At 70.6% G+C, this 51,610-nt stretch carries 45 protein-coding genes and 1 pseudogene; 23 read left to right on the forward strand and 23 right to left on the reverse strand.

What is annotated here, in order from left to right; genetic code table 11:
- The first annotated feature begins 129 nt into the window (after positions 1-129).
- Positions 130-1,032 carry a MinD/ParA family protein gene (locus HUX53_RS33115; RefSeq protein ID WP_309237547.1) on the forward strand — a complete coding sequence of 301 codons (903 nt, stop codon included), beginning with the start codon at positions 130-132 and terminating at the stop codon, positions 1,030-1,032.
- A gap of 168 nt (positions 1,033-1,200) precedes the next feature.
- Positions 1,201-1,371 (forward strand): hypothetical protein, encoded by a 171-nt coding sequence (locus tag HUX53_RS33120; RefSeq protein WP_176407150.1) that lies wholly within the window; start codon positions 1,201-1,203, stop codon positions 1,369-1,371.
- A gap of 6 nt (positions 1,372-1,377) precedes the next feature.
- Here the strand turns inward: HUX53_RS33120 and HUX53_RS33125 are convergent, their stop codons facing one another.
- Positions 1,378-1,914, reverse strand: coding sequence for a hypothetical protein (locus HUX53_RS33125; protein ID WP_176407152.1), 537 nt, complete (start codon positions 1,912-1,914; stop codon positions 1,378-1,380).
- 319 nt (positions 1,915-2,233) lie between these two features.
- Between HUX53_RS33125 and HUX53_RS33130 the strand changes: the two genes are divergently transcribed.
- Positions 2,234-2,524 (forward strand): hypothetical protein, encoded by a 291-nt coding sequence (locus HUX53_RS33130; protein WP_176407154.1) that lies wholly within the window; start codon positions 2,234-2,236, stop codon positions 2,522-2,524.
- Between the two features lie 357 nt (positions 2,525-2,881).
- Here the strand turns inward: HUX53_RS33130 and HUX53_RS33135 are convergent, their stop codons facing one another.
- The 6 genes from HUX53_RS33135 to HUX53_RS33160 all read right to left on the reverse strand — a co-directional run bounded on the left by HUX53_RS33135 (position 2,882) and on the right by HUX53_RS33160 (position 8,475).
- On the reverse strand, positions 2,882-4,048 hold the full coding sequence (locus tag HUX53_RS33135) for a hypothetical protein (protein WP_176407156.1): 1,167 nt from the start codon (positions 4,046-4,048) through the stop codon (positions 2,882-2,884).
- Positions 4,045-4,851: a hypothetical protein gene (locus HUX53_RS33140; RefSeq protein WP_176407157.1), complete on the reverse strand. Its 807-nt coding sequence runs from the start codon at positions 4,849-4,851 to the stop codon at positions 4,045-4,047. The genes HUX53_RS33135 and HUX53_RS33140 overlap by 4 nt, the downstream gene beginning before the upstream one ends.
- A 40-nt stretch (positions 4,852-4,891) precedes the next feature.
- Positions 4,892-5,230, reverse strand: coding sequence for a hypothetical protein (locus tag HUX53_RS33145; protein ID WP_176407160.1), 339 nt, complete (start codon positions 5,228-5,230; stop codon positions 4,892-4,894).
- A gap of 13 nt (positions 5,231-5,243) precedes the next feature.
- On the reverse strand, positions 5,244-6,539 hold the full coding sequence (locus tag HUX53_RS33150; protein WP_176407162.1) for a hypothetical protein: 1,296 nt from the start codon (positions 6,537-6,539) through the stop codon (positions 5,244-5,246).
- A gap of 28 nt (positions 6,540-6,567) precedes the next feature.
- A complete protein-coding gene (locus HUX53_RS33155; protein WP_176407164.1) occupies positions 6,568-7,554 on the reverse strand; it encodes a hypothetical protein in 987 nt (328 codons plus the stop codon).
- Positions 7,555-7,620: 66 nt separating this feature from the next.
- Complete coding sequence (locus HUX53_RS33160; protein ID WP_176407166.1) at positions 7,621-8,475, reverse strand: hypothetical protein; 855 nt, start codon at positions 8,473-8,475, stop codon at positions 7,621-7,623.
- A 164-nt stretch (positions 8,476-8,639) separates the two neighbouring features.
- Between HUX53_RS33160 and HUX53_RS33165 the strand changes: the two genes are divergently transcribed.
- Positions 8,640-8,936, forward strand: a complete 297-nt coding sequence (locus tag HUX53_RS33165) for a hypothetical protein (RefSeq protein WP_176407168.1) — start codon at positions 8,640-8,642, stop codon at positions 8,934-8,936.
- Positions 8,937-8,969: 33 nt separating this feature from the next.
- Here HUX53_RS33165 and HUX53_RS33170 read toward each other — a convergent pair whose 3' ends face one another.
- Complete coding sequence (locus HUX53_RS33170; RefSeq protein WP_176407170.1) at positions 8,970-9,761, reverse strand: hypothetical protein; 792 nt, start codon at positions 9,759-9,761, stop codon at positions 8,970-8,972.
- Positions 9,762-9,978: 217 nt separating this feature from the next.
- Here HUX53_RS33170 and HUX53_RS33175 point away from each other — a divergent pair, with 217 nt between their 5' ends.
- On the forward strand, positions 9,979-10,206 hold the full coding sequence (locus tag HUX53_RS33175; RefSeq protein ID WP_176407172.1) for a hypothetical protein: 228 nt from the start codon (positions 9,979-9,981) through the stop codon (positions 10,204-10,206).
- Complete coding sequence (locus HUX53_RS33180; RefSeq protein ID WP_176407174.1) at positions 10,203-10,649, forward strand: hypothetical protein; 447 nt, start codon at positions 10,203-10,205, stop codon at positions 10,647-10,649. Before HUX53_RS33175 ends, HUX53_RS33180 begins: the two co-directional genes overlap by 4 nt.
- 26 nt (positions 10,650-10,675) lie before the next feature.
- On the opposite strand, the gene HUX53_RS33185 is transcribed toward HUX53_RS33180, so the two are convergent.
- Both HUX53_RS33185 and HUX53_RS33190 read right to left on the reverse strand, forming a co-directional pair.
- Positions 10,676-12,103: a DUF1266 domain-containing protein gene (locus tag HUX53_RS33185; protein WP_176407176.1), complete on the reverse strand. Its 1,428-nt coding sequence runs from the start codon at positions 12,101-12,103 to the stop codon at positions 10,676-10,678.
- Positions 12,104-12,185: 82 nt separating this feature from the next.
- On the reverse strand, positions 12,186-13,127 hold the full coding sequence (locus tag HUX53_RS33190) for a DUF6177 family protein (protein ID WP_255205885.1): 942 nt from the start codon (positions 13,125-13,127) through the stop codon (positions 12,186-12,188).
- A 194-nt stretch (positions 13,128-13,321) separates the two neighbouring features.
- Here HUX53_RS33190 and HUX53_RS33195 point away from each other — a divergent pair, with 194 nt between their 5' ends.
- Positions 13,322-14,692, forward strand: a complete 1,371-nt coding sequence (locus HUX53_RS33195) for an LCP family protein (RefSeq protein ID WP_309237548.1) — start codon at positions 13,322-13,324, stop codon at positions 14,690-14,692.
- A 159-nt stretch (positions 14,693-14,851) separates the two neighbouring features.
- Positions 14,852-15,847 carry a glycosyltransferase gene (locus HUX53_RS33200; protein ID WP_176407180.1) on the forward strand — a complete coding sequence of 332 codons (996 nt, stop codon included), beginning with the start codon at positions 14,852-14,854 and terminating at the stop codon, positions 15,845-15,847.
- Here the strand turns inward: HUX53_RS33200 and HUX53_RS33205 are convergent.
- Together HUX53_RS33205 and HUX53_RS33210 are read right to left on the reverse strand one after the other, a co-directional pair.
- A complete protein-coding gene (locus HUX53_RS33205; protein WP_176407182.1) occupies positions 15,844-18,879 on the reverse strand; it encodes a sialidase family protein in 3,036 nt (1,011 codons plus the stop codon). The two genes, HUX53_RS33200 and HUX53_RS33205, sit on opposite strands and share 4 nt — an antisense overlap.
- A gap of 91 nt (positions 18,880-18,970) precedes the next feature.
- Positions 18,971-20,464: a sulfatase gene (locus tag HUX53_RS33210; protein ID WP_217920209.1), complete on the reverse strand. Its 1,494-nt coding sequence runs from the start codon at positions 20,462-20,464 to the stop codon at positions 18,971-18,973.
- Between the two features lie 116 nt (positions 20,465-20,580).
- Between HUX53_RS33210 and HUX53_RS33215 the strand changes: the two genes are divergently transcribed.
- Positions 20,581-22,038, forward strand: coding sequence for a family 43 glycosylhydrolase (locus HUX53_RS33215; RefSeq protein ID WP_176407184.1), 1,458 nt, complete (start codon positions 20,581-20,583; stop codon positions 22,036-22,038).
- Between the two features lie 33 nt (positions 22,039-22,071).
- Here HUX53_RS33215 and HUX53_RS33220 read toward each other — a convergent pair whose 3' ends face one another.
- From HUX53_RS33220 to HUX53_RS33230, 3 genes are read right to left on the reverse strand one after another with little or no spacing between them, the layout of a single operon-like run.
- On the reverse strand, positions 22,072-23,034 hold the full coding sequence (locus tag HUX53_RS33220; protein ID WP_176407186.1) for a glycosyltransferase: 963 nt from the start codon (positions 23,032-23,034) through the stop codon (positions 22,072-22,074).
- Complete coding sequence (locus HUX53_RS33225) at positions 23,031-24,221, reverse strand: hypothetical protein (protein ID WP_176407188.1); 1,191 nt, start codon at positions 24,219-24,221, stop codon at positions 23,031-23,033. The genes HUX53_RS33220 and HUX53_RS33225 overlap by 4 nt, the downstream gene beginning before the upstream one ends.
- A 7-nt stretch (positions 24,222-24,228) precedes the next feature.
- Positions 24,229-25,494: a hypothetical protein gene (locus HUX53_RS33230; RefSeq protein ID WP_176407189.1), complete on the reverse strand. Its 1,266-nt coding sequence runs from the start codon at positions 25,492-25,494 to the stop codon at positions 24,229-24,231.
- Positions 25,495-25,675: 181 nt separating this feature from the next.
- Between HUX53_RS33230 and glf the strand changes: the two genes are divergently transcribed.
- The 7 genes from glf (at position 25,676) to HUX53_RS33265 (ending at position 35,194) form a co-directional block, all read left to right on the forward strand.
- Positions 25,676-26,893 carry a UDP-galactopyranose mutase gene (glf, locus tag HUX53_RS33235; RefSeq protein WP_176407191.1) on the forward strand — a complete coding sequence of 406 codons (1,218 nt, stop codon included), beginning with the start codon at positions 25,676-25,678 and terminating at the stop codon, positions 26,891-26,893.
- 38 nt (positions 26,894-26,931) lie between these two features.
- A complete protein-coding gene (locus tag HUX53_RS33240; RefSeq protein WP_309237549.1) occupies positions 26,932-28,863 on the forward strand; it encodes a glycosyltransferase in 1,932 nt (643 codons plus the stop codon).
- Positions 28,860-29,741 (forward strand): ABC transporter permease, encoded by an 882-nt coding sequence (locus HUX53_RS33245; RefSeq protein WP_176407195.1) that lies wholly within the window; start codon positions 28,860-28,862, stop codon positions 29,739-29,741. The genes HUX53_RS33240 and HUX53_RS33245 overlap by 4 nt, the downstream gene beginning before the upstream one ends.
- A gap of 4 nt (positions 29,742-29,745) precedes the next feature.
- Positions 29,746-30,522: an ABC transporter ATP-binding protein gene (locus HUX53_RS33250; RefSeq protein WP_309237550.1), complete on the forward strand. Its 777-nt coding sequence runs from the start codon at positions 29,746-29,748 to the stop codon at positions 30,520-30,522.
- Positions 30,523-30,799: 277 nt separating this feature from the next.
- Positions 30,800-32,827 (forward strand): hypothetical protein, encoded by a 2,028-nt coding sequence (locus HUX53_RS33255; protein WP_176407221.1) that lies wholly within the window; start codon positions 30,800-30,802, stop codon positions 32,825-32,827.
- 463 nt (positions 32,828-33,290) lie between these two features.
- The gene (locus HUX53_RS33260; RefSeq protein WP_176407197.1) at positions 33,291-33,500 is read left to right on the forward strand and encodes a hypothetical protein; all 210 of its coding nucleotides are present in this window, start codon (positions 33,291-33,293) and stop codon (positions 33,498-33,500) included.
- A 1,175-nt stretch (positions 33,501-34,675) separates the two neighbouring features.
- Positions 34,676-35,194 (forward strand): hypothetical protein, encoded by a 519-nt coding sequence (locus HUX53_RS33265; RefSeq protein WP_176407199.1) that lies wholly within the window; start codon positions 34,676-34,678, stop codon positions 35,192-35,194.
- A 29-nt stretch (positions 35,195-35,223) separates the two neighbouring features.
- Here HUX53_RS33265 and HUX53_RS41885 read toward each other — a convergent pair whose 3' ends face one another.
- Positions 35,224-35,352, reverse strand: a complete 129-nt coding sequence (locus HUX53_RS41885) for a hypothetical protein (protein WP_255205886.1) — start codon at positions 35,350-35,352, stop codon at positions 35,224-35,226.
- An 865-nt stretch (positions 35,353-36,217) separates the two neighbouring features.
- Here HUX53_RS41885 and HUX53_RS33270 point away from each other — a divergent pair.
- The gene (locus HUX53_RS33270) at positions 36,218-38,791 is read left to right on the forward strand and encodes an ATP-binding protein (protein ID WP_255205887.1); all 2,574 of its coding nucleotides are present in this window, start codon (positions 36,218-36,220) and stop codon (positions 38,789-38,791) included.
- Positions 38,792-38,967: 176 nt separating this feature from the next.
- Positions 38,968-39,246 carry a hypothetical protein gene (locus tag HUX53_RS33275; RefSeq protein ID WP_176407204.1) on the forward strand — a complete coding sequence of 93 codons (279 nt, stop codon included), beginning with the start codon at positions 38,968-38,970 and terminating at the stop codon, positions 39,244-39,246.
- Here HUX53_RS33275 and HUX53_RS41890 read toward each other — a convergent pair.
- Positions 39,243-39,371, reverse strand: a complete 129-nt coding sequence (locus HUX53_RS41890) for a hypothetical protein (protein WP_255205888.1) — start codon at positions 39,369-39,371, stop codon at positions 39,243-39,245. The genes HUX53_RS33275 and HUX53_RS41890 overlap by 4 nt on opposite strands.
- A gap of 28 nt (positions 39,372-39,399) precedes the next feature.
- Entirely contained in the window at positions 39,400-40,632 is a 1,233-nt protein-coding gene (locus HUX53_RS33280) for an RNA-guided endonuclease TnpB family protein (RefSeq protein ID WP_176407205.1), read from the reverse strand.
- A 233-nt stretch (positions 40,633-40,865) separates the two neighbouring features.
- Here HUX53_RS33280 and HUX53_RS33285 point away from each other — a divergent pair, with 233 nt between their 5' ends.
- Positions 40,866-41,144 carry a DUF5955 family protein gene (locus tag HUX53_RS33285; RefSeq protein WP_176407206.1) on the forward strand — a complete coding sequence of 93 codons (279 nt, stop codon included), beginning with the start codon at positions 40,866-40,868 and terminating at the stop codon, positions 41,142-41,144.
- A 24-nt stretch (positions 41,145-41,168) separates the two neighbouring features.
- Here HUX53_RS33285 and HUX53_RS33290 read toward each other — a convergent pair whose 3' ends face one another.
- Both HUX53_RS33290 and HUX53_RS33295 read right to left on the reverse strand, forming a co-directional pair.
- A complete protein-coding gene (locus tag HUX53_RS33290) occupies positions 41,169-42,050 on the reverse strand; it encodes a hypothetical protein (RefSeq protein ID WP_176407207.1) in 882 nt (293 codons plus the stop codon).
- Between the two features lie 102 nt (positions 42,051-42,152).
- Entirely contained in the window at positions 42,153-43,691 is a 1,539-nt protein-coding gene (locus tag HUX53_RS33295; protein ID WP_176407209.1) for a hypothetical protein, read from the reverse strand.
- A 368-nt stretch (positions 43,692-44,059) separates the two neighbouring features.
- Between HUX53_RS33295 and HUX53_RS33300 the strand changes: the two genes are divergently transcribed.
- The 3 genes from HUX53_RS33300 to HUX53_RS33310 are packed head-to-tail and all read left to right on the forward strand — an operon-like array spanning position 44,060 to position 47,480.
- Positions 44,060-45,310, forward strand: coding sequence for a Mur ligase family protein (locus tag HUX53_RS33300; RefSeq protein ID WP_176407211.1), 1,251 nt, complete (start codon positions 44,060-44,062; stop codon positions 45,308-45,310).
- Positions 45,300-46,010 carry a type 1 glutamine amidotransferase gene (locus HUX53_RS33305; RefSeq protein WP_176407212.1) on the forward strand — a complete coding sequence of 237 codons (711 nt, stop codon included), beginning with the start codon at positions 45,300-45,302 and terminating at the stop codon, positions 46,008-46,010. The genes HUX53_RS33300 and HUX53_RS33305 overlap by 11 nt, the downstream gene beginning before the upstream one ends.
- A gap of 45 nt (positions 46,011-46,055) precedes the next feature.
- Entirely contained in the window at positions 46,056-47,480 is a 1,425-nt protein-coding gene (locus HUX53_RS33310; RefSeq protein ID WP_176407213.1) for a metallophosphoesterase family protein, read from the forward strand.
- Here the strand turns inward: HUX53_RS33310 and HUX53_RS33315 are convergent.
- Positions 47,477-47,878, reverse strand: a complete 402-nt coding sequence (locus HUX53_RS33315; RefSeq protein WP_176407214.1) for a DUF4232 domain-containing protein — start codon at positions 47,876-47,878, stop codon at positions 47,477-47,479. The genes HUX53_RS33310 and HUX53_RS33315 overlap by 4 nt on opposite strands.
- Before the next feature lie 499 nt (positions 47,879-48,377).
- Between HUX53_RS33315 and HUX53_RS33320 the strand changes: the two genes are divergently transcribed.
- Positions 48,378-49,691, forward strand: coding sequence for a cytochrome P450 (locus HUX53_RS33320; protein WP_176407215.1), 1,314 nt, complete (start codon positions 48,378-48,380; stop codon positions 49,689-49,691).
- Here HUX53_RS33320 and HUX53_RS33325 read toward each other — a convergent pair.
- Entirely contained in the window at positions 49,688-51,037 is a 1,350-nt protein-coding gene (locus HUX53_RS33325) for a hypothetical protein (RefSeq protein WP_176407216.1), read from the reverse strand. The two genes, HUX53_RS33320 and HUX53_RS33325, sit on opposite strands and share 4 nt — an antisense overlap.
- A 293-nt stretch (positions 51,038-51,330) precedes the next feature.
- Positions 51,331-51,610 (reverse strand): annotated as a pseudogene (locus tag HUX53_RS33330) (1,4-beta-xylanase); the annotation flags it as partial.

A 51,610-nucleotide genomic window follows, 5' to 3' on the forward strand; every position in this document is an offset into this window, starting at 1 on the left:
TGGTTTTTGTTTTTTGCTTGGTGGTGGTCACACGAGATTAACATTATCTCTGTCGTCGGCAGCGTCGGATGGGTATAAGAGACGGCTGCTGCGGCGCCGGCGGCGCCGCAGCAGCATGGTGCGGGTGCGGTGCCGGCAGCGGACGAGTTCGTCCGCAAGAACCAGCACGGTGACGCGCTGGTCCGCCGGATGGGGCGCGGCGTGCGCAAGGCCGTCGGCGCCTCCGGGCAGATCCGCAGCCAGGCGGAGATCTCCGAGTACCTGCGCCGCCCCGTCAGCGGCTTCCGGCAGATCACGGTGGTCAGCGTCCGCGGCGGCGCCGGGAAGACCACCGTGGCCGCGCTGATCGCCACTGAACTCGCGCGGCACCGTCCCGATCGGGTGCTCGCGATGGACGCCGACGCCGAGCTCGGGTCGCTGCCGCTGCGCCTCGGCGTCCGGTCCGAGTTGTCGCTGTTCGAGCTCGCCGCGCAGCAGCCGCGGACGTTCGAGGAGGCCGCGCGGTACATGCAGCAGACCCGCGAGGGGCTGTGGGTGCTCGCCGCCACCCGGGGCGGCCGGATCACCGGCGAGTTCGACTTCGACACGTTCCAGTCGGCGTTCAGCGCGGTGAGCCGCTACATCTCCACCGCGGTGACCGACTGCAGCGCCGGCATCCTCACCGACCTGCACCGGGGCATCCTCGGGCAGTCGCACAGCGTGGTGCTGGTCACGCCCGGCACGGTCGACGGCGCGCTGAGCGCGCGCGGCGCCCTGGAATGGTTCTCCCAGGGCGGCCAGCAGCGGCTGCTACCCCGCACGGTCATCGCGATGGTGTCACACGCTCCGCAGATCGGCGCGGACCTCAACCGTGCGACGCAGATGCTCACCGCGTGGGGGACGCCCGTCGTGCACGTCCCCTATGACCGGCATATCGCCACCGGTGGCGCGGTCGACGTGTCGCTGCTCGGTGAGGGCACCCAGGCGGCCGTCGGCCGGATCGCCTGCGAGGCGTTCGCCCGCTCGCTCGGCGACCCGGGCCCGAGCCACTGAGCCGCGCCGGAGGCGGCGCGGCCCGGTGCGCTGGACGCGGCGGTCAGCTCGCTTCCAGATGAGGGTGTGGGCGACCTCCGCGTCCAGTTCGCCGGCGGAAACTCCCGGCGACCAGTAGGACTGGGCGTAGACGACGCGCGAGCCCTCCGCCCACGACCGCGGGCCGGTTTGCTGACCCTGTTCGCCTACGACGGGACGGAAAGGGTACTGGTGGGAGTCGGGACTTTGGCGGGCCTGGTGTTCCAGATGCAGCCGCGTGTGCAGCTCTGGTCGGTCACGCGCACCCTTAACGAGTTCGCTCGGGAGGTCGCCGCGCAGTCGAACCACTTCGGCCGTTGAGCCGACCTAAAGGGTGCCGCCGAAGGGGGTGTAGGCCAGTTCCCAGAGTCTTCTGGCCACTGGGTGCTGCAACGTCGGGTCGATGGCTTGCGCGAGTGCCGCCAGTTGGGCGGGTGGGAGCAGGGCTCCGCCTCGGGCCGGGGCGCGCAGCCAGAGCCTGGCCGGCTTACGTCCGGGCACCTGCACGACCAGGCGGGGCAGGACGCCGCCGCGATAGCTGCTCCACACCGGTTGCGCGCTGTCCGCGCTGACGTAGGCGGCGGTGAGGTCGTACCTTTGTCTGCCCAGGAGGCTCCGCTGGACAAGGACCCTGCCGTCGAGCCAGAAGGCGCTGCGGTAGTGCTGGACCAGCATCAGGCCGATGAGCGCGTCAAGAAGCACGATCGGCAGCAGGGCCAGGACGCTCAGCATCATGTCCTCCGACATGAGGAGCATCAGGCCGAGCGCCCCCACCACCAGGCTCACCAGCGCGGTCACCGGGACCAGGCACCCCAGCCAGAGGACCCACATGGGTCCCGGAAGGCCAACGTTCAGCCGGATCACTCGTCCTCCTTCATCGGCCGCGCGTCTTGCCTTCCGGTCAATGGCGCGCCTGATCGTCGGCAAAGCTACTACAGCATGCCGGATGGCCCGTTGGACAGTGCTCCCTCGCAATACAGCAGGCGTTGTTGGAGGACCTGAGGGTGACGGTGGCCTGCTGAGTGCAGAATTTGACGCACCGGCCCCACGGCAGCCCTCTCGCTGATCAACTCGCTGGGCAAGACTACACCGTCGCAGATCAATCGCTACGATCGGTTGCGGCAGGTCGGTCTGGTGGCATTTCGGTTGGCATGGAAGACCTGTTCTAGCGGGGTAGGAACCCATGAAGTACTTTGAACTGGCGGCCGGCGTGGGTCTTCTCGTGCTCTGCATGGTCTCGGTCGGTACCTGCGTGGCCCGGGTTCAACGCGGTGTGGAATTGGAAGGCATGCAGTTCGTCGCCGTCTCCAATTTCTTCATGGGGCTGTTCCTGATCACGTTCGCACTGGACAAGTCGGACCCGGTCGTCGGTACGGTGATGCTGGTGTCGATGTGCATCGGTCTCGGCGCGAGCGTCGTGGTCCTGATCAATACCATCCGTCGGGCGAGAAAAGACCCCTTCGACTTCGACTGACCGGAGTTTTGTTGTGCCTGTGATTGTCGGCGCTGTGGCGTATGCGCTATTGGGGCTTGCCTGCGTTGCCTCGGGGGTGCGGTCTCGGAAAGGCGTGGGGAATTACACGGTGTCCCGCAACGTCAAGGTGCCTTATGAGAAACTGCCGCGGCGGGAGCGGGTTCGTACGGGGAATGCGCTTCTTGTGCTTGGGGTGGTTTTGCTTCTGTGCGCTCCGTTCAGAGTCCTGCCGGAGGCTGCCGTAGCGGTACTCTTCCTTGTGGCGCTCTGTGCGTTTGTTGCCTACGCGGTGATTCAGGTGGGGTTGCGTAGGGCAGCGCAGGAGGTTGCGCGGGGCAAGGTGAGTTGAGCCCCCTCTTACGCGGGGGGCGGGACGAGGATTCGGTGCCAGCGGAGGGTGCGTTTGGCGCGCTCGCGGGTGGCGGGGTCTTCCGCGGGGAGTTGGGCGTTGTTGGCCCGGATGTGGTGCAGGAGGTCAGGTTCCGGGGCGATGTTGTGGTTTTCCAGGTGGTGGGGGACTCCGCCTAGCCAGATCCAGGTGCCGTCCGTCTGGTACGTGTCGGGGACGGTTGAGGGGCGCGCGGGGTCGAAGGCGTCCGGGAGGAAGCGGCCGCTGTCGTGGACGGCCGGGGCCTCGCGCAGGTAACGCAGGACGGCGGCGCGTTCGGCCGGCTCTAGGGCCGGGCGCTTCATGACCTCCGGGTCGCCCGGGACCGGGTTGTTCGCCAGGCGCAGCGACTGCTCGTAGAGCGAGGCGCGGTCGCGGAGGTGCTGGAGGTTCGGTGCGTCCTGCACGGTCGCGTCCGCTGGGACGGCGCCCGCGACGGGGTCGGCGGGCATGGTACGGCAGCGGGCGAGGACGTCCGATGCGGGGACGTGCTGCGCGTAGAGGTCGCGGAGTCGCTGCACCCAGGCGCCCATGGCGTCGCCGGCCGGGGCGCCCGCGTCGGCGCGGGGTAGGAACAGGGCGGCGATGCCGCCCGTCCACAGGTAGCCGAGGACGATGTCCTCCTGGACGACCGGCAGGTACTGGACGGGGCCGTCGGTGGTCACGTCGTAGCCGGGCGGCAGTTCGAAGTGCAGCGGCCCCCAGCCCTGCGACCGGTCGAGGTCGCCGGGGCGGAACGAGTCCCAGGGGGAGCGTTCGGCGTCGGGGTTGGCGAGATGCAGCAGGTCCTGCTTGCGGTCCGCGATCTCTTCGCGGGCGCCGGCGGGGACGCCGCCGCCGCGCGGGTCCTCGGGGCGGCCGATCCACTGGCGGATCGCCTCGCGTGCGGGCAGACCCGAGGTGTAGGCGTCGCGCAGGCGTTGCGACCAGACGACTGGGGCCTCGTATGCCTGGCGCAGGAACTCGTTGCGCCGGACGAAACCGGCGGACCGGTCGTCCGTCCCTGCCCACAGGTAGCCGATGTGCAGGCCGTCCAGCATCACCGGTAGGTGGACGACGGGGTGGCGCGTCGAGGTCGCGTAGCTTTCCGGCGGCTCGTAGGCGGGTGCGGGAGGGCCGCTGAAACCGCTGCTCATGACGACTCCGAGCCGGTGATGGCCGCGACCGCGGCGGAGCGGACGGTGTCGGCGACGTCCGGCACCCGGAACCCGCCCTGCCGGATGTGGGCGGCGAGGTCGGGTTCCGGCGGGACGCCGTGGGCGCGCAGGTAGTAGCCGACCGCGCCGGGCCAGATCCACGTGCCGTCGGTGTGGTAGGTCAGCGGGACGTTCCGCGCGTGGTCCGGGTCGAGGGCGTCGCCGTCGTAGCTGCGCGCCGCCAGGACGATCGGGGCCTGCTCCAGGTAGCGCACCATCGCGTCGCGTTCGGCGCCGGGGACGTCGGGCCGCCGCACCTCGGGCCGTCCGTCCGGGGACGTCCCGTCGAAGGGCCTGGCGATGCGCATGCCTGGTACCGCGTCCAGCCAGCCGGGGGTGTGCTCGGGGTCGCGCGGGAATCGGCGGCGTTCGGCCTCGGGCGCGTCCGGTGGCGGCCGGGTCAGCCAGCGCGGCTCGCCGTCGCGGTCGTACCGGACGTCGTAGGTGAACGGGAACGTCAGCGTGAACGTCGCGGAGAACCAGGTGCCAAGGCCGGGGGCGTACATGCCGGCGCGCAGGTGCTCGAACAGTTCGCCGAGCGCGGCGGGCGGGTCGAACGGGCTGGGCAGGCCGGGTCCGGTGACCAGGCGGAGCTGGCCCAGCGTCTCGGTGTGCGACCCGAGTGAGCGGTGCACGACCGTGCATTCCCCCCACCCCGGGGGCAGGGCGTGCGTCAGCAGCAGGGTGATCTGCTGGAGCAGGTCGTTCTGCTCGACGGGGTTCAGCGGCCCGTTCTCGCTCACGACGTACCTCTTTCCGTCCGTCCGGGGGGCTGGCCAGGCGTCATCCGCCGTGCGCGCCCGCGGTCTGGTCGAGCCGCTCGCGCAGCCAGCCGGGGATGTGCTCGTCGGTGCGGGGGAACACGGCCAGGTCCCCGGCCCACGCCTCGGGCGGGACGGGCGGGTCCCACAGCGGGTCGAAGTCCCCGTTGAAGCTGATCCAGTAGGCGCTCGGCGGGTCCATCATGAACCGCATCCCGAACCAGGTTCCCTCGCCCGTCCGGTACATCATCGACCGCAGCTCGCCCGCGATGAGCGCGCACTCGCGGGGCGGGTCGACGGCGGGGGCGCCTCCGTCCGGCATGATCACGGCGAGGCGGAGGTCGGTGACGCCGGCCAGCATGAGGACGCGCAGGTCAGACGGTCCGGGCGTCCAGGTAGGTGAGGATCGTTGCGGGGAGGGGCCGCAGCACCCGGTAGACGCGAAGCGGGGTGTCTTCGGGATAGCCGTGCAGTTGGCGTCTTTCGAAGGGCGTATCGATGGTGAAAAGGGTTCCGGTGTTGTCGCCGTCGTAGGTGTCCAGTTCCATGCCGGGCCGCAATACCGTCTCCTCGTCCGGCGACGGTTCCGGCGGCTTCGCCTCGGGGAGTGAACTCCCGACATGCCATTCGAAGATCTGGTGGGTGCTGACGAAGTCGCCCCTGGCGGGCGCCGGACCGGGATGGACGATGAAATACCCGCCCGGCCTGTTGTCGAGGGGCAGCAGTTCGAAGTAGCGGCGTCCCCGGGCGGCGGAGCCGTGCGGCCGCTCGGCGGCGATCGAACGCCGGATCTGAAGGGTGCCGTTGCCGGAGGTGGTGTCGAGCCGCCAGGCGTCGACGCCGTCCCGGGGGTTCTCGGTCCTGCTCAGCACGCCGGCGCCTTGCAGCACCGAGGAGTTCACCTCCGCGCCCGCCTCGGCGAGCACGGCGCCGGCCGCGAACGCCGTGGCGGCCGCGGCGTCGGTGAACGCCCGCTGCTCGACGCACTCGCCGTCCGCCATCCGGACGGCGAGCCACGCGGGCGCCACGTGGACGACCGACCAGCATCCGTCCGCGAGCCGGCCGACCAGGAACCGGTCGGCCGCCCCGGCGATCTGGTAGTCGCGCAGCGTGGCGCGCGCCTTCTCGAACAGCCCGCCGAGCCCATCGGGCAGCGCCGCCTCCAGGTCTGATTCCCGCTGCGGCGTGAACGCGTCGGGGTCGAATCGGTCCGCCGCCTCCTGGACGGCCGCCAGGTCCGCCATCCATCCGGGGACGCGGTGCGGTTCCTGCGGGAACATCCGCAGTTCCTCGGCCGCGGCGGCAGGGGTGATCCGGGCCATGAACGTGATCTCGTCCACGCTGTGGAACCTGACGTCCCAGGCGGGTGTGCCGCCGTCCGCGACGGAGGTCACGCCGGGTCGCAAGTGCACGTTCAGGTTCATCTCCAGCCAGGTGCCGTCGCCCTCGATGTGCATTAGCGATCGAAGTTCGCGGAGCAGCGGAAGGACGCCGGAATCCGGGATCAGCGACTCGGTTGTTTCAAATCCGTAGGGGATGACGGCCTGCTCGTAGGAGGCGCCCACTGCGAAATAGGCGAACTTCATCGACGTCAGGCCACCGGGCGTGAGATGGAGCAGCAGCGATGCGATCTCGTTCAGGCGCGAGTCCTGCTCGGCCGTGCTCAACATTCTTCTCACCTCCTTGCCGGATAGGGCTTCAGCCGTTCTGGCGGCGTCCCTGGCCGCGTTGTTCCCGGTATATCCGGAGGGTCTCCGACTCGGTGATCCGGGCGATGTCCCCGGCGTCCAGCAGGTCCGCGATCGGACGCGGGAGGAGATAGCCCTGACCTTGCTCCGACGGCCCTCCGGACTGCTGCCGCCGGCGGCTCGTCGGAAGGGTGGTGTTTCCGACCGGGAACCCAGGATGCACCGGGAGCGGACGCCGGACGACGAAGAATTTGCGCACCCTGTCCCTGCCCGACCTGAAAAGCCCGCGGCGTTCGAATGGCGTGTCCAGCGTGAACAGGTAGGGCTCGTCGGCCGAAGCGTAACTGTCCAGAAGCGTGTTCTCCGGAAGTTCCTGCCCCGTGCTCGCGCCGAAATCGCCGGGAAGGCGACTCCGGACATGCGCGGTGAACAGATCGTGCTCGCGGAGGAAGAGGTCGCCGTCCGGGCCGGGCGTCCGCACGATCACCTGGTAGCCGCCGGGGTGCGCGAGCACATGATCCAGGGGGACGCAGGACTCCCCGTACCGAAGGCGTCCTTCGTCGCGGGCCGCCGCCACCAGGCGATCGCCCTCGTCCAGCAGCTTCCAGACGAGGCGTCTGGCCGACTCGTCCCAGACGTGATCGAAAATGCCCTGCTCTTGCAGGAGGCCTTTGTGGATCGTCACATGCTCGTCGATGATCAGCCCGCCGGCCGCGTACGCGACGGCGTCCTGCGCCGACTCGAAGGACGCGACGTGCGAATGCGTCGCCTCATCCGCCTCGTCCGCGGAACGGACGGCCAGCCATTCGCCGTCCCCGCGAAGCACCGACCAGCAGCCGGGTTCGAGCCGTCCCACCAGGAAACGCGCGCCCCCTTCCCCTGCGAAGTCGCGCAATATCCGGCGCGCCCAGACGAACGTCCAGGCGCTTTCCGGGTAGAGCCGCCCAACGAGTTCGTACTCGTCCTGCGGAACCTCTGGGAGCGTTTCAGGGGCCATTACGAATCCTCGGGCGTCCCCTGGCGTCAGTAGTACTGCGGATATTCCTCAACCACTCTCGCTCCCTTACCGGCGCGCGAGTTCGCGCAGCGCGTCGAGGCCCGGCAGATCCCGCGCGGGCGCGTCCCGGCCGATGACGCCTGACAGCCTGTCCTCGGGCGCGAGCGCGCACCGTCGCAGGGCCTCCAGGGACGGGACGCCCTCCCGGTGGGCGTCGCTCAGCCGCAGCTTCCACAACCCGGCCGCGACCTCGCCCGCCGTCCCGGCCGGCTCCCGGTTCAGGTAACCGGCGGCGGCGCCGTCCAGCGAAGCCCACACGTATCCGACCACCGTGCCCTGAAGGGTGACGGGCAGGTAGCGGACGGGCGCGGAGGTCTGCTCCGGGTAGGTCGGCGGCAGGACGCTGAACAGCGGCCCGAACCCCTGCGACCGGTCGGCCGGCGTCCCGTCCTCGAACCTGCCGTCCTGCACGGACGGCCCCGCAGGGACCGGATAGCCGGGCGCGACCACCTGGTGCAGGGCCTGCAGGCTGGGCGCCTGCTGCTCGGCCTCGTCCGCCGGGATGCCGCCGCCCACCCGGTCCTCCTCGGCGCCCTTCAAGCGCCGGACGGCCTCGGCGGCAGGCACGTCCGCGGCGTACGCCTCGGCGAGCCGATCCTCCCAGTAGTCGGCGGCGAACATCTCGGCCTCCGACACGTCGGGGACGAGCAGGAACCCGGCCGCCTGCTGCCGGACGGAACCCCACAGGCAGCCGATCACCCTGCCGCGCAGCCGCACCCAGTAGTAGATGACCGGTTCCCGCGTCCAGTGCGCGTACGACGGGGCCGGCGGCGGCAGCGGCTCGACGTCCGGGAACGGCGGCGGCGACCCGGGCACGGGAGGGGGAGCGCCCGGATCCCACGGGGGAGGCAGGTCACTCATCTCGCGCGCACCTTTCACAACGACGTCCCATCATTTCATCCGGGTTTCAAGGCCGTTTTAGCAACCGGTCTACGACTATCCGTGATGGTGGGCCGCCTCGTGGAAGTGTTGCGTTGTAGAACTCTGCGGGGGACCGGAGGCACGACCTTGAAGGGTGGCGGACGATGCGCAGGAGACCGAACATCTGTGACGCCTGCGTGCGGCTGCAGAAGAGGTCCAACCCTGGCGCCGAGACGTCCCTCGACCGCTGGATCCCCTGCTGCGAGGCGTTCCCCGAGCGGATACCGGACGAGATTTACCGCGGCGGATTCGACCATCGGAACCCGTACGAGGGCGATCGCGGCATCCGGTTCGAACTGCGTCCCGGCGGGGAGCGCGCCCTGGCCGCGTACGAGTCGGCGGCCGCCCGCAAGGCGGCGCGCAAGCAGGACGCCGGGCAGAATCCGGGCCAGGGCGGCTGACCTCACGGCCCGCCGCCCGCCGCCCATTCGTCCTCACTCGCTCCACAGCAGGGTGTTGGTGACTTCGACGCCGAGCTCCCCGGCGGTGGCGAACACGCTGCCGGTGCGGCCGCCGGTCGGGCCGCCGCTCGACCAGTACGACTGGGCGTAGATGACGGTGGAGCCCTGCGTCCACGTCCGCGTCCAGTACGCCGGGTCGGCCTTCGGCTGCGGCAGCCCGCTGCCGGTCGACGGGGTCAGCAGCTTCGGCCAGCCCTCCCGGCTCGTGTAGCCCTTGACGACGGTCGCGTCCGACGAACTGGCGAACTTCAGGATCGAGACCGACGTGATGATCTGCTTGGACGGGCTCGCGTAGACGGCCGAGTACATGTCCCCGACGCACGGGTGCCGGCGCAGCGCGGGCAGCAGCACGGAGTTCGCGCGGGCGTCGCACGACTCGGTGCGCGTCCCCGCCTGCGTGAACGTGTTGCCCTTCGCGGTCCGGATCGTCCGGGTGAGGACGCCGGACGGGTCGACCGGCGTGCCGCTGGACCGTGTCGGCGTCGGCTCCACCGTGGACTCGTAGGTCGGCTCCTCGGTCGGAACCTGCGTCGACGACGGCAGGGACGTCGTCCGGCCCGGGTCGTCGTCATCGCCGCCGAGGACGAGGAAGGCGCCGGTGCCGATCACGGCCAGGACCAGCACCACGCCGACGATGAGCAGCGGCACGAGCGCGCCGCCACCGCCGCGCGGCGGCGGCGGGAATCCGGGTCCGCCCGGCATCGGCGGAGGGCCGGCGGGCGGCGGGAATCCGGGCTGGTGGCCGGGCCAGGGTGGGGGGTTCATGTCACTCCGTGTGTCTCACAGGCGGGGTGACTACTAAGACCCGCGAAACTACCGGACGGTTCGGTGGATTTCATGACGAAATCCCCCTGTGCAGGTCCCCATGCCGGTGAAACCCTTGTGCGGTAGGGCTCCTAGGCTGTGCGGGACGGGGCGCGCACCCCGTCCCGGTGCGCGCGGGGACGCGTGTCTCGTAGGCTGGCCGCTGAGAGGGGGGCAGGTGTCCGACTCCAGTTGGCAGCAGGCGGTTCTGCGTGAGATCGGCGTGTCCGGGCGCCGACGCCAGCGGCTCGACGCCGCGCCGCACCGCCCGGCCGAGGCGTCCTGGGGCGCCGAGGCGCCGCCCCGTCCCGCGCCGGAACGGCAGCCGTCCGCCGCCCGGACGGCCGTGATCCGCGTCGTCCACGAGGTGTTCTCCCGTTCGCTGGCCGCGGGGGTGACGCGATGAGCAGCGACCTGGTCGCGCTGGTGCGCCGCCGTCCGGACGTGCACGCGATCGCCGACGGCATGATCGCGATGGGCGAGGCGCTGGAGCTGCGCGGCGGCGAGCCCGATCCGACGTGCCTGCACGACGGTGAGGGACGCCTGCTCGTGTCCATCGAGGACCCGGTACAGGTGTCGGTCGAGGGCGAGATCGGACGGTTGCTCGGCGCGGAGTTCGCGGCACGGGTCGCCGAACCGGTCTGGTGGGTGGACGTCCGGGCGTCCGCCGACGTGCCGGACGCGATGCGGGTCGCCCGCAAGTTCGCCGACTCCCTCGTCCGCTGGCTCGGCGGAATGGTGTACCCGGAGGGCGCCGCCGACGCCCCGGCCCGCAGCTGGAGGGCAGCCGACCACGACACCGGCGCCGACCAGCCGGGCGACGCCTACCAGGGTGGCGTGATTCGCTGAGCCGCCGCTGGACCGGCGTCGGGGCGTCAGGGCCAGTCGCGTGTTAGGTCCAGGTTCCAGGGGACGATGTTCCATGGGCTGCGCGGTTCGGTGGCGAGTTCCTCGACGAGCCGTTCGTACTCGGCCTGGGCCTTGCCGCCGCCGCCCGACCAGAGCAGCCGTCCCTGCAGGTAGCAGGTGGACATGTCGCGCCAGGACGAGTACCGCCGCTGGATGTCGATGGCGAGCGGCAGCATCCGCTCCCAGCAGTACTCCTCGGTCAGCCAGCCCGCCATGTGGCCCCACCGGTAGAGCATCAGCGCGCGCCCGTAGTCCCAGATGAGGAAGCGCCCCACGTTGGTGCGCAGCGCCGGGTCGGCGAGGACCTTCAGCCGGTGCAGCTCCTCGGCGGCGTGGTCCCGGTCGTTGAACAGCTGGTGGAGGAACTGGGCCAGTTCGGCGCCCTCCTCGCTCGCGTCGGCGCCGGGCTCGTCCCGCAGCAGCGCCGGGACGAGCCGCGCGTACGAGCCGCCCTCGTCCCCGTACCGGACCCGGACCAGCTCGATCAGCCGCTCCACGAACGGCGGTTCGAGCCGGTCGCCGGCGATGAGGCCGTCGACCTCGCGCAGCAGCGTCCCGTACTCCTCCTGCGCGGCGGGGGGCCGGGCGGCGAGGTGGGCGTCCTGGGCGAAGTCGGCGCGGTGCCCGTCCTGGACGAGCCAGTTGACGGCGGCGAGGAGCTGTTCGAGGTCGTAGGCGCCCCACGGGTCCCGCAGCAGGTCGTGCGCGGTGCGGCGGTCGGCGGCCGCGGCGGAGTCGCCGGACGCGGTGCCGAGCCGGTCCACCCGGAACCCGTTGACGGCGCCGTAGGGCGCGCCCGCCCCGATGATCCAGCGCTGCACCGGGGTGAGGTCGCTGCCGTGGGCGAGGACGCCGGGCAGGTCGGGCGCGGAGATCAGCTCCCAGAGCCGGCGCTGGAACTCCGCGGCCTGCCGCCCCTCGCTGCCGAAGAACCCGGCGAGCTGCTTGCGGAGCGACGGATGCCGGACGTAGAGCCGCCGGAAGAACGGCCCGTTCTTCCACACCAGGTGCTCGGGACGCAGGTCGCCGAACGGTATCCGGGTCCGCCGGTGGACGATGGCCTGCTCGCCGAACCGCAGCTCCAGGTCCGACCAGAGCCGGGCGAACGGGGTGAAGCGCCACAGCAGCAGGAAGCAGCCGACGACGGCGAGCAGCGCCGCGCCGGGTGCGAGCGCCCACCGCGCCTCGTCCTGCAGCCCGGTGAGGGACAGGACGGCGCCGGCGAGCAGCAGCACCACGCCGCCCGCGCCGACCCCGAGGAACCAGCCGGTGGTGAGGACGAGGGACCCCTCGATCCGCAGGACCGCCTCATCGCCGTCGAACTCGAACGACCCCTCGGCGAGCGTCCCCTCGACGGCCCGCTCAAGCGCGTCGAGCTGACCGGCCATCCCCATGGGCAGGACGCTACATCATCCCTAACGGGTAGATCATCCGCGCGAATGGCAGCGTGGGGCGGGTCGTCCCGACATGTCCCGGTTAGGCCGACTGGAGGTGCTGCATGAGCACGCTGTGCCGCTGCCAGCCGTCCGGTGAGCGGCCGTCGCCGAGCGGGAAGAACGTCAGCGGGGCGCGCGGCGGCCCGACCTGCTGGCCGGTGATGCCGTGCGGGGCGGCCACGGTGCCGGCGACGGCCATCGCGACCGGGGCGGGCGCGCCCGTCCAGCGCGGCTCGGTGGTGAGGTCGGCGCGGCCCGGGGTGAGCTGGACGAACAGCGACGCGATCGGCTGGTCGGCGGCGAACGCGCCGACGAGCGTCGGAAGGTGCTGCAGGGGCGGCGGGTCCTCGGGCGCGTAGCCGACTGTGACGGTGCTGGTCTCGGCCACGGCACCGCCCTCGCCGGCCGTGTAGTCGCAGATCGCCTGGGCGGGGCGCGGGCCGTCCCCGCCGACGAAGAGCCGCACCGTCGACCGTCCGCGCGCGTACTCGGTGAGCCGGTCGCGCCGCCACGGGTGCTCCAGCGGCTCGGTGGGGCCGAGCCCGGCCGGGTACTTGCCGGTGAGCAGTTGCAGGAGGCGCTCGACCGTCCCGGCGAGGTCGCCGTCGGCGGCGTGCCTGATCCGGTAGACGAGGGTGAGCTGCGCGCCGATCGGCGCGGTGGGACGGGTGGTGAACCCGGGTGCGTAGTCGCGAGCCTCCGGGACGGGCGCGAACGTCCGCCCGGCCCATTTCATCGGCCGTCCGGTCAGGCCCTCGTAGTAGCCGTCGCCGTTGCGGACGATCCACTGCACGCCGTCGCCGGACGCGGCGGTGCGCAGCGGCAGCGTCAGCCGGGACTCCAGCGGCGTGACGAGCTGCAGGATGCGGCCGCTGTCGGTGCAGTCGCCGAGGGCCCTGCTCAGCCAGGCGCTCAACGGCACGACCGGCCGGTCCTGGAGGACGACCATCGCTTGGTCGGTCAGCGCGTCTACGGTGCTCATCTCGCCCGGGAGTCTAGTCACCGGGGGACGGCCCGCGACCGGGCGGCCAGACTGCCGGGACAGGTGACCAGGGAGTTTCCTGCGGCCAGCGTGACCCCTGTCCAATCTGTGCTGAAATGTTACAGATGCAGCGAGCCGCCGCGCCCCCCAGGGTGTACTACGCGGACCACGCCCCGCCGCCACCGGAGCCGCCGGTGCGGGGGCGTCTGTGGCGCGTGCTCGGCGGCATCTCGATCGTGCTGTCGGTCGTGCTGGTCGCGGGCAGCCTCACCGCCTACGGGTTCTGGCGGCGGCTGGACGGCCAGATCGACCGCGAGAACGTCGAGGGCAGGCTCGGCCAGAACCGTCCGCCCAAACTCAACGGCTCGCTGAACATCCTGCTGATGGGGTCCGACAGCCGCGCCGGGGAGAACGCCCGCTACGGCGTCGAGGCCGGGCAGCGCTCCGACACCACGATCCTGCTGCACATCTCGCCCGGCGGGGAGAGCGCCATCGGGATCAGCTTCCCGCGCGACTCGATGGTGCAGATGCCGCCGTGCAAGCGCAAGAACGGCAGCACCATTCCGGCGCAGTTCGGGATGATCAACGCGGCGTTCTCCAACGGCGGCCCGGCCTGCACCTGGCGCACGATCGAGTCCCTCACCAAGATCCACATCGACCACTACGTCGAGGTGGACTTCGCCGGCTTCAAACGGGTCGTGGACGCGCTCGGCGGCGTCGAGATCTGCGTCCCGAAGCGCATCGACGACCCGAAGGCCGAACTGCACCTCAAGGCGGGCAAACAGGTCGTCCACGGCGACCAGGCGCTCGGCTACGTCCGCACCCGGTACGTCCTCGGCGACGGCTCCGACCTCGACCGGATCAAGCGGCAGCAGGCGTTCATGGCGTCGGTCGTCAAGAAGGCGACCGACAAGGGCATGCTGACCGATCCCGGCCGCACCTACGACTTCCTGTCCGCCGCCACGAAGTCCATCAAGGCGGACGACAAGCTCACGCTGTCGGTCATGCAGAAGCTCGCCGCGTCGCTGCGCGGGATGAGCGCCGGGAAGGTCCGGTTCGTCACCGTGCCGGTGCAGGCGTATCCGCAGGACAAGAACCGCGTCCAGTTCAACCAGGTCCTCGCCGAGCCGCTGTTCAAGGCCGTCCGGGAGGACAACAAGCTCCCCGACCCCGCCCCAACGCCGGTGCCCGCGCAGAACAAGGTGCAGCCCGTCCCGCCCGCGCAGGTGAAGGTCGGCGTCTACAACGCGTCCCCCACGCAGGGCCTCGCGGGACGGACCGCCGGGCAGCTCACCGAGCGCGGCTTCAAGGTCGTCAAGGTCGGCACCAGCAAGAAGAAGTACGCCCGCACCCAGATCCTGTACGGCGCCGGCGCCGAGCGGCAGGCCGCGCGCCTGGCGATCGCGGTGCCGGGACATCCGCCGCGCGCCTGGCGGTCGGCGAAGCCCGGCTACGTCTACCTCGTCATCGGCAAGGACGGCGCCCGGCTGCGCGCGCTGACGCCGACGGTGCCCAAGATGGCCGGCGAGATCCGCGCCGACCGCGACATTTGCGCCCAGACCTGATGCGGCCACCCAGCACCGGTATCTTGGCCACGCAAACCATCAACCGCCGCAAAGCGTCCCTTAGTAGGACGGCCTAGGGACTCCCCCCGACCTTGGCCCGACGAGCCGCCCCCCGCACCGGGCTCTGCCGGCCGCCTACGCTCCCCCTGGAACGGACGCATGCAGCCCGAACCCTTCACCCTGCTGATGACCGTCTACGGCGGCGACCAGCCGGAGCACGTACGGGACGCGTTCCGCAGCGCCGTCCAGCTGCAGACGCTGCGTCCCGACCAGGTGATCCTCGTCCAGGACGGCCCCGTCCCGCCCGCACTGGCGGACTGCCTGACCGACCTCGTCGCCGGCAGCCCCGTGCCGGTCGAGTCCGTCCACCTGCGGCACAACCGCGGCCTCGGCCCCGCCCTCGACGCCGGCCTGCACGCCGCCCGGCACGACATCGTCGCCCGCATGGACGCCGACGACGTCGCCATGCCGCACCGCTTCCAGACCCAGGTCCCGCTGATCCGCGCGGGCGCGGACCTCGTCGGCGCCGGCCTCCTGGAGTTCGGCACCGACGTCACCGACGTCGTCGGCCGGCGCATCCCGCCGAGCGACCCCGCCGACATCGCCCGCTACTCCCGCCTCCACGACCCGTTCAACCACCCCACGGTCGTCTACCGGCGCAGCGCCGTCGTCGCCGCGGGCGGCTACGGCGACCTGCCCCTCATGGAGGACTACTGGCTGTTCGTCCGCATGATCGCGAACGGCGCCCGGATGGTGAACGTCGCCGAACCGCTCGTCTACTACCGCGTCGGCGAGGGCGCCTACGAGCGCCGCGGCGGCCGCGACCTGCTCCGCTCCGAACTGCGCCTGCAGCGCGAGATGCTCCGCGAGGGCTTCATCTCCCAGCCGCAGTACTGGCGCAACGTCATGGTCCGCGGCGGCTACCGCCTCGTCCCCACGGCGATCCGCAAGCCCTTCTACCGCGCCGTCGTCGCCCCCTACGGCGCCCGCCGCAACCGCTCCCGCGACCGCGCCGAAGCCGGCCTCCCCGCCGGCGCCCTCTCCTACATCCCCCGCCACGCCCGCCGCCCGGACCAGGAACCGGCTCCGGCGCAGGGCCTGCCGGAGCCGCCTGCCCCAGCCGCCCACCGATCGCGGCGGCGCGGCCGCGGCTAACCCGCCCGCGTCCACAGAACGGGCTGCTCACCCCCGGCGTCCGCGCTGCGGCCCACGCCGAGCACCCCGCCGCCGAATGGCGCGAGCCCGGTGACCTGCTGGTCGCCGTCGCCGCCCAGACCCGTGCCGCCGGGCTTCGCGGCCTTCCAGGCCGTGCCGTCGGCCGACGTCATCGACACGACGTCGGTCGAGCCGGCCGGGCCAGATGTGGCCGTCGCGGCGAACCCGGACGGAGTCGCCGTCAGCGCGGTCGTGACGATGTGCGGGTCGCCGCCGGGAACGGGCAGTTCCCGCCACGATGAGCCGCCGTCGGAGGAGACGTACCCGATCCAGTTGGCGCCCTGCTTGGCGGGGGCGATCCCGGCGGCCACCAGGGTGCCGCCCTTCGCGGTCACGTGGGTCAGATGGCCTTCGATGACGCCGCTCGGCAGCGGCAGCGTCTGCAGCGTCCAGCGCAGGCCGTCGGACGACGACCACACGGCGGGATGGTTGCCCTTCGCGTCGCGGACACCGCCGACCGCGGTGAATCCTGAACCGGCGCCCGCGACGTCCGCCATCCAGCGGCCCGCCTTCTGCTCGCCTTCCAGTGCCCGGTCGGTGCCCGAGCCCCGCTCCCAACTCTTCAGATCTGTGGAGAACCAGGTGGCCGCGGAGGGTCCCTCGGTACCGACCACCACGTATCCGGCTGAACCCGACGCCGCTGCGTTGGTGACCAGCGCTCCCCGCTTGCTTTCCCGGAACGCGACGCCACCGTCGGCCGCCTGCCAGGTCGCTCCGTCAGCGGACGTGACGACGAGCGGACGTTTGGGCCCGGCCTGGTCATAACCGACCGCCAGCCAGCCTGGCCCGCCTCCGACGACGTCGGTGAGCCGCTGCGGCCCCGGCCGGGTGAAGGCGGCTCCGAGACCCTGCGCGCTCTTCCAGGAAGCTCCGTCGGCGGAGGTCCAGGCCGCGGCGTCACCGGACGCGCTGCCCACCGCCACGGCGAGCGAGCCGGACGCCCCGACCGCCTGCACGGTGTGGTCGGGCCGGATCAGGTCGGAGATCTTCGCCGGGTCGACCGGAACCGCCCGGCCGGCGGAGTCCCAGACGCTCAGCAGCGGGTTCCTGTCGCCGCCGCCGGGTTCATGGCCGACGAGGACCGTCTGGCCCTCGGCCGGCGCCGCGCCGGCGACCTTGCGGCCCGGCTTCCCGGGCGCGGTCCCGGCCGGCTTCCAGGTCTCGCCGTCCGCGCTCTGTGCCAGCAGTACGTCCCCGCCGCCCGCCACCAGCACCGTGTACCCCTTGGCGTCGCCGAGGACCTGTCTGGTGTAGTTGTAGCCGGCCATCTCCAGCTTGCCGGCCTCACGCCAGTCCTTCCCGTCCTTGGAGACGAACGCCTGGCCGTAGGACTTGCCGCCCTTCTTCATCTCCCGGACGGCGAGGAAGCCGGCCTCGCCGCCGCCGACCGTGAGGCCGCGGCTGCCCTTGGGCACCGGAACATCGGAGACCGCCCACGTCCGGCCGCCGTCCTGTGACCGCCAGACCTTCCGGTACTGCGGCGGCTTCTTGTTGTCCGGCTTGATGAGCGCTTTGAGCAGTATGGTGTCGCCGCTCGCGGCGGCTTCGATCAGGGAGTACGACGCCTTCTTGACCTCCAGGCCGATCTGGTCGCCGACCCTGGCCTCCCACTGACGTCCGTCGGCGGATGTCCAGACGACCGCCTTGGCATCGCTGAAATCGCCCTTCGTGGACTTTGCGCCGATGGCGATGAATCCCGCGCCTGTGGAGACGACCTGGTTCACCCGGCTGCCGGGCCCGAACACCCGGCCGACGGCGTCGGGCTCCCGCGTCCAGGTCCGCCCGTCGGAACTCGTCCACACGGCACCGCCGCTCTTACCAGAGCCGATCGCGACCCAGCCCTTGGACGAGCCGCCCACGGACTGGGGCAGCGCGGTGGCGGCTGGGCCGTCCTCCGGTCCCCCCACCTTCGCGGATGCGAACGTGTGCCCGCCGTCCGTGGAGACCACGAACAGGCCGCGGGACATGCCCACGCCCGTTTCGGAGCCCACCGCGACGACCGTTGAGCCCGCCGCCGCGATGCCGGTGAACTGCTGGTCGCGGCCGTCGGTGCGGGCCGCGCCCGTCACGGGGAAAGCCGCGCCCGCCAGCTTGGCGCCGGTCTCGCCGCCGCCATCGTCGTCGCCGAGCAGGCCGGGCACGATGACCGCGCCGGCGGCGGCCAATGCCACGACGGCCACTCCCGCCACGCCGATCAGCAGCGGCTTCTTGATGCTCTTGCGGGGCCGCTCGGGCCTGCCCGGGGACGCCGTCCGCCAGGGCTCGTCGAGCATAGGCGGCGGTGCCGGCGGCTGGGCGGTGTCCTGCGCGGGCTGGGACGAGCCGGGAATCTGCTGCGCCCAGGGGAACGGCTCCGCGGCCGGAGGCGTGCTCGGTGCGCCCGGGACCTGCTGCGCGTAGGGGAACGGCTCCGCGGCCGGAGGCGCCGGAGCCGGCAGCGCCGGTGTGGGAGGCGCCGGGGCGCCGGGGATCTGCTGCGCGTACGGGAACGGCTCGTGGGCCGGGGGACTCTGCGCGGGCGGCGCCTGTGCGGCGGGCGGCTGCGGAGGCGCGGCAGGCTGCGGGGCGGGAAGCTGCGGCCGGGGCGGTTCCGGCACTTGCTGCGCGTACGGGAAGGGCGGAGGCACCGGGATGTCGGTGGACGTGGCCGGGGCGGCGGCCGCGGGAGGGGCGGCGGGTTGCGCCTTGTCCCGTTCGAACCTGAACTCCATGATGGTGCGGTCGGCCATCACGGCCTCCGCGTCGTCCTCGGGAGCGTTGTTCTCGGGAGCGTCGTCCTCCGCGTCCTGGGCGGCCGCCGCCGGCGGGTTCTCAGGACGTCCCTTCGCCTCCGCGTCGTCCTCGGGAAGCAGGGGACCGCCGGGTGAGTCCTGGTCGTCCAGCCAACGCGGCGGAGGCGGCGCCTGACCTGGATGCCCGGGCTCGGGACGCTCCACCTCGTGGTCGTCATCCGGCTTTCCGGTTGGAGTCACGCCCGCTCTCCCCGTATCGGCTCACCCTGCACATCGCCCTGTGTCGCCACAGTCGTCAGCGATGATAGCGGCGCATAAGGGACGGAAACCCTCAGCGGCTCCGCCCCGCGGAGGCACAACTCGCGCCCGCGCAGTGCGTCAGCGCGTACAGCAGGTCCGACAGCCGACGCCGCTGCTGCTCCGGCAGCCTCCCGGCGATGTTGGTCAGCTCGTGCGGGTCCCGGGCACGGTCGTAGTACTCGCGCTCCCCGTTGGTGTACTCCACGTAGAGCATGTCGTTCGTGCGGAGCGCGTTGTAGGTCGGCGGCGCGCCGGGCGCCGAATCCTGCCGGTCCGGGTCCTGCGGGGACGGCGCCGGCTTGACGTGCTCGATCAGCGCCGTGTCTCGCCAGTCCGGGGGCGTGGCGCCGCCCAGGAACGGGGCGAGTGACCGGCCGTCGGTCGCGGGCGGAGGGCGCACGCCGGCGAGCTCCTGGAACGTGGGGGCCAGGTCGGTGTTCTGGGCGATCTCCTCGATCTTGCGACCGGGCGGAACCCGCGGGCCGGTGACGACGTAGGGCACCCGGACGTCGGTGTCGAACGCGGTCATCTTCCCCCCGGCCAGCCGGTGCTCGCCCAGGTGAAATCCGTTGTCGGAGCCGAACACCACGTAGGTTTCGCGGTCGATACCGAGTTCCTTCAGCGTCGTCCGGATCCGGCCGATCATCTCGTCCACCGACTGGACCATGCGGACCCGGTTCCGGAAACCGTTGTCGATGCGGCGGATTCCCGGCTTGAGCAACCTCGGATGCGACCGCAGCCAGGACGGCTTGTCGCGGATGTCCGGCTCGTTGAACCCCGGTGGCCGGGGAGCCTTCAGAGTGCCGAACATTCCGGCGTGCCTCGGCGCAGGGACGAACGGGCCGTGCGGAGCGAACGTCGCTATCTCGATGAAGAAAGGCTGCGAGGACGCGCCGGACCTCTTGATGAAGTCGACGCCCTTGTTCGCCAGCACGTCGGTCAGGTAGTCCTCCGGCTTGCCACCGTAGTGAACGAGCCGGCCGTTCTCGTTCAAGTTGTAGTTGTACTCCGGGTAGCCGTTGCCGTTGACATACCACTCGCTCCACCCGGGTGGCACGTACGGTTTCGTCCCGCCCCGGATGTGGTTCGGCTGGTAGCCGTTCATGTACTTGCCGAGCAGCGCGGTGCGATAGCCCGCCTTCTGCAGGGTCGGCGCGAACGAGTGCTGCTCACCGCCGTTCTTCTTGAACACCTCGTAGCCGCCGTTGGGCGGGAAGTTGGTGCGGACGCCCGTGTTGTGCGGGTACTGGCCGGTGAAGATCGTGGCGCGGGAGGTGCAGCACAGCGAGTCCGCCATGATGAAGTTGCGGAACGTCAGCCCGTCCCGCTGCATCTGGAGAACCTGCGGCATGTGCGCGACCAGGTTCCAGGAGAGGTCGTCGGTCAGGACGAAGACGATGTTCGGCCTCTTCGGGGCCTTGCTCGCCTTCGCGTCGGAGTGCTCGCCCTGCTGGAGGCTGCAACCGCTCAGGCCGAGCGCGGCGAACAGGCACAGGACGGCGGCCAGCCGCCGATGTCGGATCAAGGTCCGTGTCCCCTCCGTGATGCGGTTGCCGGGCAAAGCGTAACGATCCGGACGACGGTCCGCGTATTCGGGACGATTGGCCGTTCCACCCGGTTGTTGGGATGATGCGGGATGCCATGAGGAGAAGGGGCGGGGATCCGCGGGCGCTCTCGCCCCTGGTGCCGCTGGTCGCGGGCGCCGCGATCAGCGCGGCGATCGCGCTGGTCATCGGGCTCGTCGTCGCCTGGGTGCCGTCCGCGCGGGGCACGGACGCGCGCGGCGCCGACCGGGGCCCGGAGCCGCCGGTGCCGAGCCCCGCCGGTTCTCCCGTGCCGATCGACCCACCGGGCTACTCGCCGGTCAAGCCGGTGATCGACGGGTCGTTCGCCGACCCGGCCGTGATCGAGGCGGCCGGGACGTACTACGCCTACGGAACCAACAACGCGGACGCGACCATGCCCGTCGCGACGGCTCCGATGCCGACCGGGCCGTGGCGGACGTCACCCGGCGACGGCCTCGCCCGGCTCCCGGCATGGGCCGCCGAGGGACGGACGTGGGCGCCGGAGGTCGTCCCACCGCAGGGCGGGTCCCGCTCCTACGTGCTGTACTTCTCCGCCCGCCGCAAGGACGGCGACGAACAGTGCATCGGGACCGCGACGGCGTCCTCGCCCGCCGGTCCGTTCGTCCCGCTGGAGGACGGGCCGCTGGTGTGCCCGCTGGACCTGGGCGGCGCCATCGACGCGGCCTCCTACATCGAGACCGACGGCACGCGCTACCTGCTCTACAAGAGCGACGAGCAGAAGACGGCGGCGATCTACCTGGTCCGGCTGAGCCCGGACGGCCTGCGGCTCGCGGGCACGCCGAAGCGGATCATGGGCCGCGGCGCGGACGAGCCGGTGCTGGTCGAGGCGCCCGAGCTCATCAGGCGCGGGAACGAGTACGTGCTGCTCTACTCGGCGGGCTGGTACTTCGAGGCGGCCTACCAGACCCGTTACGCGGTGGCGCCGTCCATCGAGGGGCCGTATGAGAAGGCGGGTCCGCTGCAGTCCACCGCCCTGTACGGTGGAGCGGTCGAGGGGCCGGGGAGCGTGGACGCCTTCAGCGACCAGACCGGCGACTATCTGGCCTTCCACGGGATCCTCGACCACCACGGCGGTTCCCGGGTGACCCGCGGCATGTACGTCGCCCGGCTCGGCTGGGACGGTGCCCGTCCCGTCGTCCGGGGCGTCCCGGTGCGCTACGAGGCCGAGCGCGGACGGCTGAACGGCTGCGTCTTCGCGCTGGACCGTCCTCACGCGTCCGGCGGCCAGGCCTTCGGCCCGTTCGCCCGCGGTGACTGTCGCGTGGACGTGCCCGTCTTCGCGCCGGCCGCCGGCGAGTACTCGATCCGGGTGCGCTACGCGAATCGTGCAGGCGGCGACTCCGACCTGGAACTGTCGGTGGACGGGCACGCCGCGGCGTCCGCGCGGCTGCACGCCACGAAGGGCGACGGCTGGACGTCCGTCACCGCCAAGGTCGAACTGGCAGCCGGATGGAACACGCTCGGTCTGCGCAGCCCCGGTCGGGCAGAGATCGACTACCTGGACCTCCGGTAGAGGCCCGCCCGCGGGCATCGCGCGGCGCCGCCGTCATCGCGTGGGGACCTCGACGCCGACCTCCCGCAGCAACACCGCGGTGGGCGTCGGCCTGCCGGACAGACCCGCCCTGATCCCGCGGACCATCGCGCGGCGCAGCACCGTCCGGTCCGAGGATCCGGCAAAGGTGCGGGACCAGCGGCGCAGCGTGGAACCCGCGTACAGCACGCGCTCCGCCGGTGCCAGGCCGGGGCTGCCGGTGAACAGCCAGATCTTGTTGCGGACCTCGTAGTAGAAGCGGTCGCCCGGGTCGGCGTCCGCACCTCCGAAGTCCTTCGTCTTGTGGACGACGACACTGTCCGGGCACAGCAGCCCCCGGTGCCCGCGCAGCAGCCGGGTGGTGAACTCGAAGTCGTCGTTCCACAGGAAGTAGTCGGCGACCGGCAGCCCGCGTTGGCGCACCGTCGCGGCGTCCACCAGCACGGACACGAACGACGCGGAGCGGATCGGCACGCATCCCGCCGCATCGGCGATCCGCGACTCGGCGGCGGTCGCGCGCGGCTTGGCGCGCGGCGTGTTCATCGGATGGTCGCGGCCGTCGGTCCACACGACCCGGCTGGCCAGCAGCGCCGGCGGGCCGCCCTGCCCGGCGGCCCGTTCCCAGGCGGCCAGCAGTTCCCGCAGCGCGCCGGGCTCGGGCACGGTGTCGTCGTCCAGCAGCCACAGCAGGCCGGGGTCCCCGGCCAGCGCCCGTGCCATCCCGGCGCTGAACCCGCCCGCTCCGCCGATGTTCCTGGGCAACTCCAGCAGGTCGACGTCCGGGAACCGATCGCGGACCATCGCGGCGGTGCCGTCGCCGGACGCGTTGTCGACGACGATGACACGGTCGGGGGGACGTCGCTGCCCGGCCAGAGCCGTCAGCGCCTCGGTCAGGAGCTCTCGCCGGTTGAACGTGACGACGACCGCCGTGACGGACGTGACGGCCGCGGCGTCGCCCGCGGGGCTCCGCGGGCTCATGACCCGCGCTTGCCGGTGGCGCGGCGGGCGGCCCGCTGCAGTCCGGTCGACGGGGACGCGGCGGTCTCCAGCAGCCGGTCCAGGTTGTCCCGGACGTCCCCGAGCTGCCCGTGCAGGTGCGCGATGCCGATCCGGTCGCGCACCGTGTTCAAGCGCTCCAGCAGGTGCGCGGCGACGCCGATGGACGCGGCCGCGACCTCGTCGTCCGGCACCTCATCGGGCAGCGCGGTCGCCGCGGCGTCCCAGGGCGCAGTCAGCTCGTCCAGGTCGCCGGTCACCCGGTACCCGGCGGCGCGCACCGAGGCGGCGAGCTCCCGGCCACGTTCGCCCACCCACTCGGCGTGCCGGGCCGGCAGGCCCATGGGAGCGCGGCCCGTGGCTTCGCTGCCGACGGTGAGGCCATGCCCGACGAGGTGGTCGCGGACCACGCGCTCGTAGTCGCTGCCCAGCGCGGTGCCGAGCCTGCCGTTCAACCGGCGCAGGACCTCCACCTCGATCGCCGGCATGGGCGGCTCCTCCGCGATGCCCCCGACGTCGCAGGTAGCGGAGTCGATGCCGGTCACGGCGCAGAAACGCGCCCACAGCACGCCGGGGTCCCCGTCCGGTGGGGGCAGCGTCAGTACGTGGACGCGGTCCGGCGGCACCGCGGACTCCCAGATCTTCAGGACCCGCACCGGGTCGTGCAGCCCCCAGAACATCTCCCCGTACGGCTTCGGCGCGTCGATGCCGAGCGTGACCAGGTCGTCCACGAAGCGCTCGAACGGGACGGTGTGGTTGTGCCGGATCTGTTCCTGCCAGTCGCAGATGAGCTGCCAGCCCAAGCCGCGGGTCGCGAACACGACGTGTACCTCGGCGGGTTCCAGAGCCGCCACGGCCCGCCGCGCCTGCGGCTCGTCCGCGCCGCCCAGCAGCCCCTGGGAGAAGACGGCGGTGTGCCCGTCCCAGTCGCGGACGCGCCGCGCCACACCGTCCCAGGCACCGTCCCAGGCCGGGTCGCGGCGGCCGCCCCAGCTCATCTCCCGCAGGTCCATCACCGCGCCGAAGTGCTGCATCGGGCTGGTGAGCGGGTAGCAGACGCCGGCGTCGCCGAGGCGCCGCCGGTTGTGCCACAGCGCCCGCTGCAGGAACGCGTCGCCGGCGGTGGGCGCCCCGACGTGCAGGTAGACGGTCTTGACCCGGTCCTCCATCGACGGGTCACCTCCTGTTCGTGTCGACGTCAGAGCGGGCGGCCATGCCGTGGAGCCGCCGGTAGGCGCCGTGCAGGTGCCGGACCGCCGGGTACCGCTCGCTCGCCTCCCGGGCGACCCGGCGGGTGAGCGGCACCGTCTCCTCGGTGAGCCGGCCGGTCAGCTCGCGCAGTTCCCCGGCCCGGGACCGCAGCATGTCCAGCATGTCGTCGTCCGGGACCTCCGGCTCCGCGAGCTGGGCGGCGCGGTCCTCCTCGTCCCGGAGCCGCCCGAGCAGCGCCGTGATCGCCTCCATGCCGACGTCCGCGACGTCCGCCCAGCTCGGTTCGTCCGGGTCGGGCGCCGTCGTCGGCCCCGGTGCGGGAACCAGTTCGTCGAGGTCGCCGACGATGTGGTAGCCGGCGTCGTGGAGACCCTCGACCATCTCCTCGGCCCGGTGGATCGCCCAGGGCAGGTGCTCGGCGGGCAGGACGATCTTCGCCGGGGCGGGCCGCGCGGCGAGGACCCGTTGCGCGAGGAACAGCTTGACCTCTTCGTTGTAGAGGTGCCACCCGAGCCGGCCCCGGTCGAGCGCCGTGTTGAGCCGCAGCAGGAACTGCGTCTCGGCGAGGCCGAGGGACGGGTTGTCGAACGGGGCGGCGAGGTCGTAGTCCTCGGGGGCCAGGCCCGTGGCCGTGCAGAACCGCCGCCACAGCAGGTCACGGGGTGCGCCGGGACGGGGCAGCGTGACGATGTGCACCCGTTCGGGCGGCAGGTTCGCGGCCCACCTCTCCAGCACGTAGACCGGGTCCTGCAGCGTCCAGAACAGGCGTGCGATCTCGAACTCGAGCCAGTCGGGGCGCTTCAGCGGCGCCACGAAATCGGCGAAGGAGACATCGAACCGGTTCTTGATGTCCTCCTGCCAGTGCGCCGGGATCTGCCGGGCGAGATCCCGTGCCGTGAAGACCACATGAACATCGGCGAAATCGAGGTCGGCCAGGGCCCGCCGCACATGCTTCTTCCATGCCGGGGCGAACAGCTCCTGGGAGATGATCACCGTGCCGGGCCAGTCGCGAACCTCGTCCACCAGGCGCCGCCACGCGCCCGGAATCTCCGGGTCGGAGGCACCGGGGAAGAACGTCCGGCGCAGGTCGAAAGCGGCCCGCACGTGCGCCGCCATGTCGGCGCCCGGGTAGAGGACGCCGTGCTCGCGCAGCCGGTCCCGGTTGTGCCACAGGATGTTCTGCAGGTACGTCGTGCCGCTCTTGGCCGCGCCGACATGCAGGAAGACCACTGGACGGGCGCGCGGTCCCGCGCTTTCGGAACTGGAGGAGACCACCGCGATCCTGGGTTCCCATCTCGGTACCGGTCGAATCGCGGGTATCTTAGCCCCAATCTGTAACAACCGGACCGGCTGGCGACGCATGTGCAGCGGGTCTTCCGGACCCTCCCGACCGGAGAAGAGCGCTGCCCAGATGAACATCGACCTCGTGGTGGCCGGCAGCGGGCTCTTCGGCCTGACGGTCGCCGAACGATGCGCGGCCGAGCTGGGCCTGCGCGTCCTCGTCCTGGACCGGCGCGGACACATCGGCGGGAACGCCTACAGCGAGGACGAGCCCGAGACCGGCATCGAGATCCACCGCTATGGCGCGCACCTCTTCCACACGTCCAATGAGCGGGTGTGGGAGTACGTCAACCGCTTCACCGCCTTCACCGGCTACCGGCACCACGTGTACTCCCGGTACCGCGACCGGATCTACCCGATGCCGATCAACCTCGGCACGGTCTGCGAGTTCTTCGGCCGCGCGTTCAGCCCGGACGAGGCGCGCGCGCTCATCGCCGAACAGGCCGCCGAGGTCACCGATCCGGCGAACCTGGAGGAGAAGGCGATCTCGCTGATCGGGCGCCCCCTGTACGAGGCGTTCATCCGCGGCTATACCGCGAAGCAATGGCAGACCGACCCCCGCGACCTGCCCGCCGAGATCATCACGCGGCTGCCCGTCCGCTACACCTTCGACAACCGGTATTTCAACGACGCGCATGAGGGCCTGCCGGTCGACGGGTACACCGCCTGGCTGGAGCGGATGGCCGACCATCCGAACATCGAGGTGCGGCTGGACACCGACTTCTTCGACCTGCGCGACGATGCGGTCGGCAACGTCCCGGTGGTGTACACCGGCCCGCTGGACCGCTACTTCGGGTACGCGGAGGGCGAGCTCGGCTGGCGGACCCTGGACTTCGAGATGGAGATCAAGGAGACCGGCGACTTCCAGGGCACCCCGGTGATGAACTACGCCGACGCGGACGTCCCCTACACCCGCATCCACGAGTTCCGGCACTTCCACCCCGAGCGTCGCGACCGCTACCCCGCCGACCGGACCGTCATCATGCGGGAGTACTCCCGGTCCGCCGCACGCGGTGACGAGCCGTACTACCCGATCAACACTCCCGCGGACCGTGACCGGCTGCGGGCCTACCGGAAGCTGGCCGCGGCGGAAGACGGCGTCTTGTTCGGCGGCCGGCTCGGCACCTACCAGTACCTCGACATGCACATGGCCATCGCGAGCGCGCTCGGCATGGTCGACAACCGGCTGCGTCCCCACTTCGCCGACCGCCCGCGTCTCCATATGGGGACAGGACGGGCCGGAAGCTCGGCCAGCCGGAAGGAACGGAGCGGAGGCGCGGAGCAGTGACCGATCGGCGACCGAACGATGGGGGCCGGGATCTGCGCGTGCTGCAGCGCGTGGTGCTGCCCGTGGACCGCGACCTCGACGTCCTCAAACTGTACGTCGACGGCCAGATCGAGCGTGGCGCGGCGAAGGTGGAGGCGGAGGCCGCGCCCGGCCGGGCCGAGGAGGGCGTCCGTCCCGACAGCGCAAGCAGGCGGACCGTGGTCGTTCCGGTGGGCCGACGAGTGTCCTTCGCGACGTACTTCAACGCCTTTCCCGCCGGGTACTGGCGGCGCTGGACCAACGTGGAGGAGACCGTCCTCCGGATCCGGATCCGGGGCCACGCGACCGTCATCGTCTACCGGTCAAGCGCCAAGGGGCACGTGCACCGGGTCGCCTCCTCGGCGGTGGACTCCGACACCGCCGAGGACCGTTCGTTCTCCCTTCCGCTGAAGCCCTTCGTCGACGGCGGCTGGTACTGGTTCGACGTGGTGGCCGGCGAGCGCGCAGTGGTCCTCGAACGGGCCGAGTGGTGCGCCGGCGTCGAGCAGGTCCAGCGGCAGGGCACCGCGAGCATCGGCATCACGACGTTCAACCGTCCCGCCTTCTGCGTGGCCCAGCTCGTCGCGCTCGGTGAGGCGCCGGAGGTCCTCGACGTCATCGACGAGATCTTCGTCGTGGACCAGGGCACCGACCGCATCGCGGACCATCCGGACTTCGCGGTGGCCGAGGCCGGGCTCGGCGGCAGGCTCCGGGTCGTCGACCAGGGCAACCTCGGAGGCTCCGGCGGCTTCGCGCGGGCGATGGACGAGACGGTCCGGGCAGGCCGCAGCGACTACGTGCTGCTGCTCGACGACGACGTGGTGACCGAGAGCGAGGGCATCCTGCGCGCGGTCGCGTTCGCCGACCACGCGAAGACGCCCACGATCGTCGGCGGGCACATGTTCAACCTGTTCGTCCGGTCGCAGCTGCACGCCTTCGGCGAGACGATCGAGCGCTACCGCTGGTGGTGGGGACCGGCCGCGCACACCTGGCCGGAGCACGACTTCGCGGACGGCGAGGGCACGCTGCGCCGGACGCCGTGGCTGCACCGGCGCGTCGACTCCGACTACAACGGCTGGTGGATGTGCCTGATCCCGATCGAGACGATCGGCAAGATCGGGCTGTCCATGCCGATGTTCATCAAGTGGGACGACGCCGAGTACGGCGTCCGCGCCCAGGCCGCCGGGTTCCCCACCGTGTCCCTGCCCGGCGTGGCGGCCTGGCACGTCCCGTGGCAGGACAAGGACGACGGCATCGACTGGCAGGCGTACTTCCACTGGCGCAACAGGCTGGTCACGGCGCTGCTGCACTCGCCGTACGAGCGGGGAGGCAACCTGCTCAAGGAGAGCTTCATCATCTCGGTGAAGCACGCGCTCGCCATGCAGTACTCGACCGCCGAACTCATGATCACGGCTCTGCGCGACGTGCTCGCCGGGCCCGAGCACATGCACGCGGGCATGGTCACGAAGCTGCAGGAGATCCGCCGGGTGCGGGCCGGGTTCGCGGACGCGCGGGCGGGCGAGCGCATCGAGGAGTTCCCCGACGTGCGGCGGGGCCGCCCTCCGAAGCGCGGCCGGAACCCCGGCGTGCCGAAGGGCCGGTCGAAGGTCGTCAGGACGGCGCTGGTCAGCGCCGTCCGGCACCTCGGCCCGGTCGGCGAGGAGGCGCTGCGCAACCCGCAGGCGGCCGTCGCGCACATCGACCAGCACTGGGGGATGCTGTCGAAGTTCGACAGCGCCCTCGTCTCCTCCGCGGACGGCACGAAGGTGACCTGGTACCAGCGCGATCCGCGGCGCTTCCGGTCCATCATGAAGCGCAGCGGTCTGCTGCACGCCAGGCTCACCCGTGAGTGGGGCGCCTTGGCCGTGCGCTACCGGGCGGCGGCGGAGGAACTGTCCTCCCCGGAGGCGTGGCGGAAGACGTTCGACGCCGCGGGATCGGCCGGCGAATGAGCGGGCAGGCGGTCCCGGTGTACGAGGGCGTCCTTCCACCGCTCGTCCCGCCGGGTACTGGCGGCGGACTGCGGCACGTCCTCAGGGACCGCTACCTGCTGCGCCTGCTCGTGCGGCGGGAGCTGAAGGCGCGCTACAAGGGGTCGCTGCTCGGTCTCGGCTGGTCCTACGTGCGTCCGGCCGTGCACTTCTCCGTCTATTTCTTCGTGGTCGGCGTGTTCCTCGGGATGGACCGCCACGTCGAGCACTTCCCGATCTACCTGTTCTCCGGCATGGTGCTGGTGAACCTGTTCAACGAGACCCTTCACTCGTGCACCCGCTCGGTCACCGGCAACGGCCCGCTGATCAAGAAGGTGTTCCTGCCGCGCGAGCTGTTCCCGGCCGCGTCGCTGCTGGTGTCGCTGGTGCACTTCCTGCCGGGGTTCGGGATCATGCTGGCCGGCGCGCTGACGTACGGCTGGCGCCCGTCGCCCGTGGGACTGCTCGCCGCGGCGCTCGGCTTCGTCCTCATCATCGTCCTCGGGCTGGGGCTCGGGCTGCTGTGCGCCGCGATCAACGTCTTCTTCCGCGACCTGGAGCAGGTCGTGGACATCATGGTGATCGTCATCACCTGGTCGGTGCCGATGATCTATCCGTGGTGGCACGTCCGGGACGAGGCGCCGGGCTGGGTGCTGGACGTGTACCTGGCCAATCCGCTGGTGTCCGCGGTCAGCCTCTTCCAGCGCGCGTTCTGGTTCCCGGGGACGGGGGGCGACTTCGCCTTCCCGCCGGACCTGTACGGCCGCGCCGCGATCTCCCTGGCGGTGTCCGGGCTCGTGCTGCTGGCCGGCAGCCTGGTGTTCGCGCGTGCCCAGCAGCGATTCGCCCAGGAGTTGTAGCGACGTGGCCATCCCTCCGGTGCCCGAGTCCATCGTCATCGACTCGGTGAGCAAGCGGTTCACCCTCCGGCACGCCCGGTCGATCAGGGAGATGACGATCCGCGCCGTCCGCCGGCAGTCCCTCTCGGAGACGTTCAACGCGCTGGACGACGTGAGCCTCACGATCCACCAGGGCGAGACGGTCGCGCTGATGGGGCTGAACGGCTCGGGCAAGAGCACCCTGCTCAAGCTGATCTCCGGGGTGATGCGCCCGGACGCGGGCACGGTCGCTGTGCGCGGCCGGATCGCCGGGCTGATCGACGTCGGAGCGGGCCTGCACCCCGATCTGACGGGCCGGGAGAACGTCTACCTGAACGCGGCGATCCTCGGCATGTCCGAGGCGGAGATCAAGCGGAAGTTCGCCGCGATCGTCGAGTTCTCCGGGGTGGAGCGCTTCCTGGACAACCAGGTGCGCTTCTACTCCTCGGGCATGTTCATGCGGCTGGCGTTCTCCATCGCGGCGCACACCGAGCCGGACGTCTTCCTCGTCGACGAGGCGCTCGCCGTCGGCGACCCGCCCTTCCGGGAGAAGTGCCTCAAGCGCATCAGGGAACTGCGCAGCGAGGGACGCACCATGGTGATCGTGGCGCACGATATCGAGATGCTCAGCCGGCTGTGCGACCGCGGTGTGACCCTGCGCCAGGGCCGGATCGTCTTCGACGGCGACCCGGCGGAGGCCGGCCGGCTGTGGCGGCGGGATCGCCAGGCCCGCCGTGCGGCGATGCAGGCGGGCAAGGCCTGACGGCCCGGGCGACTCGCGCCCGGTCGCCGGCAGCGGTGGCCGGGTGTGGTCAGGACGGCGGGTGAGGGGTGTCTGATCTTGTCGCAGGTGGGCGTGGTGTCCGAAATGTCGGAGGTAGTCGCTCTTCGGGGGGACTGTTCTGTTGAACGAGGCGCGGGGAGGCCGGAAGGTCTTTACCGTGGGTTGTGCAGGTAACCGACCGTAGAACCCGAACCCGGTAACCCCGAGGCGTTCCCTCCATTCCCGCGACTCCCAGGGGTCTCTCGACGTGACGGACATGGCGAGCGGGTCCGCGATGGCGCGGCTCACACAGGCCGACCGCGTCCACGTGGGCTGGCGCTACGCGCAGGTGCACCCCGATCCGGGGCCGCCCCCGGCCCCGCCTGAGCAGCCCGAACGGGCGCCGCTGCCGACGCCGGCGCGGCGGCCTGGCGAGCACATGGCCGGCCGGCCGCTGCGGATCGTGGTCGGCGGCACCGTCGCGTTCATCGTCCTGTTCCTGGTGTGCGGCCTGCTGGGGATCATCCCGTGGGCGTTCGTCGGAGTGGCGTTGCTCGCGTTCCTCCTCATCCTCGGCTTCACGGGCGGCGGGCTGTGGCGGGACGAGCGGGGCGTCCGGGAGCGGCTCGCGCAGGAGCGGGACGAGGAGGAGCGCCGCCGGGCCGCGCGGCAGCGGGAGCGGGAGGCCGCCGAGCGCGCGTACACCAAGGCGCGGGCCGAGTGGGAGCGCCGGCAGGCCGCGTACGAGAGCCAGCGCGAGTGGTATCCGGTCGCCGTGCCGCCCGGGGTAGACCGCGTGGACGTCGTGGGCGGGACACTCGCCGGCTGGTCCGCGGCCGTCACGACCATGGGGGCGGCCAGGCTGGCGGTGGGCGCGCGGCTCACCGTCATCGACCTTTCCGAGGGCGCGGTCGCGCATGACCTGCTCCGGCTGGCCGCTGACCGGGGCGATGATCCGCTCGTGTGGGTGCTGCCCGCCGACCTGCCCCGGCTGGACGTCACGAGGGGCCTGAACCCGGAGGCGCTCGCGGACGTGCTCTCGCTGGTCGTCAGCGCGGGCGAGGAGGAGGGCGGCACCCAGGACCTGTCGTTCGACAACTCGATCCTGGAGCGGCTCATCGAGGTCCTCGGGCCGGACGCGACGATCCCGCGCATCACCGCGGCACTGCGCGTCCTCGCCCAGGTCGGCGACCCGCGCGACGACCTGCGGAAGGGCCTGCTCACCGACGAACAACTCGAACGCATCGCCACACTGTTCGGGCGGGACGCCACTGACCGGATCGTCGTCCGGCGGGCGTGGGCGCTGGAGGCGCAGCTCCGCAAGCTGGAGAAACTCGCGACGGAACCGGTGCGCTTGCCGCCGTCCAGGCTTCACGTGGTGTCGATGGATCGCCGTGCGGGCGTCCTGACCAACCGCATCCTCGGCACGTACGTCACGACCGCGCTCACTCACCGGATCCGCGAGGCCCCGCCAGGCGGCCGCTGGGACCACACCCTGTTTCTCTGCGGCGCGGAGAAACTGCGCGGGGACGTCCTCGACCGCCTCATCGACGCATGCGAGGCGACCGGAACCGGCCTCGTGCTGATGTACCGGTCGATCCCGAACCACGTACGCGAACGCCTCGGCCGGCGCGGCCACGCCGCCGTCGGGTTCATGCGGCTCGGCAACCCCGAGGACGCGCGCGTCGCCGCCGAGCACATCGGCGCCGGGCAGCCGCTCCTCGTCGCCGAGATCACCGACGCGGCGGGAGAGACGCTGTTCGACGTCGCGGGGGAGAGCTACGCCAGCACGGTCGCGTTCGCGCGCCCACGCGGCGACGGCCTCACCGACCCGGTCTGGTCGCCGCTGCCCGCACCGGCCGCCGACGACTCCGTCCTGGTCGAGGGCATCAGCTCCGCCACCGCATGGGGCCGGACGGTCGCCGACCGCCGGACGCACAAGCAGCGGTACCGGGAGCTACTGATCGAGCCGCCCCAACTACAGGAACTTCCGCCGACGGCGATGGTCTTCACCCATTCAGGCGCCACCGGCCGCCGCACTCTGCTCGTGGACGCCAACCCCGGCATCATCACCCTCCCGACCGCGCACTCGATGGAATTCGAGGAGGACCTCCGCGAGCAGCAGGAACCGCTCATCCAGCCGGAAGAGGACGCTGGGGAGATCCCTGAGCCGGAGCTGCCGGAAGTCCCGGCGCCCCGCCGAGCCCGCCACGCCCTACCTCGCGGCGCGTCCCGTCCAGTGCGGATCGTCCCGCCCCTAAAGCCCAACGGCCGCCACAAGGCCGACCCTCCACCCCCGTCCTGACAGGCGACCTCATACGCCTCACCTAAGCGACGGACGGATAGGCAGACACTCTCGGTCGTCCGCCTTTCGGACGGCTGAAGGGCTCGGGCTCGCCCGGACGGAAAGGCCTTGGATTCTTGGATAGGGGACTCTGGTGTGAGATATGAGAATTTCAAAGGGAAAATGGTGCAGGTCATCGACTTCGATGACGTGGGCGGTGAACGCGTGCTGGAGTTCGTCGACTCGTCCGCAGAGTTGGTCGGTGCGGTCCTAGCCGTCCACTACGTCTCCGACGGCTGGTCGAGCGCGCAGGTAAGTATAAGCCCGAAAGGGTAAAGTGTTCCCGTCGAGTTCATGGAGTGGGCATTGCAAACGGCTCGGAGAATAATGCAGGCGTCCGAAGTCGGCTGACCTGAACTGTGTACGGGTCGCGTGTTGTGACCTCACAGGGCGCCATCTTTTGGGCGGCTCGGATTGAGGAAAGATGACGGCAGACGATGTTGTTTATGTGACACAGGGTGAGCCGGTGCGGCGGCCTTGGCAGGGCTACGTGGCCATGGTGGATTTGAATACCTTTGGCCTTGCCGGCCAGCGTGAGCAACTGTGGTTGAAGTCCGTCGGTTCAGATGCATATGAGCTGTGCTGCATTCCCTTCTGTGCTTACGGCCTGGCTCTAGAGATGTTGTCAGCATAGGTTCGGGTGGTCATGTAACGTCTGTGGTGAGGAAATCGGGACGGCGGGTGCTGAGGCTTCTGCTTCAAGCTGGCCCGGCTGCCTCGGCGCATTTTTCGGAGATAACTTCCAAGCTTCACATGGACGGCCTGCTGTTTGAGCCGCGGAGACAGGCATATCGCCATCGACGTCCCAGCTAAGGACATCCCATGGTCGGCGGTAATAGTCATGGAAGAGTTGGTGCAACGAGGGGGCGCATTCTCAGAGTGGGTGGACGTTCTGTCGTTCAGGGCTGCGGGTGAACAGGAATGAGCGGGCTTGCGCAATGAGTGTGACGTGCGGGGCTGTTGGATCCTAATAGTGGCACGAGACTTGTTGTGCGCTGGTGCGGGTCGCGTAAGAACGGCGGGGCAACTCTTGTCATTACGCCTGTTCTTTGTGTCATCCTGGAGTGGGTTGATGGGCGTCGGCTGCCGCTATCGAGGGGCCGGGCGGGATAAGGCGTTCTAAATGTACTGGGGAACCAAAATCCAGTGTTCCGGCGCCGCATTGAGAATGGCGGCGACTTCATGAAACGTGTATAATCTCGCGGGACTGGAGGCAGCATGGCACTCATCGCTGCGATTTCGGCCCTTGCGCTCGTCATCGCTCTCACGCTGAGGGACCATAAGCTGCTCGGCCCCGGTGGTACGGGCGCCGCCATCATGATGTGGGTGGCGGCCCCGGTGGCATTGCTGATCAAGCTCAAGTGGTATGGCTGTCGGCCGAAAAGACTCTCTGGTCCACGGCGGCACTGTTCATGTGGGTGATAATATGTGGCACGGGAAGGCCCGGCATCTTGCTCTCAATACTTTTCATGGATGAGCCTAATGTGCCGCAGCATGTACTCCTGAGATCCTTTATCGGGCAGGCCGTCCTGATAATCGGCATCGTTGTATTCGTAGCTGTCGACGCCTTTGCGTAAGACAGCCGGGAATCAGGTGTGAGAGTAGGCATTCAGTTCTGGCGCAGGGCGTGGCGGTGGGTCGGTGTTAGTGACGGTTCGTCACTTCGATCAGTGTTGTTTGCCATGATGTGATCTTGGTGTGTCGGGGCTGAAAGAGTTGTCGCGTGAGGAGCCGATCGCTCTGGCGTGGGCTTTGGCCCGCCGAGGACGCCGAGTTGCGGTAGAACCCGAGGCTTGAGGGAAGTAGTAGATGGTTGTGATCAGCCCTGACGCCGAGCAGGTGCTTGGGCCGGATTTCTTGGAACATCTCCGCGCGGTCGACGTATGCCTTCCGCTACGCGCGGTCGTTGAAGAGGGATGGATCACGGAAGGCGGCGCGAGACTGCTTGTCGCATTCCGTGACTCCTACTTCGGAGACCGTTCGAAATTCTCGACGGTAGGCGAATACGAAACCGCCGTCAATGGCCGAGGAATTCCGGAAGACGGCATCGAATCATCGGGGCAGGAGAAAGTTCACCATCTGATGCGGCGAGGGGCCGCGTTCGCGTGGGCCGCACTCCATGCGGCGAACGCGTCGAGTCAGGAGGCCCCGCTGATGTCGCGTATATCCGTGGAGCCGACGGTCTTTGATCCGAATGTGGTCACTGGATATGTGACCTTCTTTGCTGCCGAGTTCGCTGACGTGTTGGGCGTGCGGCCTCTCGGTGAGAAAAGCGGGATCCAGATCCTTCTAGAAAGCGCGGACTGTCTGGATCCGCTGCCAGATTAGATCTGGCTGGGTGAACGCAGGGACCGTGCTCACCACGCACCGGCCAGGCCGCAGGGCAGGGCGAACGCGTTCTCAGGTAGTGCGATCGAGTAGTTGAAGTGCGTGGTCGGGGTGAATCCGGTAGTGGTCGTTGGCGGGGCGATGTTGGTCCAGCCCATGTGGCGGGCGAGGGCGATGGCCAGGTTGTGCAGGCTGGCGATGATGTGTGGTGTGTGACTGGTGCGGATGTGTGAACGGTCCTCGGCGTAGGTGACGTCGCGGACGTGGTGCAGGGCCTCGATGGACCAGCACCCCCGGATGAGGGCGGCGAGTCGGGCAGGGGTTGCGTGGCCTGTGTGAGGCTGGTGCCGACGTGGATGGGATTGATCGTCGTTCTGCCGGTGGTGCGGTCGGTGCGGTGGCGTTTGACCTGGATGGCCTGGACGGCGTGTGAGAACAGCAGCCCGGGCCCGGACCGTCAAGCCGCCGCGCGGCCAGGGCGACCCTCCCGTACTTGCCCGCCGCGCGGGTTGCGCGATGCTTCGGACTCTTCTTGACGGTGCATTGGCGCGGGGCGCTGGGGCGCGTCAGGATGCTGGGGTGACTTTGCCGCCTGGGTCGTCGTCTGCTGTGCCGCCCTACCGAAGGGGGGCCGGTGTCCCGCCCGGTTCCATGCGTGGTGGGGAGCGGTTCGTGCTGCCGGGGCCCTGGTATCGGATTCAGGCCGTGCCGGCGCCGCAGCGGGAGGCGTCGGCCGAGTGGGACTTTGTGAGTGTGCTGCCTGCGGCGTTGTCGGCGGCGCGGTTGCGGCGGCCGTTCGTTGTTGGGTGGCTGTCGGCGGGCTCCGGTGCGCCGCTCCAGCTGATCACCAACGCGGGGCCCATCGGGACGCCGGAGGCAAACGCCGAGACTCATGGGTTGCTGTTTCCCAGTGGGGCTCGTGGGGTGCCCGTTGGGGACGGATGGTTGCGGCAGGCCGAGCGAATGGTTTGGACGCGGTGTCCGGGCCGGTTGGCGCCGCAAGGCGCAGGGGGCGGCCCCGGGTTGTTCGAGGCGACGCTCGTCACGTTGATGGAGCGGCCCTTCGGGTGGTTCGTGGTCGCGGATCCGTGCGATGAACGGCTCATCGATGACGAGGTGCGGGAGCTGCAGCACGAGTTGCGGATGCTGCGGCGGGGGGAGGACGAGCAGTCGAGGCTCGCCGTCTCCCGGGCCGATCAGCGGCTTGCGGAGTTGGACGCGTTTCGTGAGGCGGGGCTCTGGCAGGTGCGGGTCGTTGCCGGAGCGGCCTCGCAGGATGAACTCGGGCAGATCGCTCCGGTACTCGTCGGGTCGATGGAGCTGGGACATCATCCGTATCGGCTCCGGTCGGGGCAGGGGAGCGGGTCGTTCAGCGAGATGCTCAGCCCCGGGGCGGCGCCGGCGCCGGTTCGGCCGATGGGGGAGTCGGAGCAGCGGTTCCCGTTTGTTGCCACGGCGGGTGCGCTGGCGGCGCTGGCCGGATTGCCGCGGAGGGAAGTTCCTGGGCTGCGGGTGTTGGAGGCGGGGTATTTCGATGTCACGTCGGAGACCGCGCCGCAGGGTGGAGAAGCGCAGATTGAACTCGGCGCCATCCTGGACGGGCAGGACCGGGAGGTCGGACGCTTCACCGTGCCCCGGTCGACCATTAACCGGCACGTATTCGTCACCGGGGCTACGGGTGCCGGTAAGTCGCAGACCGTCCGGCATCTGCTGGAGCAGCTGACGCGGGCCGGTATTCCGTGGCTGGCGATCGAGCCCGCCAAGTCGGAGTACGCGGCGATGGCCGGGCGCATTCAGGATTTGGGCGGGCCGGTGACGGTCGTCAATCCGTCTGACCCCGATTCGGTGCCCCTTTCGGTTAATCCGCTGGCACCTGAACCGGGCTATCCCGTACAGGCGCATATTGACATGGTGCGGGCGCTGTTCCAGGCCGCGTTCGATGCGGAGGAGCCGTTCCCGCAGATCATGGCGCAGGCGCTCCAGCGGGTTTACGAGAACAACGGGTGGGACGTCGTGACGGGGGCGGGCGTTCCCGGGTCGTTGATCGAGCCCGCCGTCCCAACCCTTGAGCAACTGCAGAACGCGGCGCTTCAAGTCATCCAGGACGTCGGATACGGGCGCGAGTTGATGGCCGACGTGCAAGGGTTCGTCGACGTCCGGCTGAGGTCATTGCGCATCGGATCGGCGGGACGATTCTTTGAAGGCGGGCACCCGGCCGACATCGGCGGCATGCTTCGCGACAACATCGTGCTCGCTATCGAAGACGTCGCCAACGACGAGGACAAGGCGTTCCTCATGGGGACGCTCATCATCCGCATCGTCGAGCATCTGCGGATGCGGGAGCGCAAGCGCGACCGGGCGACCGAATCCGCGCTAAGGCACGTCATCGTCATCGAGGAGGCGCATCGCCTGCTCCGCAATCGCGGGCCCGAACGCGGCAGCTCGCACGCGGTCGAGCTGTTCGCCGGAATGCTTGCCGAAATCCGCGCGTACGGCGAGGGCATCATCGTCGCCGAGCAGATCCCCACGAAGCTCGTCCCGGACGTCATCAAGAACACCGCGCTGAAGGTCGTCCACCGGCTGCCCGCCTACGACGACCGGCACCAGGTCGGCGCGGCCATGAACCTGGACGGCGACCAGTCCCGCGAAGTGGTGTCGCTGCGGCCCGGCGTCGCGGCCGTGTTCGCGGACGGCATGGACCGGCCCCTCCGCGTCCGCGTCCCGCTGGGCGAGGGACGGGAGGCCGAACTGCCCGGCCCCCCGCCGCCCGTGGACGGACGACGGTCCGCCGCCTGCGGTTGCGAATGCCGTTCGGGACGCGCCTGCACGCTGTTCGAACTGCGTGAGGCCGACCTCATCGCCGGCGGGGACGACTGGGCGTGGCTGCGGCTGTGGGCCGACACGCTCGTATTGGCACATGTCGTGAACCGTCCGCTGCCCGCCGTCCCGCCCGAGTTGGGACGCGCCTGGTCCCGGCTGGCGCCGCGGCTTCGCGAGTGCGCGCTGGCGACCGTCGTCGAGCGGGCCGTGACCCGGCGGTCCCGGTCGCTGCGCGCCGCCTACCCTCCGTCCGAGCTGACCGCGGCCGTGGCGGAGATCGCCGGCCGCCTCCTCGGCGGTGCCCCGCCCGGCGCCGCCCCCGGCCCGCAGTGGATGATCCCGCAGGTCAAGTGGCTGCACGAGCTCGACCGCCTGTTCCCCTACGGCGGCGGCGTCCCCGACAAGCACACCCTCGCGCCGCCGCTCGACTACCCGCTGCCGGGCCTCAAGCAGCCGCCGGACGCCAAGCTCGGCCACCGCCTGCGCGCCCTGCGCCGCCACCCGCTGTCGATGGAACTGGCCCGCAACCGCCCGATCGCCCTCACCGCCCTCTACGGCGACGACGACCAGTCCGACTTCTACCAGGACCTCGCCGTCGTCGCGCTCGGCTTCGAGGAGGACGAGCAGATCGACCACGTCGCCGGGACGATGCGCGTCACGGAATGGCTCGAACCCGTCCTGAGCTGGTTCGACCGTTTCGTGGACCCCTTCGCCGACCCGTCCAAGGGCCTCCCCTTCCTCGGCCAGTCCCGCGACCCTGAGGGACCGACCATGTGACCAAGTGTGGCCAGAAGGTCACCTTTAGATGCCTTCTCACGCGTCAGTGTCATGATCCGAATAGTTCCGTCGGCATGGCCGTGGACGAGGGTTCCCCGACGCCGCGGCGTTGTTCCACCACGCGCAGTCGGCCGCGGACACCGACCGGCAGCCGCTGCACAACACCACCCGTACCTGTGCGCGCCGTTTACCTCGACGAGCGGATCGGCGACCGCGTCATCGCCGAGTTCCTCGATGACGAGAACCGAGCCGTCGTCCCGTCCTACGGGTACGGCGTGGAACCGGTGCTGTTGCACGTGTTGCGCGCCCGCCGCTACCGGATCGTCCGCGACCTCGTCCTTGGCGGTATCTGGCTGGGTGCGCTGATCTTCCCGCAGTTCTTCGCCGTCGGGTATTTCCTGGTTCTGCCGGTCCTCGCCGGCTTCACCGAGACTCCGTGGCGACGACTGTCCTAGACGTGGTGCCAGGTCGTCGGCTGGGTGGCGTCCATTGTCCTGCCGTGGGTGGTCGCCAGGTCCTGTTCGTCGTCGTGAGCGAGCGGCCAGTCGAGGAGCCGGTGATCCTTATGCGCTGCGGGCACGGCTCTTCCGGGCCTTCGCAGGCCGGCGTCATCTTGACTTCCTCTCCTGCCCAAAGGCAGGGATTCCAGCGGTCGCCCGCCGTGTTTCCTGCTTCGCTGCCGACTGCCCCGTCCGGGAAGACTCCCGTTGAGGTCTTACACCGGCTCCACAGGCCGACACCGCCAGCCCGGCGGCCAACACATTCTTGGCGGCGTTGACGTCCCGATCGTGCCGGGCGCCGCACTCGCCGCATCCCCATGTCCTCGCTTTGAGGGGTAGCTTCTCGGTCACGGCCCCGCATCGCGAGCATGCCTTGGTGGACGGGAACCAACGGTCGATCACCACCAGCTCACGGCCGTACCAATCGGTCTTGTACTCCAGCATCGTCCGCAACTGCCGCCATGCCGCATCCGAGATCGCGCGGGCCAGCGAATGATTCTGCACCAGGTTGCGGACATCCAGGTTCTCGATCACGACCGTTTGGTTCTCACGGACGAGCCGAGTCGACAGCTTGTGCAGGAAATCACGGCGCCGGTCGCTGATCCGGGCGTGGACCCGGGCCACGCGCCGCCGGGCCTTATCCCGGTTCGCCGACCCGGGGGTTTTGCGCGCCATCTCCCTCTGAGCTTTGGCCAACCGTTCCCGGTCGCGGCGCTCATGCCGGGGGTTGGCGATCTTCTCACCTGTCGATAGCGTCACCAGCGAGGTCACCCCGGCGTCGACGCCCACCGCGCGCTCCACTGGGTCCATGGGGGTGATGGTGTCGTGACAGAGGATCGAGCAGAACCAGCGTCCGGCCGCGTCCCGCGACACCGTCACCGTGGAGGGCTCCGCGCCTACCGGTAGTGGCCGGGACCACACGATCGCCAATGGTTCGGACATCTTAGCCAGCGTCAGTTCACCATCCCGCCACCGGAACGCCGAGCCGGTGTACTCAGCCGAGTCTCGCGACTTCTTCTTGGCCTTGAACCGTGGGTATTTCGCGTGTCCGGCGAAGAAGTTGGTGAACGCGGTCTGTAGGTGCCGCAGCGCCTGCTGCAACGGCACGCTGGACACCTCGTTCAAGAACGCCAGTTCCGTCGTCTTTTTCCACGAGGTCAGCGCCGCCGAGGACTGCACGTACGAAACGCGGCGCTGCTCGGTGTACCAGGCTCGGGTGCGTTCCTCCAGCGCCCTGTTGTAGACGAGGCGAACACAGCCGAACGTGCGGGCCAGTTCGGCCGCCTGCTCGTCTGTGGGATAGAAGCGGTACCGGAAAGCCCGCTTCACCTGCCGCGCCATGCGTCACATCCTAGCTGTGCTGGTGTGAAACCGCAGCCTTTCGGTGGGAAGGGGCGGACCAGGGCCGTCAACGCCCAGGTGCCGTGGGCAGGTGTCGACCAGCGGCAGAGGGGCCCGGGCCGTTCCGGAGGCATCAGCCCATGACCGAGGCGGCATGAGCGGGCACGGTGACCGGGGCATCAGGATCGGCGGCAACGCCAACGTCTCCGGGCAGGTCGCGTCCGGGCGACCACGTGACGCAGAACCAGCAGATCAACGCCGGCCCGCCGCGGGAGGTCGAGGAGGCCCTCGCCCGCGTGGAACGGCTGCTGGACGCGCACGCCGGCGACCTCGACGAGCCCGGACGAGCGCGCCGCGACCTCGCCGACGTCCGCGAGGAGGCCGACTCCGACGACCCCGACACCGAACGCATGGAAGGCGCCCTCACCCGCCTCGGCCGCCGCGTCACCGGCGTAGCGGTGCTGGCCGAAGCCGTCCACGCCCTCGGCACAGCCATCGGCGTAGGCGGCTGACAAGGCGGAACACCCCGCCAACCGTTAGATGTCGCTTTCGGTGCGGGGTGGGAGGCCGGTTTGGTCGGCGATCGGGGTCCAGTAGCCGATGAACTCGCTCTTGGCGTTGCTGGCGCGCGAGTTGACGTCCGAGACCTCCTCGTCGGTCGGGCAGCCGGGGGCGACGTCCAGGTAGCGCTGGTTCGACTCGGTCGACGCCTCCAGTGCGCGGACGAGGGCGTCCTTCAGCTGGACGCCGTCGTCCAGCGCGCTCACCTCCAGGCCGCGCGCCTTTTCCAGCTGTCCCTGCCGTTCGTCCAGGATGCGCTGCAGGCCGCTCGTCGTGCAGCCCTCCTCGACGACCGTGCCTAGGTCGGAGCGGGTCGAGCCCATCTCGTCCAGCAGCGTGTTCACGGCGCCGGCCTGCGCGTCGACGTCGCCGGTCTCCTCGGTTTGGGAGACGGTGCCCTGGCTCGGCGGCGGCGTTGACTGCTGCACTGCCGCGGGCGGCGTCTCCGGGCTGTTCGACCCGCTCGGCCAGAACACGATCGCGAGCGCCACCCCGATGAGCAGGACGAAGCCCGCCGCGCCCAGGAAGTACGGAAGCCGGCTTTTGCCCGCCGGCGCCGGCGGCTGCCAGATAGCCGGCTCCGCCCACGGCTCGGGGGACAGCGGGATCGACCGCTCCTGCGACGGCGGCATCGGCGTCGTGTAGTCGGGCGGCGCCTCCCACGGGGTGGGGCTCTGCCCGGCCCACGGCGGCGGCAGCGGCTCGCGGGAGGCGGGCGCCTCACCGAACGGGTCGCGGGACGTTCCGGCGAGCGGGTCGCGGGCGGTCGCGTCGCCGTCCTGCGGCAGGGGCGCGTTGCAGCGCATGCATGCGGGCGAGGACGACGTGGTGTCGGTCCCGCAGTTCGGACACCGCATGACGGCCCCCCTGCCCCCGTGAGTTCGAACGGTCACAACATAACGCGCGACCACGGGGTTCGGGCGGTTCGTCCCGGGACGAGACCCGGCCGTAACCGGCCTTTACACGCGCTTCCAGCTGCGCTTCGGCTGGTCCGTCTTCTGCGCGACGGGGTTCCACAGGACGACGAACTGCTTCTTCGCCGTCGTCGCCCGCCGCTCCTGCGCCGCCCGTCCGGGCACGTGCGCCGCGCTCGGCTTCGGCTTGCCGCGGCAGTTGCGCTGGTTCGCCTGCGCCCACTTCAGCAGCACCACGTCGACCTGCAGCGACGCCGTCAGCGCCTCGGACAGCGTGCCGCGCAGCTGCTCGCCCTTGGCGAGCTTGTCGACCTTGAGCTCCTTGGTGCGGCGCAGCTGGTTCTGGCGGCGCTGCGCGACCGTCTGGAACCCCTGGATCGCCTTCGGCAGCGTCTTGCACTTGCCGGCCCGGCCGAGCGCCCCGGCGAGGATGCGGCGGGTGTCGACGCTGTCGTCCAGGATCTTGTTCAGGACCTGGGCCTGCTGCTTGGTCTCGGGCGGGATCGTGTTCTTCTCCGCGACCTGCTTGCTGGACGGCGTCGTACTCGGTTTCGTGCTGGCGGACGAGTCCTCACCGGACGGCCACACGACGAACACCACGGCCCCGGCCGCGACCGTGACGAGCGCGGCGACAGCGGCGATGAGCGGCTTGCTCGTCCCGCCGCTCTTCGGCCCCGGCGGCGGCTGCTGCGGCGGGAAGCCGCCATATCCGGGACCGCCCGGACCCATCGCGCCCATCGGGGCCATCCCGGGCTGACCCATCTGCCCCATCGGCCCCATCGGGCCGCCCATCGGGGGAGGAGCGCCGGGGTCCATCCGCGTCTGGTCGAGGTTCCCGCCGAACCCCGGCATCGGGGCGGGGGCGAGCTGCGTCGAGTCCGGCATGCCGGGCGGCTGGGCGCCGCCCTGCCCGCCCCACACCTGGGTGGCGTCGGCGTCCGCGCCCGCGGGCCGGCGCGGCTGCGCGAACCACGACTCCGGGACGATCGACTCGGCCGGGCCGGGCTGGTCGCCGAGGCCGAACGGGCTCGGCTGGGCGTCCGCGGCGGCGGGCAGCGCGGGCTTCTCGTTCGCGGGCAGCGCCGGCTGGTTCCCCCAGCCGGGCGCCGGCGGGACGGCCCCGTAGGCGCCTGAATCGTCCTCGTCCGGGTTGAACGTCCAGGCGGCCGTGTCTTCCGGGTCGACCGGAACCAGGGGAGAAGCGGGCGTCGGAGCGGACGGCTCGACCGACAGTTGCAGCGGCGGCCGCGCCGGCGGCTCAGGCGCCGTGGAAGACGGCGACGGCGGTTGCAGCGACGGCGGCGGCTGCGGCGCGGTCGGGGCGGGCGGCTGCTGTTGCGCTGGCATCCCGAAATCCGGCATTGCGGGAGCGGGCGGCTGCGCGCTCGGGGCCCAGGACGGCGTGGGCGGCGGCACCATCATCGTCCGGTCGCCGAGCCCGTCCGCGGTGCCCGGGGACGCGTCCGCGACGGGTGCCGCCAGCGGAACGCCGGGCCCGACCGAGTACACGTCGATGGGCGCCGCGCAGTGCGAACACTTGCCCAGCGTCCCGGGCGTGTCGTTACCGCACGTCGGACACTGCATCGCTCAGACCTCGCCTTATCGCCGCTTTGCCACGCTTGCGGTCCTGGCCCGCCGGTCGGGACGGGCACCGCGTCCCCGCGAAACCAGCAGGGCCCCCGACAAAAGTAGTGGGTGCCGCCGTTCTCGGATGCGTGGACGGAAATCTGGCACACCGTAGTCGGAGGTCGCACCGAATCACGACATGTCAGTACTGGTCAAGATTGTCCCGAGTGGTTTACCCGGCCGCCTGTGATGATGCTCACATTGTGCACCCGCGCACCCGGGTACGTCCCGGAACCCGCCGGTGCGCCCCGCAACGCGCCCGCGGCGTCGCCCCCACCGGCTAGGCTCGGAGCGGTTTCCCGGCGCATCCAGAGAAGACGGAGTCCATGAGCGATCTTCCGCTGCGTTCGCAGCTGGCCGTCGCGCTCGGTCGTACGGCCGCCAAGATGTCCCGCATGGCGGGCCGCGGGGACGGCTCGGTCATCGGCGGGCGGGTCGGCCTCCGCCTCGACCCCGAGCTGCTGACCAGGCTCGCGAAGGACCGCAAGCTCGTCCTCGTCAGCGCCACCAACGGCAAGACGACGACGACCCGGCTGATCACCTCGGCGATGACGCCGCTGGGGGAGGTCGCCACGAACGCGTTCGGCGCGAACATGCCGACCGGGCACGTGTCCGCGCTCGCGTCCGCGCCGTCCGCCCGGTACGGGGTGCTGGAGTGTGACGAGAAGTACGTCCCGATGGTCCTGAAAGAGACCGGGGCGAACCTCGTCGCGCTGATGAACCTGAGCCGCGACCAGATGGACCGCGCCGCCGAGATCTGGCTGCTGGCCGGCAAGTGGCGCCGCGCGCTGGAGGCGTCCCCGACCAGCCACGTCATCGCCAACTGCGACGACCCGCTCGTCACCTGGGGCGCGTCCACGGCGAAGAGCGTCACCTGGGTCGCCGCGGGCCAGCACTGGCGCGAGGACTCCTGGTGCTGCCCCGAGTGCGGCGGCCCCCTCGACCGGCAGGACACCGACGAGGACAGCGACTGGGCCTGCCGCCAGTGCCACTTCCGCCGTCCCCGTCCGGACTGGGCGCTGAAGGGCGACACGATCACCGCGCCCGACGGCCGGACGTACTCGCTCACCGGGCTGTCCCTGCCGGGCCGTGCGAACCGCTCGAACGCGCTGATCGCGCTGGCGGTCGTCGCCCAGTTCGGCGTCCCGCCCGAGCAGGCGCTGCCGCTGCTGTCGCAGGTCACCTCCGTCGCCGGCCGCTACACGACGGTCGAGCACGAGGGCCGCTCGATCCGGCTGCTGCTGTCGAAGAACCCGGCCGGCTGGCTGGAGGCGTTCGACGTCCTGCAGCCCGCGCCCGGCCCGGTCGCCCTGTCGATCAACGCGCAGGGGCCGGACGGCCGCGACACGTCCTGGCTGTGGGACGTCGACTACCGCATCCTGCGGGGACGTCCCGTCTGGGTCACCGGCGAGCGCCGCATCGACCTCGCCGCCCGGCTGGAGGCCGCCGACGTGTCCTTCACCGTCGTGGACGACATCGACCAGGCCGTCATGGCCGTCCCGCCCGGGCACCTCGACGTGATCGCCAACTACACCGCCTTCCAGAACATCCGAACGAGGTACGGCCGTGTCGTCTGACCGCATCAAGATCGTCTGGATCTACCCGGACCTGCTCAGCACCTACGGCGACCAGGGCAACTCGATCGTCCTGGAGCGGCGGGCGGCGCTGCGCGGCATCCCGACCGAGACCGTGAACCTGCGCTCGGACGAGCCCGTCCCCGCCGACGGCGACATCTACCTGCTCGGCGGCGGCGAGGACCGTCCGCAGATCCTCGCGGCGCAGCGGCTGCGCGGCGACGGCGGGCTGGCGCGGGCCGTCCAGTCCGGGGCCGTGGTGTTCGCCGTCTGCGCCGGATACCAGCTGCTCGGCCACGAGTTCGGCGGCGAGGAGGGCCAGCCCGTCGCGGGCCTCGGCCTGCTCGACATCCGCTCCGGGCGCGGCGACCAGCGCGCCGTCGGCGAAATCGTCGGGGACGTGGCGGGCGAGCTGAACGTGCCCCGGATCACCGGGTTCGAGAACCACCAGGGCCGCACGCAGCTCGGGCCGAACGCGCGCCCGTTCGCGCAGGTCGTGCACGGCATCGGCAACGGCGACGGGTTCGAGGGCGCCTACAGCGGGCGCGTCCTCGGCACCTACATGCACGGGCCCGCCCTCGTCCGCAACCCCGGCCTCGCCGACCTGCTGCTGCGCTGGGCGGTCGGCCGAGACCTGCAGCCGCTGGACGACTCCTGGGCGGGCCGCCTCCGCGAGGAACGCCTGAACGCCGTCGCCGGCTGAGTTTGGGCCTGGCCGGACGGCGGCGCGAGTGCCACCGTGGCGATCATGATCTGCTGCCGTCCGAGCCGCCGGGCCCTGCTCCGCTGGAGCGTCGTCGTCGCGGGTGCGTCGCTGCTGCCGGAGACCGCGTGGGCTTCGGACGGCGTGCAACCGGTGAACCTTGAGCTGGTCACGGTCACGGAGACGACGGCCGTCCTGACCTGGTACACGGGCGTCCCGGGCACGGACGACGGGTTGGGTCGCATGGTCCCGGCGCCGTCCGACGCCGAAGTGGTTTTTGGGACGCATCCGTCCCGGTTGACGTCAGTGGCTCATGGGGCGGCGGGAACCCCGTACCACTACGTCGAGTTGACCGGCCTGGAGCCGGGGCGCACGTATTACTACAAGGCGCGTTCGGCAGGACGTTCCGCGACTCCGACCTGGCTGGCTTTCGGCTCGGCGGCGGGCCGTCCCGAAGGGGACGTATTCGCCTTCACGACCCCGCAGCCGCCGCCGGGCCGCCACCTTTTCTCTGTCGCGCTGTGCAACGACCTGCACCTTGGCGAAACGGTCGCGGGTCTCGTCGGGCAGCTCCCGTGGATCAAAGGCATAGAGCAGGTGCCCGGCCACCCGCCCTATCCCGAGGTAATGGCGAAGGCCTTGATAGCGGACGCCCGCAGCCGGGGCGCGTCCTATCTCCTGGCCGCCGGAGACGTCTCCAGCGAAGCCGCCCCCATCGACCTGCAGAACGCCAAGGGAATTCTCGACACGTTCGGCACCTTGGGCAGTGACTATCTGGTGGCGCGCGGCAACCATGACCGCGCCCACTCGGGGACGCCCTACGCGTCCTGCAGCGCCGGCTCGTGGCAGGGGAATGACTGCTTCAAGGACGCCTTCTTCCCGTCCGGCAGCACGTACTTCACGCACGACCTGCAGGGCCTTCGCATCATCGGCCTGGACACCTACGACAAGCCGGGCGACGGCGGCGACTCCGGCGGCCTCTCCGTAGACCAGCAGGCATGGTTCGAATCGGAGCTGGCGAAAGACCCGGACCGTCCCACTCTCGTCTTCGGTCACCATCCGCTCTTCACGGAGAACGACCCACTCGCCATAACCGGTGCGCATTCTCTGGATGCGGGCCAATCACTGCGAATCCTCGCCGCCTACAACCGCACCCCCGGCGTCTTTCTCCACCATGCAGGCCACACACACCGCAACCAGCGCTCGACATTCCCGCTCGCTCCCCGGGTCGTCCAGCAGGAGGTGGGGGCGGTCAAGGAATACCCGGGCGGTTTCACGCTCCTCCGCGTCCACACCGGCGGCTACGCGCTCAACTTCTACAAGACCCGCAGCGACGAAGCGCGTGCCTGGAGCGAACGCAGCCGCCAGGAACTCTCCGGCCAATGGCCGCAACTCTCCCTGGGAAACCGTCCCACCGACCGCAACACGGTCGTCACCCGCGACCTTTCCGGCCTGACCGCAGATCGCTAGCCGGCGACCGGGGCCGGGCTCTCCGCGATCGGGGTGAGCGAGATCGTGCCGTGCCGGCAGACCGGGCCCTGATTCCAGAGCGTGGTGAGATGGCGGGTCTGATCCGGCGGGATCACCCACAAGCGGGTGGGGGTCGGCTGGCACGGGACGCTCTCGTCGCCTGCGAGCTCCGACGTCCAGTACAGCCGTTCCCAGGCGTAGCCGTGGCTGGGAATCGTGACCGTCCGCGGCGTGCCGTCCCGCCTGACCCTCGTGGGCACGACCCCGTCATCGTTGACCAGCTGGAGCCCGGCCCAGCCGCGGATCGTGCAGGGGGTCCCGGACGTGTTGGTCAAGATGAGCGTCACGTAGCGGTTGGTCTCGACGGCGTACCGGTTGGCGAGCCGCGCCTCGAGCATCTCGGTGGTGCAGGCCGGGCGGCTCCCGCTTCCGTCTCCGCCGACCCCGCTGCCGGGCCGCTCCCAAGCGTCCCCTTCCCAGGCGTCCCCTTCCCCGGGGAGCCCGCCCCCGGCGCCGCGGCCGTCGCCGTTTCGGACGGTGTCGCCGAGTCGCCCACCTCCGCAGCGGTGGGGCCCGCGGTCGAGCTGGTGCCGCACCCCGCGAGCGCGATGGCGATGGCGGCCATCGCGGTTCCCCCGATGATCCCCGGAATTCGAGCCTTCTGCATTCTCGCCCTTCCCCGTCGAACCAGACGACGGAAAGGGAAGGCCCTGCTGGACGCCCCCGTCCGGCCCTGTCCCACCGTCTTCTTGGTGGTCGTATGTCAGGTGAGATGCCGGCCAGGAGCACGAAGTTCATCACCTCTACATGAATGGTGCTGCCCGGTCATCTCGCCAATTGCCGAGTGCGTGTCAGCATTGTGATCAGCTCGATGATCCGGACGGCGGGAGAGCGCACATGCGAGGCGATGTCGGCATCCCATCGCAGATCCCTGGACCGGCCTCGGACGGTGACGGCGCCGCGGCCATCGCGGCGGCCGGTGGGCTGCACAACTACCAGCTGCGACTGCACGCCGAGTACGGGCCGGTCGTGCGGTTCCCGCTGCCCGGCGCGGACGTGGCGGTGTCGGTCGCCGATCCCGTCCTGCTGGAGGCCACCGCGAAGATCGACAAGCGGCCGGAGAAGCTGTTCGAGTTCCTCGCGCCGCTGCAGGAGGCGGGCAACCTGCAGACGCTCCCGGCCGACGAGCACGGGCCGTGGCGCCGCATCATGCTGTCGGTCCTGGCCGGACGTCCCTCGCATGAGGCGCATTTCGCGCAGTTCACCGCGCTGGCGACCGAGCTGGCCGACCGCTGGGCGGCTTCCGCCGGGCCGGTCGTCCTGCAGCGGGACCTGAGCGAGCTGTCGCTGCGCATGATCTGCCAGTACGCGCTGGGCAGCGGCCTGGAGGACGCGTCTTCCGCACGCCGGGTGGTGTCCGCGTTCGAGACCGTCCTCACCGAGTACATGGCACGGGCCGACGGACCGGGCGCCGAGGCCGAGGAGGCCCTGGCCTACCTGCGCGCGACGGTCGACCAGGTGCTCGCCGCCCACCGCGACCGCGATGACCGGGCGGACATGATCGCGGCGCTGGTGGCCGCGGGCGAGTCCCCGGCGCGCATCCGCGACAGCGTGCTGATGACCATGCTGGCCGCCCACCACACCACCGGCGTCGCCATCTCGTGGACGCTCTACCTCCTGGCCCGGCACCCGGACGCGGCTCGATGCGTTACCGACGAACTGGACCGCGTCCTGGGCGACCGCGCCGCCCCCGAATACGGCGAACTGCGGCAACTCGCCCACCTGGACAGGGCCCTCAAGGAGGCGATGCGCCTCTACCCGCCCGGCCCGTACGGCGCCCGCGAAGCCACCGAGGACGTCGTCCTCGGCGAGTACACGGTGCCCGCCGGGACGACGATCTTCTACCCGTTCTGGGCCGTCCACATGAACCCCGAGTACTGGCCCGACCCGCAGGTCTTCGACCCCGGCCGGTTCACCCCGGAGGCGTCCGCCGGACGTCCCAGGCTCGCCTACATCCCGTTCGGCCTCGGCCCGCGCAGCTGCGAAGGCTCCGCACTGGCCATGATCGAGGCGGAACTGGTCCTGGCAGTCCTGCTGAAACGCTTCCGCTTCACCCTTGCCCCCGGTCAGACCATCACCCCGATCGAACGCTTCGTCCTCTGGGCCGCCGACGACATCAGGATGAACGTCACCGCCCGAACCGGCGGCTAGCCGTCGACCGTCTGAAAGCTCCACTTCCCGCCGGACGTGACGACCTGCAAGATGCTGCCCTCCTTCAGAAGGAGGACGAGTTCGAAATTCGCGCTCTCCGTCGATGACCACATGCCTCTGCTGATCAGCGTCGTCTGGCGGGTGAGATCGGACCCGAGCAGATGCACCTCGAACGTGTCTCCGTCGACGTTCCGCACCCGGACATGGGACGTCCGCCCGGTGAAGTGGATGGGTTCGCTCTCGGAGCCCTCGATGGCGGTGGAGAACGTCCTGAACGGGAGCTCCCCGCCGGTGACCGGCTGGACGTCGAGGGACCACGGGGAGGACGTGAGAATCCGCAGCAGGACGGGGCCCGCCAGTGCGAACGACGGCCGGTGCCCGTCGGCCATGACGCCCAGAAGCTTGAGGTCACCGTCCAGGCTGCTCACCGCCGCGCCGTCACCGCCCGAATCGGCGAGCCTCGCCAAGCCCGGGCCGCCCGTGTAGAGCTGGAGGTCGTCGCACGTCCCCCGCGTGCTGGACGCGAAGCGCGGCACGCCGGCGGCGTCCAGGAACGAGAGCGTCCAAGCCGTGTCGGAGATGATCCGCAGATACCGGTAGGTGTAGAACCGCCGGTATTCGAACACGTCCCGGATGACCTGCTCGTCGTGGACCGCTCCCTGGTACTGGTTGGAGCCGATCGGCAGGCGGCGCTTGTAGAGCCGGGTCGAGCCCGGGCCCTGGTTTCTCAGCTCGACGACAGCGCGGTCAGGCAGGTCGGCGGGGACGCGGACGAGCTTCTTCCCGGTGCCGCTGTACACCTTGAGCGGCCCGCGAGGCGCGCTTTCCCACGGGACGCCGGCCACGGACGGCCGAGCCGCGGGCCGGGCAGGGGCGTCGGGTTCGGTGACGACCTTGCCGAGCCATTGCAGTTCGAGTTCCCGGATCGCCTGATAGCCGCGGTCGACCTCGCGTCTCACCCGTTCTTCATTGCGCTCGGCATGAATCTCGCCGGCGGCACGATAGGCGTCGAGCGCCTGAGCGTGGTGGCGCCGCATGTCCGGCGTCACCCCGTCCGCGCCAGGGTCGAAACCGAGGCGGTCCAGGGCCTTACCCAGTTCGGTGACCCGATTGGAGGCGGCCTTTGCCAGCAGCTTCTTGAGGAACCAATCCTCCACCACCTTGGCGGTCAAGGGCAGGCCGACACCGCCGACCAGGAGGACCCCCATCAGGGTGACCGCCACCGTCCGGGACACCGCGTCCGCGTACCCGGCGATGCCCGCCGACGCCGTGAGCGGCAGGCAGACGGCGATCACCCACTCCGCTCTGGCGGCCACCGGATCGACCACGGCGTAATACCATTTCACTGCGCCTCCAAGCTCGAAGCATCGCCGTGTAGACGCGGAATGGCGTCATCCGGTTCACCGCCACAACGAATGGCCTTTCACCAAATGGACGCGCGCCCCTCTCCGGAGCGCGCGTCAGGCCCGCGTCCTCGCGCAGGCCGCTGAACTGAGGTTCAGGTCTACCGGCAGCTGTCGATCGGGCCACCGCGATCATCGATTGACCCATACGGGGGCGCGGCCTGGGGACTGGTGTGGCGCGGCGGCTGGGGCCGCCGCGCCACGGGTGCGGGTGCGGTGTGCGTGTGCTGGTCAGGTCAGGCGCTGCAGGAGACCGTCGGCCAGGTCCACGTGCCGTTGGCCATGATGGTCACGCCGAAGTTGTTGCCGTTGCCGTTCGGCCGCGCGGTCATGACCTGGCCGCTGGAGTCCCAGCTGGCGCTGGTGTTCCAGGTGGAGCTGATCTTCTCGGGGGACGGGACGTTCATCGTCACGGTCCAGTTGCTGGAGCCGGACACCGACACGTTGAGGTTGTACCGGTCGCCCCACTTCTGGCCGGCGGACAGGGTCGCGGTGCAGCCACCGCCGCCACCACCC

This window comes from Actinomadura sp. BRA 177 (assembly GCF_013372625.1).
Lineage (GTDB): Bacteria > Actinomycetota > Actinomycetes > Streptosporangiales > Streptosporangiaceae > Spirillospora.

Coding starts and splice junctions, on each gene's coding strand:
- HUX53_RS33130 (WP_176407154.1), top strand. CDS start 2,234: ATGAAGTACTTTGAACTGGCGGCCGGCGTGGGTCTTCTCGTGCTCTGC.
- HUX53_RS33135 (WP_176407156.1), bottom strand. CDS start 4,048: ATGAGCAGCGGTTTCAGCGGCCCTCCCGCACCCGCCTACGAGCCGCCG.
- HUX53_RS33145 (WP_176407160.1), bottom strand. CDS start 5,230: ATGCTGGCCGGCGTCACCGACCTCCGCCTCGCCGTGATCATGCCGGAC.
- HUX53_RS33150 (WP_176407162.1), bottom strand. CDS start 6,539: ATGTTGAGCACGGCCGAGCAGGACTCGCGCCTGAACGAGATCGCATCG.
- HUX53_RS33155 (WP_176407164.1), bottom strand. CDS start 7,554: ATGGCCCCTGAAACGCTCCCAGAGGTTCCGCAGGACGAGTACGAACTC.
- HUX53_RS33160 (WP_176407166.1), bottom strand. CDS start 8,475: ATGAGTGACCTGCCTCCCCCGTGGGATCCGGGCGCTCCCCCTCCCGTG.
- HUX53_RS33165 (WP_176407168.1), top strand. CDS start 8,640: ATGCGCAGGAGACCGAACATCTGTGACGCCTGCGTGCGGCTGCAGAAG.
- HUX53_RS33170 (WP_176407170.1), bottom strand. CDS start 9,761: ATGAACCCCCCACCCTGGCCCGGCCACCAGCCCGGATTCCCGCCGCCC.
- HUX53_RS33180 (WP_176407174.1), top strand. CDS start 10,203: ATGAGCAGCGACCTGGTCGCGCTGGTGCGCCGCCGTCCGGACGTGCAC.
- HUX53_RS33185 (WP_176407176.1), bottom strand. CDS start 12,103: ATGGGGATGGCCGGTCAGCTCGACGCGCTTGAGCGGGCCGTCGAGGGG.
- HUX53_RS33190 (WP_255205885.1), bottom strand. CDS start 13,127: ATGAGCACCGTAGACGCGCTGACCGACCAAGCGATGGTCGTCCTCCAG.
- HUX53_RS33200 (WP_176407180.1), top strand. CDS start 14,852: ATGCAGCCCGAACCCTTCACCCTGCTGATGACCGTCTACGGCGGCGAC.
- HUX53_RS33215 (WP_176407184.1), top strand. CDS start 20,581: ATGAGGAGAAGGGGCGGGGATCCGCGGGCGCTCTCGCCCCTGGTGCCG.
- HUX53_RS33220 (WP_176407186.1), bottom strand. CDS start 23,034: ATGAGCCCGCGGAGCCCCGCGGGCGACGCCGCGGCCGTCACGTCCGTC.
- HUX53_RS33225 (WP_176407188.1), bottom strand. CDS start 24,221: ATGGAGGACCGGGTCAAGACCGTCTACCTGCACGTCGGGGCGCCCACC.
- glf (WP_176407191.1), top strand. CDS start 25,676: ATGAACATCGACCTCGTGGTGGCCGGCAGCGGGCTCTTCGGCCTGACG.
- HUX53_RS33245 (WP_176407195.1), top strand. CDS start 28,860: ATGAGCGGGCAGGCGGTCCCGGTGTACGAGGGCGTCCTTCCACCGCTC.
- HUX53_RS33255 (WP_176407221.1), top strand. CDS start 30,800: ATGGCGAGCGGGTCCGCGATGGCGCGGCTCACACAGGCCGACCGCGTC.
- HUX53_RS33260 (WP_176407197.1), top strand. CDS start 33,291: ATGACGGCAGACGATGTTGTTTATGTGACACAGGGTGAGCCGGTGCGG.
- HUX53_RS33265 (WP_176407199.1), top strand. CDS start 34,676: ATGGTTGTGATCAGCCCTGACGCCGAGCAGGTGCTTGGGCCGGATTTC.
- HUX53_RS41885 (WP_255205886.1), bottom strand. CDS start 35,352: ATGGGCTGGACCAACATCGCCCCGCCAACGACCACTACCGGATTCACC.
- HUX53_RS33280 (WP_176407205.1), bottom strand. CDS start 40,632: ATGGCGCGGCAGGTGAAGCGGGCTTTCCGGTACCGCTTCTATCCCACA.
- HUX53_RS33290 (WP_176407207.1), bottom strand. CDS start 42,050: ATGCGGTGTCCGAACTGCGGGACCGACACCACGTCGTCCTCGCCCGCA.
- HUX53_RS33295 (WP_176407209.1), bottom strand. CDS start 43,691: ATGCAGTGTCCGACGTGCGGTAACGACACGCCCGGGACGCTGGGCAAG.
- HUX53_RS33300 (WP_176407211.1), top strand. CDS start 44,060: ATGAGCGATCTTCCGCTGCGTTCGCAGCTGGCCGTCGCGCTCGGTCGT.
- HUX53_RS33310 (WP_176407213.1), top strand. CDS start 46,056: ATGATCTGCTGCCGTCCGAGCCGCCGGGCCCTGCTCCGCTGGAGCGTC.
- HUX53_RS33315 (WP_176407214.1), bottom strand. CDS start 47,878: ATGCTCGAGGCGCGGCTCGCCAACCGGTACGCCGTCGAGACCAACCGC.
- HUX53_RS33320 (WP_176407215.1), top strand. CDS start 48,378: ATGCGAGGCGATGTCGGCATCCCATCGCAGATCCCTGGACCGGCCTCG.